Source organism: Alteromonas nitratireducens (assembly GCF_040812025.1).
In the GTDB taxonomy this organism is placed as follows: domain Bacteria; phylum Pseudomonadota; class Gammaproteobacteria; order Enterobacterales; family Alteromonadaceae; genus Alteromonas; species Alteromonas nitratireducens.
The window spans coordinates 1-56,584 of sequence record NZ_JBFNPK010000009.1 but is presented as its reverse complement, the minus strand read 5'-3'; the positions used below and the strand labels follow the sequence as shown (position 1 = coordinate 56,584).

The 56,584-nt window shown below is 53.1% G+C and carries 56 protein-coding genes and 1 riboswitch (1 of these 57 cut by a window edge); of the genes, 30 read left to right on the top strand and 26 right to left on the bottom strand.

Annotation, left to right across the window (positions count from 1 at the left end):
* Positions 1-41 carry the 3' end of a GNAT family N-acetyltransferase gene (locus AB1N33_RS09720; protein WP_411271355.1) on the top strand. 472 nt of this gene lie to the left of the window's left edge, so 41 of the gene's 513 nt are visible here — the last part of the coding sequence; its start codon lies off the left edge, out of view; it ends in the stop codon at positions 39-41.
* Between the two features lies 1 nt (position 42).
* Here the strand turns inward: AB1N33_RS09720 and AB1N33_RS09715 are convergent, their stop codons facing one another.
* The 3 genes from AB1N33_RS09715 to AB1N33_RS09705 form a co-directional block, all read right to left on the bottom strand.
* On the bottom strand, positions 43-1,188 hold the full coding sequence (locus AB1N33_RS09715) for an EAL domain-containing protein (RefSeq protein ID WP_411271354.1): 1,146 nt from the start codon (positions 1,186-1,188) through the stop codon (positions 43-45).
* A gap of 73 nt (positions 1,189-1,261) precedes the next feature.
* The gene (locus AB1N33_RS09710) at positions 1,262-1,867 is read right to left on the bottom strand and encodes a peptidylprolyl isomerase (protein ID WP_411271353.1); all 606 of its coding nucleotides are present in this window, start codon (positions 1,865-1,867) and stop codon (positions 1,262-1,264) included.
* 11 nt (positions 1,868-1,878) lie between these two features.
* Positions 1,879-3,054 carry a methyltransferase gene (locus AB1N33_RS09705; RefSeq protein ID WP_411271352.1) on the bottom strand — a complete coding sequence of 392 codons (1,176 nt, stop codon included), beginning with the start codon at positions 3,052-3,054 and terminating at the stop codon, positions 1,879-1,881.
* A 26-nt stretch (positions 3,055-3,080) separates the two neighbouring features.
* On the opposite strand from AB1N33_RS09705, the gene AB1N33_RS09700 reads away from it, so the two are divergent.
* From AB1N33_RS09700 to AB1N33_RS09690, 3 genes are read left to right on the top strand one after another with little or no spacing between them, the layout of a single operon-like run.
* Positions 3,081-3,704 carry an alpha-ketoglutarate-dependent dioxygenase AlkB family protein gene (locus AB1N33_RS09700; protein WP_411271351.1) on the top strand — a complete coding sequence of 208 codons (624 nt, stop codon included), beginning with the start codon at positions 3,081-3,083 and terminating at the stop codon, positions 3,702-3,704.
* Between the two features lie 10 nt (positions 3,705-3,714).
* Positions 3,715-4,044, top strand: coding sequence for a BolA family protein (locus AB1N33_RS09695; RefSeq protein ID WP_411271350.1), 330 nt, complete (start codon positions 3,715-3,717; stop codon positions 4,042-4,044).
* Positions 4,044-4,601, top strand: a complete 558-nt coding sequence (locus tag AB1N33_RS09690; RefSeq protein WP_411271349.1) for a nucleotidyltransferase family protein — start codon at positions 4,044-4,046, stop codon at positions 4,599-4,601. The genes AB1N33_RS09695 and AB1N33_RS09690 overlap by 1 nt, the downstream gene beginning before the upstream one ends.
* Here the strand turns inward: AB1N33_RS09690 and AB1N33_RS09685 are convergent.
* Positions 4,598-5,362 (bottom strand): MipA/OmpV family protein, encoded by a 765-nt coding sequence (locus AB1N33_RS09685; RefSeq protein WP_411271348.1) that lies wholly within the window; start codon positions 5,360-5,362, stop codon positions 4,598-4,600. The genes AB1N33_RS09690 and AB1N33_RS09685 overlap by 4 nt on opposite strands.
* A 222-nt stretch (positions 5,363-5,584) precedes the next feature.
* Here AB1N33_RS09685 and AB1N33_RS09680 point away from each other — a divergent pair, with 222 nt between their 5' ends.
* Positions 5,585-6,340 carry a substrate-binding periplasmic protein gene (locus tag AB1N33_RS09680; protein WP_411271347.1) on the top strand — a complete coding sequence of 252 codons (756 nt, stop codon included), beginning with the start codon at positions 5,585-5,587 and terminating at the stop codon, positions 6,338-6,340.
* Here the strand turns inward: AB1N33_RS09680 and AB1N33_RS09675 are convergent.
* On the bottom strand, positions 6,334-6,666 hold the full coding sequence (locus AB1N33_RS09675) for a hypothetical protein (protein WP_411271346.1): 333 nt from the start codon (positions 6,664-6,666) through the stop codon (positions 6,334-6,336). The two genes, AB1N33_RS09680 and AB1N33_RS09675, sit on opposite strands and share 7 nt — an antisense overlap.
* A 176-nt stretch (positions 6,667-6,842) precedes the next feature.
* Between AB1N33_RS09675 and AB1N33_RS09670 the strand changes: the two genes are divergently transcribed.
* Positions 6,843-8,408, top strand: a complete 1,566-nt coding sequence (locus AB1N33_RS09670) for a SulP family inorganic anion transporter (protein ID WP_411271345.1) — start codon at positions 6,843-6,845, stop codon at positions 8,406-8,408.
* Positions 8,409-8,466: 58 nt separating this feature from the next.
* On the opposite strand, the gene AB1N33_RS09665 is transcribed toward AB1N33_RS09670, so the two are convergent.
* The 5 genes from AB1N33_RS09665 to AB1N33_RS09645 all read right to left on the bottom strand — a co-directional run bounded on the left by AB1N33_RS09665 (position 8,467) and on the right by AB1N33_RS09645 (position 14,463).
* Positions 8,467-9,099, bottom strand: a complete 633-nt coding sequence (locus AB1N33_RS09665) for a thiol:disulfide interchange protein DsbA/DsbL (protein WP_411271344.1) — start codon at positions 9,097-9,099, stop codon at positions 8,467-8,469.
* A 168-nt stretch (positions 9,100-9,267) separates the two neighbouring features.
* On the bottom strand, positions 9,268-11,193 hold the full coding sequence (locus tag AB1N33_RS09660) for a TonB-dependent receptor plug domain-containing protein (protein WP_411271343.1): 1,926 nt from the start codon (positions 11,191-11,193) through the stop codon (positions 9,268-9,270).
* 58 nt (positions 11,194-11,251) lie between these two features.
* Positions 11,252-11,471, bottom strand: a riboswitch (cobalamin riboswitch).
* Between the two features lie 69 nt (positions 11,472-11,540).
* The gene (locus AB1N33_RS09655) at positions 11,541-12,530 is read right to left on the bottom strand and encodes a serine/threonine protein kinase (protein WP_411271342.1); all 990 of its coding nucleotides are present in this window, start codon (positions 12,528-12,530) and stop codon (positions 11,541-11,543) included.
* 3 nt (positions 12,531-12,533) lie between these two features.
* Positions 12,534-13,964, bottom strand: a complete 1,431-nt coding sequence (gene ccoG, locus AB1N33_RS09650) for a cytochrome c oxidase accessory protein CcoG (RefSeq protein WP_411271341.1) — start codon at positions 13,962-13,964, stop codon at positions 12,534-12,536.
* A gap of 109 nt (positions 13,965-14,073) precedes the next feature.
* Complete coding sequence (locus tag AB1N33_RS09645) at positions 14,074-14,463, bottom strand: MarR family winged helix-turn-helix transcriptional regulator (protein WP_411271340.1); 390 nt, start codon at positions 14,461-14,463, stop codon at positions 14,074-14,076.
* A gap of 511 nt (positions 14,464-14,974) precedes the next feature.
* Between AB1N33_RS09645 and AB1N33_RS09640 the strand changes: the two genes are divergently transcribed.
* The 3 genes from AB1N33_RS09640 to AB1N33_RS09630 all read left to right on the top strand — a co-directional run bounded on the left by AB1N33_RS09640 (position 14,975) and on the right by AB1N33_RS09630 (position 16,368).
* Positions 14,975-15,337: a hypothetical protein gene (locus AB1N33_RS09640; protein ID WP_411271339.1), complete on the top strand. Its 363-nt coding sequence runs from the start codon at positions 14,975-14,977 to the stop codon at positions 15,335-15,337.
* Between the two features lie 64 nt (positions 15,338-15,401).
* Positions 15,402-15,764, top strand: coding sequence for a hypothetical protein (locus AB1N33_RS09635; protein WP_411271338.1), 363 nt, complete (start codon positions 15,402-15,404; stop codon positions 15,762-15,764).
* A gap of 61 nt (positions 15,765-15,825) precedes the next feature.
* The gene (locus AB1N33_RS09630; protein WP_411271337.1) at positions 15,826-16,368 is read left to right on the top strand and encodes a DUF3016 domain-containing protein; all 543 of its coding nucleotides are present in this window, start codon (positions 15,826-15,828) and stop codon (positions 16,366-16,368) included.
* A gap of 36 nt (positions 16,369-16,404) precedes the next feature.
* Here the strand turns inward: AB1N33_RS09630 and AB1N33_RS09625 are convergent, their stop codons facing one another.
* Together AB1N33_RS09625 and AB1N33_RS09620 are read right to left on the bottom strand one after the other, a co-directional pair.
* Positions 16,405-19,011, bottom strand: a complete 2,607-nt coding sequence (locus tag AB1N33_RS09625) for an ExeM/NucH family extracellular endonuclease (protein ID WP_411271336.1) — start codon at positions 19,009-19,011, stop codon at positions 16,405-16,407.
* A 468-nt stretch (positions 19,012-19,479) separates the two neighbouring features.
* Positions 19,480-21,240, bottom strand: coding sequence for an acyl-CoA dehydrogenase family protein (locus AB1N33_RS09620; RefSeq protein WP_411271335.1), 1,761 nt, complete (start codon positions 21,238-21,240; stop codon positions 19,480-19,482).
* Between the two features lie 199 nt (positions 21,241-21,439).
* Between AB1N33_RS09620 and AB1N33_RS09615 the strand changes: the two genes are divergently transcribed.
* From AB1N33_RS09615 to AB1N33_RS09585, 7 genes are all read left to right on the top strand, one after another.
* The gene (locus AB1N33_RS09615; protein WP_411271334.1) at positions 21,440-22,819 is read left to right on the top strand and encodes a M24 family metallopeptidase; all 1,380 of its coding nucleotides are present in this window, start codon (positions 21,440-21,442) and stop codon (positions 22,817-22,819) included.
* Between the two features lie 61 nt (positions 22,820-22,880).
* Entirely contained in the window at positions 22,881-23,630 is a 750-nt protein-coding gene (locus tag AB1N33_RS09610) for an SDR family NAD(P)-dependent oxidoreductase (protein WP_411271333.1), read from the top strand.
* 2 nt (positions 23,631-23,632) lie between these two features.
* Positions 23,633-24,490 (top strand): amidohydrolase family protein, encoded by an 858-nt coding sequence (locus AB1N33_RS09605; protein ID WP_411271332.1) that lies wholly within the window; start codon positions 23,633-23,635, stop codon positions 24,488-24,490.
* 70 nt (positions 24,491-24,560) lie between these two features.
* Complete coding sequence (locus AB1N33_RS09600) at positions 24,561-25,724, top strand: energy transducer TonB (RefSeq protein WP_411271331.1); 1,164 nt, start codon at positions 24,561-24,563, stop codon at positions 25,722-25,724.
* A gap of 88 nt (positions 25,725-25,812) precedes the next feature.
* Entirely contained in the window at positions 25,813-26,448 is a 636-nt protein-coding gene (locus AB1N33_RS09595) for a TonB family protein (protein WP_411271330.1), read from the top strand.
* A 16-nt stretch (positions 26,449-26,464) separates the two neighbouring features.
* Positions 26,465-27,025, top strand: a complete 561-nt coding sequence (locus AB1N33_RS09590; RefSeq protein ID WP_411271329.1) for a sigma-70 family RNA polymerase sigma factor — start codon at positions 26,465-26,467, stop codon at positions 27,023-27,025.
* On the top strand, positions 27,018-27,599 hold the full coding sequence (locus tag AB1N33_RS09585; RefSeq protein WP_411271328.1) for a hypothetical protein: 582 nt from the start codon (positions 27,018-27,020) through the stop codon (positions 27,597-27,599). Before AB1N33_RS09590 ends, AB1N33_RS09585 begins: the two co-directional genes overlap by 8 nt.
* Positions 27,600-27,620: 21 nt before the next feature.
* On the opposite strand, the gene AB1N33_RS09580 is transcribed toward AB1N33_RS09585, so the two are convergent.
* The 3 genes from AB1N33_RS09580 to AB1N33_RS09570 are packed head-to-tail and all read right to left on the bottom strand — an operon-like array spanning position 27,621 to position 30,177.
* Positions 27,621-28,811, bottom strand: coding sequence for a mandelate racemase/muconate lactonizing enzyme family protein (locus AB1N33_RS09580; RefSeq protein WP_411271327.1), 1,191 nt, complete (start codon positions 28,809-28,811; stop codon positions 27,621-27,623).
* 20 nt (positions 28,812-28,831) lie between these two features.
* Complete coding sequence (locus tag AB1N33_RS09575) at positions 28,832-29,599, bottom strand: class II aldolase/adducin family protein (RefSeq protein ID WP_411271326.1); 768 nt, start codon at positions 29,597-29,599, stop codon at positions 28,832-28,834.
* On the bottom strand, positions 29,596-30,177 hold the full coding sequence (locus tag AB1N33_RS09570; RefSeq protein WP_411271325.1) for an NUDIX hydrolase: 582 nt from the start codon (positions 30,175-30,177) through the stop codon (positions 29,596-29,598). The genes AB1N33_RS09575 and AB1N33_RS09570 overlap by 4 nt, the downstream gene beginning before the upstream one ends.
* Before the next feature lie 102 nt (positions 30,178-30,279).
* On the opposite strand from AB1N33_RS09570, the gene AB1N33_RS09565 reads away from it, so the two are divergent.
* From AB1N33_RS09565 to AB1N33_RS09545, 5 genes are all read left to right on the top strand, one after another.
* Positions 30,280-31,338: an efflux RND transporter periplasmic adaptor subunit gene (locus AB1N33_RS09565; RefSeq protein ID WP_411271324.1), complete on the top strand. Its 1,059-nt coding sequence runs from the start codon at positions 30,280-30,282 to the stop codon at positions 31,336-31,338.
* A 2-nt stretch (positions 31,339-31,340) separates the two neighbouring features.
* Positions 31,341-34,451 carry an efflux RND transporter permease subunit gene (locus tag AB1N33_RS09560; RefSeq protein ID WP_411271323.1) on the top strand — a complete coding sequence of 1,037 codons (3,111 nt, stop codon included), beginning with the start codon at positions 31,341-31,343 and terminating at the stop codon, positions 34,449-34,451.
* 261 nt (positions 34,452-34,712) lie between these two features.
* Entirely contained in the window at positions 34,713-35,120 is a 408-nt protein-coding gene (locus AB1N33_RS09555; protein ID WP_411271322.1) for a type 2 periplasmic-binding domain-containing protein, read from the top strand.
* 30 nt (positions 35,121-35,150) lie between these two features.
* Entirely contained in the window at positions 35,151-36,332 is a 1,182-nt protein-coding gene (locus AB1N33_RS09550; RefSeq protein ID WP_411271321.1) for a topoisomerase IV, read from the top strand.
* A 119-nt stretch (positions 36,333-36,451) separates the two neighbouring features.
* Entirely contained in the window at positions 36,452-38,071 is a 1,620-nt protein-coding gene (locus tag AB1N33_RS09545) for a methyl-accepting chemotaxis protein (protein WP_411271320.1), read from the top strand.
* Between the two features lie 2 nt (positions 38,072-38,073).
* On the opposite strand, the gene AB1N33_RS09540 is transcribed toward AB1N33_RS09545, so the two are convergent.
* From AB1N33_RS09540 to AB1N33_RS09520, 5 genes are all read right to left on the bottom strand, one after another.
* A complete protein-coding gene (locus AB1N33_RS09540) occupies positions 38,074-38,892 on the bottom strand; it encodes an alpha/beta fold hydrolase (protein WP_411271319.1) in 819 nt (272 codons plus the stop codon).
* A gap of 3 nt (positions 38,893-38,895) precedes the next feature.
* Positions 38,896-39,492 carry a VOC family protein gene (locus AB1N33_RS09535; protein WP_411271318.1) on the bottom strand — a complete coding sequence of 199 codons (597 nt, stop codon included), beginning with the start codon at positions 39,490-39,492 and terminating at the stop codon, positions 38,896-38,898.
* A gap of 49 nt (positions 39,493-39,541) precedes the next feature.
* Complete coding sequence (locus tag AB1N33_RS09530) at positions 39,542-41,785, bottom strand: TonB-dependent receptor (RefSeq protein WP_411271317.1); 2,244 nt, start codon at positions 41,783-41,785, stop codon at positions 39,542-39,544.
* A gap of 201 nt (positions 41,786-41,986) precedes the next feature.
* Positions 41,987-42,784 (bottom strand): IclR family transcriptional regulator domain-containing protein, encoded by a 798-nt coding sequence (locus AB1N33_RS09525; RefSeq protein ID WP_411271316.1) that lies wholly within the window; start codon positions 42,782-42,784, stop codon positions 41,987-41,989.
* A 72-nt stretch (positions 42,785-42,856) separates the two neighbouring features.
* Complete coding sequence (locus AB1N33_RS09520; protein WP_411271315.1) at positions 42,857-43,978, bottom strand: CaiB/BaiF CoA transferase family protein; 1,122 nt, start codon at positions 43,976-43,978, stop codon at positions 42,857-42,859.
* A 155-nt stretch (positions 43,979-44,133) separates the two neighbouring features.
* Between AB1N33_RS09520 and AB1N33_RS09515 the strand changes: the two genes are divergently transcribed.
* The 4 genes from AB1N33_RS09515 to leuD all read left to right on the top strand — a co-directional run bounded on the left by AB1N33_RS09515 (position 44,134) and on the right by leuD (position 47,614).
* Positions 44,134-44,925, top strand: a complete 792-nt coding sequence (locus tag AB1N33_RS09515) for a citryl-CoA lyase (RefSeq protein ID WP_411271314.1) — start codon at positions 44,134-44,136, stop codon at positions 44,923-44,925.
* A 12-nt stretch (positions 44,926-44,937) separates the two neighbouring features.
* Positions 44,938-45,546: an NAD(P)H:quinone oxidoreductase gene (gene wrbA / locus AB1N33_RS09510; RefSeq protein WP_411271313.1), complete on the top strand. Its 609-nt coding sequence runs from the start codon at positions 44,938-44,940 to the stop codon at positions 45,544-45,546.
* A 71-nt stretch (positions 45,547-45,617) separates the two neighbouring features.
* Complete coding sequence (gene leuC, locus AB1N33_RS09505) at positions 45,618-47,000, top strand: 3-isopropylmalate dehydratase large subunit (RefSeq protein ID WP_411271312.1); 1,383 nt, start codon at positions 45,618-45,620, stop codon at positions 46,998-47,000.
* On the top strand, positions 46,997-47,614 hold the full coding sequence (leuD, locus tag AB1N33_RS09500) for a 3-isopropylmalate dehydratase small subunit (RefSeq protein ID WP_411271311.1): 618 nt from the start codon (positions 46,997-46,999) through the stop codon (positions 47,612-47,614). Before leuC ends, leuD begins: the two co-directional genes overlap by 4 nt.
* A 47-nt stretch (positions 47,615-47,661) precedes the next feature.
* Here leuD and rpoD read toward each other — a convergent pair whose 3' ends face one another.
* The 4 genes from rpoD to rpsU all read right to left on the bottom strand — a co-directional run bounded on the left by rpoD (position 47,662) and on the right by rpsU (position 52,392).
* The gene (rpoD, locus tag AB1N33_RS09495) at positions 47,662-49,494 is read right to left on the bottom strand and encodes an RNA polymerase sigma factor RpoD (RefSeq protein WP_411271310.1); all 1,833 of its coding nucleotides are present in this window, start codon (positions 49,492-49,494) and stop codon (positions 47,662-47,664) included.
* 270 nt (positions 49,495-49,764) lie between these two features.
* A complete protein-coding gene (gene dnaG / locus AB1N33_RS09490) occupies positions 49,765-51,552 on the bottom strand; it encodes a DNA primase (protein WP_411271309.1) in 1,788 nt (595 codons plus the stop codon).
* 51 nt (positions 51,553-51,603) lie between these two features.
* The gene (locus tag AB1N33_RS09485) at positions 51,604-52,050 is read right to left on the bottom strand and encodes a GatB/YqeY domain-containing protein (RefSeq protein WP_411271308.1); all 447 of its coding nucleotides are present in this window, start codon (positions 52,048-52,050) and stop codon (positions 51,604-51,606) included.
* 126 nt (positions 52,051-52,176) lie between these two features.
* Positions 52,177-52,392 carry a 30S ribosomal protein S21 gene (rpsU, locus tag AB1N33_RS09480; protein WP_012517258.1) on the bottom strand — a complete coding sequence of 72 codons (216 nt, stop codon included), beginning with the start codon at positions 52,390-52,392 and terminating at the stop codon, positions 52,177-52,179.
* 234 nt (positions 52,393-52,626) lie between these two features.
* Between rpsU and tsaD the strand changes: the two genes are divergently transcribed.
* Positions 52,627-53,640, top strand: coding sequence for a tRNA (adenosine(37)-N6)-threonylcarbamoyltransferase complex transferase subunit TsaD (tsaD, locus tag AB1N33_RS09475; protein ID WP_411271307.1), 1,014 nt, complete (start codon positions 52,627-52,629; stop codon positions 53,638-53,640).
* A 10-nt stretch (positions 53,641-53,650) separates the two neighbouring features.
* On the opposite strand, the gene plsY is transcribed toward tsaD, so the two are convergent.
* Positions 53,651-54,253, bottom strand: a complete 603-nt coding sequence (plsY, locus tag AB1N33_RS09470; protein ID WP_411271306.1) for a glycerol-3-phosphate 1-O-acyltransferase PlsY — start codon at positions 54,251-54,253, stop codon at positions 53,651-53,653.
* Positions 54,254-54,387: 134 nt separating this feature from the next.
* Between plsY and folB the strand changes: the two genes are divergently transcribed.
* The 4 genes from folB to AB1N33_RS09450 are packed head-to-tail and all read left to right on the top strand — an operon-like array spanning position 54,388 to position 56,442.
* Positions 54,388-54,741, top strand: coding sequence for a dihydroneopterin aldolase (gene folB / locus AB1N33_RS09465; protein WP_411271305.1), 354 nt, complete (start codon positions 54,388-54,390; stop codon positions 54,739-54,741).
* Positions 54,741-55,232: a 2-amino-4-hydroxy-6-hydroxymethyldihydropteridine diphosphokinase gene (gene folK, locus AB1N33_RS09460; RefSeq protein WP_411271304.1), complete on the top strand. Its 492-nt coding sequence runs from the start codon at positions 54,741-54,743 to the stop codon at positions 55,230-55,232. The genes folB and folK overlap by 1 nt, the downstream gene beginning before the upstream one ends.
* 6 nt (positions 55,233-55,238) lie before the next feature.
* Positions 55,239-56,039 carry an undecaprenyl-diphosphate phosphatase gene (locus AB1N33_RS09455; protein ID WP_411271303.1) on the top strand — a complete coding sequence of 267 codons (801 nt, stop codon included), beginning with the start codon at positions 55,239-55,241 and terminating at the stop codon, positions 56,037-56,039.
* A gap of 34 nt (positions 56,040-56,073) precedes the next feature.
* A complete protein-coding gene (locus AB1N33_RS09450) occupies positions 56,074-56,442 on the top strand; it encodes a histidine triad nucleotide-binding protein (protein WP_411271302.1) in 369 nt (122 codons plus the stop codon).
* A 54-nt stretch (positions 56,443-56,496) separates the two neighbouring features.
* Here the strand turns inward: AB1N33_RS09450 and AB1N33_RS09445 are convergent.
* Positions 56,497-56,584: IS3 family transposase (locus tag AB1N33_RS09445; protein WP_411269965.1), on the bottom strand; the 88-nt coding region annotated here is incomplete at its 5' end.

Genomic DNA, 56,584 nt, shown 5'->3' with positions numbered 1-56,584 from the left:
TACCGGAGCAGCGGTTTTTCTTTTACCGCTGCCCCCGGTAACTTACTCTTTTACGCCGCCCATTTGTCTGGCCGCGTCCGACAGCGGCTTCATACCCCGGGCGATGTCATCGTCGGCCTTACCTGACATGCGTTCGGTGACAGGCGCTGGTTTGCCGAAGTAGAACCCCTGCAGGTAGTCGGCTTCCATTTCCCGTAGTGTTTGTGCCTCAGATTCGGTTTCAATGCCTTCCGCGATAACCCGGCTGCGATTGTCATGTGCAATCTGAATAAGATGCTTGACGATATTCTGTTTATAGGGACTGGTGTCGATGTCCCTGATCAGCTCCATATCAATTTTCACGTAATCAGGGCGCAGTTGTTCCAGCAAATTCAGTCCGGACCAGCCCGAGCCGACATCGTCAAGTGCAATACCAAAGCCGCTGTTTCGGTAGAATGTCAGGATCCCTTTCAGGTGGTTGATGTCTGACGCCCGATGGGTTTCTGTCAGTTCGAATACGATGTCCTGTGGACGCATACCAATTTCAGCAATAGCAGAGGCGGTCGACCGCAGACAATAGGACGGGTCATAAATACTCGACGGGTTGAAATTAATAAATACCTTGCCTTTGAGTCGTCCCCGCGCGGCGTGTTCCACCGCCGAGCGACGGGCAACCAGATCCAGTGAGTAGAGCAGGTCGCTTTGCTCTGCGAGGGGAAACACCAGGTTCGGTGGCATAATATTGTCGCTCTCGTCATACAGACGAAACAGCGCCTCATGCGCAAATATATTCAGATTATCAGCGGTAGAATTTGCATGCACAATGGGCTGGAACCAGCTCTGAAAGGCATCGTTTTCAATGGCTGTGACCAGCCAGCGCGCCTGAAAACGGCGAATCATGGTCTCAGCGGTCGTAATATTACCAATACTCTGAATGTCTGGCTGATCCGGTGTGCTGGTTGTGGTGATCTTGGTTTTGCCAAACTCAGGACCATCAAGACAACCGTTTAGCCGGGTCAGAAACTGACTGATGTCCCTATCCTGAACGGTAATGCGTATCGCATGACTGGACGCCTGATATGCCTCAAGGCCGTATTCACCACACATCACCGCAAGCTTCCCAAAAGCCTCTACAGTGGGAACAAAAATCCAGAAATACGTTGTTTCGAAGAAATAGTCTTCTATCGTTTCACAATCTACACACCACATAACTCTCACCACACGTTAGTACACCGCGTTTTGAATACGCGGTGTACTCCCATGTGGTTCAACTGGCGGACGATCAGAGCGGGGGCAGTACCAGTGCTTTTTTGAGAATTATCGGCTCGACCGGCACGTTCGGAGCATTTAGCAACAGCTGATATTCGGTCTCCACTTCTGACATGGCGTCAACCACGTCCTCGCCCTCGACAATCATACCGAACACCGCGTAGCCCCAGTCTCTGCCGGGATCAAGGTTAGTGTTGTCGTTGACATTGAAAAAGAACTGGCGGTTTGCGGTATGCGGGTCGTTTTGGCGTGCCATCGCAATGGTGTGCAGGCTGTTTTTCATGCCATTTCCCGACTCATTGAAGATATCGCCAAAATCGACTTTTTCATCAAACTCGGGCGTATAACCGCCGCCCTGCACGACAAAACCAGGTACAACGCGGTGAAAAATGGTGTTGTTATAGCTGCCTTTATCGACGTAATTGAGAAAATTATTGGCGGTGATAGGGGCGCGACGGCGATCCAGTTCCACCACGATATCGCCCATGGTGGTTTCAAGCTTCACTCGCGGATAATAATTGTCCGGCTGTATTTGTGAGCCATCGTCTTTTTTCTTGGCCAGTGCACTGGCTGGCGTCATCAGAACTAACAGTAACGTCAGAAGAATAGCACGTAACATCGTTCACTCCGTTATCGTTTGGCTGCCACTAAGATAACGAACTTCCTCTGGCTTGCAAGCAGTTTTACCCCGCCAAACAGGCGCTTGAGTTTCTGATGGTAGTCCAGATGGCGGTTGCCAACCACAACCAGATGTCCCCCTTTTGTGAGCAGCTCGCGGGACTCTTTGAACATTTGCCAGGCGATATGGTCGGTGATGGTATTTTGCTGGTGGAAAGGCGGGTTACACAAAATACGGCTGATGCCGGGGCGCTGGGGCAGGTTAATCAGCGTTTCCAGGCAATTGCTGACATGAAAGTGACACTGAGTGAGTTTCTCCGGCATATTTAACGCGACATTGTCACGGGCACTGGCAAGCGCCATGTATGACTCGTCGACAAAGTGAACCGTACTGCCGGGCGCCTGATGCAGCGCGTTCAGTCCCAATACCCCGTTACCACAGCCAAGATCGACAATGCCGTCCTGATCACCTGCCTGCATGTGTTCAAGCATAAAACGCGCGCCAATATCCAGAGATTGCCGGGAAAACACGTTGGCATGGTTTTGCAGGGTGACCGACTTGCCGTCGGGCAGGCGGCATGACCATGTTGTTGGGTACGGCGACTGATGCGTCGGCGCTTGCTGAGGCACTGCAAAAATCAGACGAGACTTCTTCTTGGCCAGTGACGTGCTGGTTTCACCAATGTATTTTTCGAACAGGGCCAGGACGCCGGAGGTGACGCTTTTTACTTTACCCGCAGCGATGATCCGGGTGTCTGGCGTCATCACCTGCGACAGGGCAATTAATTGTTGTTCGAGCAATGCCAAAGTGCGTGGAATTTTTATCATCACCAGAGCAGGAGCGGCCGGCAACGGCGCCAGACTGTCCATGGCAATAACCGGCGCTGACACCTTAAAGCCATCATCAGCAGACGCAATGGCATTGTGCGCCAGGTTGGCGGCAAGTGAGCGATGGGCGATATGTGAGTCGGATATCCAATACGGTTTTTTTTCTGCGAACCAGGTACCCAGCACGCCAAAATCATCGTTGAAAATGATACACTGACCGCCATCGACGGACAGCGTGTCAACGTGTTCTATGAGCAGTTCGTCGGCGCTGTCCCAGGCCTGCAGGCTTTTATGCTGCTGCGCTTCAGGGTAACGGACCAGAGTGAGCTGTTTTGACAGAAATGAAAAACGTGTATTCATGAGTACCGACAAAGGTGTAAGCGTGTATGCAGTTATCAATGTTTGACCAGGTGGCAGACCACGGTTTGCAAAAAACGCAGTTACCATTACCCGATGCCGAAGTCTGGTATTATCCGCGTTGGCTTGCGGCAGAGCAAGCGACTTCCTTTAAGGCCGATTTGATAGCGACGTTGCCATGGCGGCAGGATGATATCACGCTGTTTGGTAAAACCATGAAGATACCGCGTCTGCAGTCGTGGCACGGTGATCCTGACTGTGTGTATGCGTATTCCGGTATGCAGCTTACCCCGGCGGCCTGGACCGCATCGTTGTCGGCGCTCAGGGTGCGCTGTGAAGAGGCCACCGGGCGCCGGTTTAACAGTGTTCTGGCAAACTGGTATCGGGACGGGCAGGACAGCATGAGCCTGCATGCCGATGACGAACCTGAGCTGGGCATACGACCTGTGATTGCCTCAGTCACGCTGGGTGAGGAAAGGCCGTTTATCTTTCGTCATAAAAAGACCAAAGCGCGTTTCACGCTGCGGCTTGCACATGGCAGCCTGTTGGTTATGGCCGGTGACACGCAAACAAATTATCTGCACGGGATGGCGAAAACACGCAAACCTGTTGCCGACCGGATTAATCTGACATTCCGCTATTTACTTCGCTGAGGGCTGGCACATGAATGATGTTAAAGCATTTATTGAATCACAACTGACCGGGGAGCTGGCTCCGGTGTATCTGCTGGTGGAAGACGAGAGTCATATGCACAATGTGGCACCCGGCGCGCAGTCACATTTTAAAGTGACTGTGGTCTCCGCTGCATTTGAAGGACAACGCCTGATAGCCCGGCATCGCCAGGTTAACGGCCTGTTGAGTGAGGCGCTCGCCGGTCCGGTGCATGCGCTGGCATTGCATACTTTCACGCCGGACGAGTGGCAGGCACGAGGTGGAGAAGTCAGTGCCTCGCCAGCGTGCCTGGGCGGCAGTAAATTTGATAATAAGCCGTAATGTCATACCGCAGTGACAGCGCACGGTTATCTGCACTGCTTCGTGCAGATCCCTTTCGGATGCGCTGTCTGCGCGCGGTCCGGGCGCTTAAGCTGAATGATGCATTTATCGCTGCTGGTTTCGTCAGAAACGCCATCTGGGATGCCTGTCATGGCTATGATGAGCCCACCCCGCTGAACGACATTGATGTCGTGTATTTTGACCGGCGTGACTGCTCAGAAGCGCGCGATGCCGCGCTCACCGAACAGTTACAGTCGCAGGTGCCGGACGTGGTATGGGAAGTGAAAAATCAGGCGAGAATGCACGCTAAGCACAATCACTCACCCTATACCAACACGACTGAAGCGCTTCGCCACTGGGTAGAAATACCCACCTGTGTTGGTGTACGGCTGGAGGAGGATGACAGTCTGACAGTGACCGCGCCATTCGGCCTTGCGCATAATTTCTCGCTTAATGTCGCAATTAATCCGGATTTCCCCCGGCCATACGTCTTTCGCCAGCGCATTGCCAGTAAACAGTGGCTGCTGCGCTGGCCGCGTCTGAGAGTCTGTGACTAGAACTGGTATATCAGCGCGACAAAGCCGTTTACGACAGTGTCATTATCCACAATAGGACTGTCTTTAATGTCATCGGCAAGTGCAGTCAGTCCGGCATTAGCCAGAACCATCCAACGGTCACCGAAACGATAGAAGCCGTTTAATGTCAGGCCGGCCTGGGTCTGTGAACCGACCGACCAGGCACTGAACGCAGAGCGTGCCGCTTCGGTGTCAGATACCCCGAAATAATAGTCTGCGTAGCGGGCACTCAGGTATTCCGCCTGCACGCCCCCCTGTATTTGCCATTGTCCGCGCGGTCCGGTGAGCAGGGGACGCTGCCACTGCAGCGTGAGGCGCTGACCGTCGTGTTGGCCGATGGCCTGGGTATGCAAACCAGCGCTGAGCATACCGCCAAACAACGGGTGACGCAGGTTCACACCGGCCATCAGACTGTTCCGGCGATCGCGTATACCCGCTAGGACCGGATCGTTATCGACATCCAGCTCGTTGGGAGCCAGCGAGAGGTTGAGGCTGAGTGCGGGGCCGCGACCGCGGCTGGAGCCCAGCAGGAAATAATCCAGGCTTGGGCCCTGCCAGACCAGCCGTTCACCACGGTAGGCAACAAAAGGAAATACTGATGGCGAATCGCTGCCCGCAATATAGGGTGCCGACTGGGAGAGAGCCAGAATGCCTGCAGACCAGGGAGAACCAGAGCTGGGGCGTGTCTGGGCGGACGCCGTAAAACACAGCAGAAAACTCATACTTAGAATAACAATGCGCATTAACGTAAGCCTGACTAAACTGAACAAATGAGGTATACGATACGGTAAATTACTGACGCGACAGATGAAAGGTTTGTCATGGTGTTTGCTTAATTGTAACCAGGTGTGTCGTCATGACGGTGACGTTTGACAGCGGGAATGGTCTCTGGCTATATGGCAGCCTACTCAATCGTCAGACGTGGTATTGATGACACGCCGAACTGACCGGGGCATGGAAGTGAAATGACAGCACACAAAGGAAAGCGCGCTGGCCGTCACCTGACAGGGTATCTGCTTGCCGTACTGCTTGGTTGCTTCACACCGTCATTACTGGCCGAGCAGGTGCTGCGCAGCTCGGTATCGCCAGAGTTTGTTGATGGCCTGCATGCCAAATACCTCCGCTACATTGCGCAGCAGCTGAAACTGCCTTTAGATATCTATCCGATGCCATTTGCCCGGCGCATTGATGCGCTTAAAGAAGGGCAGATTGATTTGATGGTCGGACTTAAGCGTGCTTATCCCGAACAGGGCTTTGTCTACATAGAGCCAGGTTATGAGACCCTGCGTAACGCCTACTTTGTGCGTGCAAATGAAAAGCACCGGATACAAAGTCGCAGTGACCTCGCAGGACTGGCGATTGGTGTGACTATCGATAACCCGGCCTCACTGATGGAAGTCGGAAGTGCCTACCGGCAGGTGGTCAGCGTCACCAGTCTGGAACAAAAGATTCAGTTGCTGCATATGGGACGCATTGATATTTTTGCCCATTTTCAGAGCAGTTCTGAAATGAAAATTGATGAGCTGGGACTGACAGGGGATATCGTGCCTGCAGATTTTCAGCCAGGTGCCGTGCGTCAGTATTTCGTGGCGCTGAGTACGGTCTCACCCTTATATCAACAGCGTGATGCGATTACCGCCATCATTGCCAGAGCAGTAGAGAACGGTGACTTTGCCCGTATCCGCCTTAAACATGAATCGGTACTGATGGCTTCTCAGTAACCTCTGACCACTTTCAGAAACCAGCCGACAAACACCGAGATCAGTAAACCAAAAAACGATACCGACATGGTAATCACGTGTAACCGACCAGAGAAATCAGCGTGTTCGCCGGTCCTTTCGCTGATTAATACCCCCGAGGCCTGAAAAATAAACAGTGCGGCGACCGATAACAGTATGATGACGGCCGTTGACATCAGGGTTGCCCGCCAGAAGGCTTTCGGGGCAGACCAGTGAATGATGCCAGCAACAAAGACTGACAGCGTAGTGAGCAGATAAGGAACCACAGATGCGCCTCGCAGAATCAGAAAAAACGACCATGGCGGCATTATCTCTGTTAATGGCTGCGAAAGAAACCGTGGTCGGTGATTGCCAGTCTTTGTAAACGGAACTGGCCTGCCTGAACAACAACAGAATGCGTCGTTTAACAATCTGTTAAAAGAAATTCATCCTGCTTGGTGATAGAATCGCCGACCAATTTTTAATCGCCAATAAATGGAAGAGCATGTTTGACATCATCACCAATAAAGACAGCAACGTGAAAAACGACGTGTTGTCGGGCATTACCGTTGCCCTTGCACTGGTGCCGGAGGCCGTCGCGTTTGCCTTCGTGGCCGGTGTAGAACCTATGATTGGCCTGTATGCCGCCTTTTTTATGGGGCTCATTACCTCAGCTATCGGCGGTCGGCCGGGTATGATTTCCGGCGCGACAGGCGCAATGGCTGTCGTTATGGTCAGCCTGGTTGCCCAGCACGGGGTGCAGTATCTGTTTGCTGCCGTGATTGTTGCCGGATTGCTGCAAATACTCTGTGGCGTATTCCGGCTGGGTAAATTCATCCGGCTGGTGCCATATCCGGTCATGCTGGGATTTGTAAACGGTCTGGCCATTGTCATATTCCTTGCGCAGCTGGGGCAGTTTAAAGTGATCAACGCGGCAGGCGAGCTGACCTGGATGCAAGGCAGCATGCTCTACTGGATGCTGGGGCTGGTGGCGCTGACCATGGCCATCATCTACCTGCTGCCTAAGCTGACCAAAGCGGTACCGGCGTCACTGGTTGCGATTGTTGCGGTAACCATGCTGGTACATGGTCTGGATCTTGAAGCCCGGACCGTGATTGATTTCGTCCGCGACCTGTTGCCGGCTGAACAGCGTGACAGCGCAACGCTGGCCGGGGAACTGCCATCATTCGCCGTACCCATGGTACCGTTTACCTGGGAAACTTTGATGATTGTGCTGCCTACATCGGTCATTTTGTGTCTGGTTGGTCTGATTGAGTCATTGCTGACACTGACCCTGATTGATGAAATGACCGATACCCGTGGTCGTGGAAACAAAGAGTGTGTCGGCCAGGGCGTCGCCAATACGGTCAATGGCTTCTTCGGTGGTATGGGCGGCTGTGCCATGATTGGGCAGAGTATGATCAACATTAACTCCGGAGGCCGGGGCCGTCTGTCAGGCATTACTGCGGCGCTGGTACTGCTTGGATTTATTTTGTTTGCTGCCCCACTGATTGAAATGATTCCGCTTGCAGCGCTGGTTGGCGTGATGTTTGTGGTCGTCATTGCCACATTCGAGTGGGCGTCTTTCAGAATTATCCGCGGCGTCAACAAAGAAGACGCGTTTGTGCTGTTTCTGGTCACCGCGGTGACGGTTATTGCCGACCTGGCCATTGCGGTTGTGGTTGGGGTGATTGTGTCTGCGCTGGTGTTTGCCTGGAAACACGCGCGACATATCGAGGCGAAGACCCACATTGATGATGACGGCTGGAAAGTGTATCAGCTGGAAGGGCCGTTATTCTTTGGTTCGGTGTCGCATTTTAAGGATCTGTTTGATGTTGCCAATGATCCTGACGATGTGGTGATCGACTTTAATGAATCGCGTATCTGGGATTCTTCCGGTGTGGATGCCCTCGACAGCCTGGCTGACAAGTATGAGCAAAATGGTAAGAAGCTGCATATCCGTCATATCAGTCAGGAGTGTCGCAGCCTGCTGCGTAAAGCTGATAAATACGTTGAGATTAACGTTAACGAAGATCCGCGCTACCGCATTGCAACGGACGAGCTTGGCTAATGCGTTAAGCCATAAAAAAACCGGCATCTGCCGGTTTTTTTATGCGTGTCTGTCAGACTTACTGGGTAGACAGCCAGACAATCAGGTCAGCAATATCATCCATGGTCATGTCTGAGGTAAATTGTGCCTGATAGCGACCATTCACAATAAAGTTTGGCACGCCGGACACATAAGCACGGTAATCATCAAGCTTGGCCTGGTTTTTCTTGAACATGCTGTTGACACCAAAGCTGGACGCCAGTTTGTCGAATTCGGCAGGTTCAACACCGTTGATGATAAAGATGTTACGCAGGTCTTTCATACTGGTGATAGACGCGCGCTGCTTATGAATGTAGTTGAAAATGGCGGCGTTCAGCTTGTCTTCCTGTTTGAGCGCACGCGCAATCATCATTGCGCGGGTCGCATCCTGTTGAACGGCATCGCCGCCACCGACACGCATAAAGTCAACATGCACCTTTTCAAACTTGGTCTTGTCGTCCATTTTTTGTTTGATCTGCGCAACGATGGACTCGAAGTTATAGCAGTGGGGGCACCAGAAAGAGAAAAACTCAGTGATAACCGGCTTGTCAGTAGCGGGTTCATCCAGCACCGTATAGTGCTTACCCTCTTCCCAGCGGGCGTTCTTGTCCTGTGCACAGGCCTGAAGAGGCAGAAGCAGCGCCAGTACCATCAATACAGCAAACTTTTTCATTGACATGAGTTCCTTTGATAACCAAAACGTTTAACCGCTCTGAGCGTACCACAGAGCCTGAGACCTCACCAGTCTGTGAGATAAACGCGCGAATTTTTGCAGTAAACGGGAACCGGACCACGCACAGCCGGGATCAATGTAGCCGATGCGCAGCCCGGTGAAACGGTATCAGTGGGTATAGTGCACGGTCAGCATGACCCGACGTTGTTCGCCCTGAAAACCCACGATGTCCTCAAACCCGGCGTCGAGCGCATTGTCTATGCGCAGTGACGACTGCCACTGTGGCATAAACTGGTAACGCAGCGCGACGGACATCAGGGTATACGGACGCAGTCCGGTACGCACACTGGCGGCCGGGTAGGGAGGGTAAAAGACATCCTCACGACTGCCGGTGTAGCTGAGTTTGGTGTACAGACTGACTGAGTCGGTGCCAAGATCGGAGGTAACACTGAGCGAGCCCTGGTGGCGCGCGCGACGAAGCTCAGTCAGCGCCGTACCAGCGTCTTCCTGGGTTGCATCCAGATACGTGTAGGCGGCCTGCCATGTGGCGATAGCACTGTCATAGCGAAACGTCACTTCAGCGCCGCGCCGCTGACTTGTTGAGCCGGCGTTCTGCGCGGTGGCACTGCCTGCTTCCGGCAGGTACACATAGCCAAGAATTTCATCATTCAGGCGGGTATCAAAAACACTCAGTGTCATACCTGTCGCACCGATATCGGCGCGCAGACCCGCTTCCCATTCAGTACTGGTTTCTGGCATCAGTGATGGGTTGCCAATAAATGAGCCCGGGAAGTAACCAAAGCGTTCGGTGAAGGTCGGCGTTTTTACTGCCCGCCCATGACTGACAAACGCAGCAACCCCGGGGGATGCCTGCCAGGTAATGCCAGCCCGGTAGCTGACGGCGTCATCGTACTGCGAATTATTGTCCAGGCGGGCGCTGGTGTGAACGAACCAGTTGTCCACGGGCTCACCCGCGAGCTCTGCAAATCCACTGGTTGTGGTGTCATGCTGAGACTGATTTGGGTCGCCGTAGATAACCGGTCCGCGCTGGTCAAAGAAGCGCTGCAAATAGTCCAGTCCCAGCGCAGCCTGCCAGCGCGCCGACTGGTATTGGCTCTGCCAGGTAAGCTGATGGCGCTGCCCGGTTGTGCCGCCGGTAGCCATGCTATCCTGACGGTTATCGTTCTCATCGCGGCGAAACTGGGCGCTGACCAGGGTGCTGAAGGCCGAGTTCTCGGGCGCGTAGCGCCAGCCCAGATAAGCAGAGACCTGAAGACCGTCGGTCTGGTTGTCGGCATCGGTCGGCAGTCCGGTCGTCATCACATCGATAGCGTCATACTCATTGCGGTAATCGGTGAGCCGTACACGGGCGTCGAGCTGTTGTGAGCCGGAAAGGTGATAGTTAAGTGAAGTTCCGGCAGTGACATTGCGATAGCCATCGGCTTCGGTGCCGGTTCTGGCAACATTATCACCGCGGGTATCAAACGCATTAGCATAAACCGTATAGCCCAGTTTACCTGTGGTCCCGCGTACGGATGCTGACAGCGTCTGAGTATCGCGGTTGCCCGCCCCCGCAGAGAGGCTGACGTCGGTATCCCGTTCGCCCGCGGCGCGTGTTGTAATACTCAGTACGCCGCCAATACCGCCACTGCCCCACAGGGCACTCTGAGCGCCCCGCAGTAATTCAATACGTTCAATCCCCGCGGTGGTCAGATGGGCAAGGTCGAACAGACTGCCCTGACCGATATCATTGGCAATGACGCCATCGATCAATACCAGCAGATGGTTACTTTCGCTTCCGCGCAAACGGATCTCAGTCAGCGAGCCGGGGCTGCCTGACTGGGCAATACTGACACCGGGTAAACCGCGCAGCAGATCGGTTACCTGGAGTGCGCCCGATGCAGCAATTTCATCGCGGGTAAGTACGCTGCGTGACAGTGACAGCTGGCTGGCCGGCAGTGCCATGCGGGAGCCGGATACCGTAATATGCTCAATGTCATCGCTGTCGCTCACCGCTGACGCGGCTGAAGAAAGAAAAAAAGTACAGGCGGCAACAGCCTTCGCCGTTACCGTAAGGTTGGTTTTCAGGTTCATTTATTTATCTCGTTGCGTACTCCACCCGAGTACGTGACGTAAGAAAACATAGCCCGAGGGCTATGCGCGACTGCAGGCCGGTATCCGGGCTTACGAACGCAATAAAATGCGCTATTTTCACCTTCCCGGACCGACCGGCCCAGTGGTTGTCATTGACCTGAAAATAGTAGCGTGTTGCTCAACACCGCTATCGCTTACCGTTGCGGGGGCAGCGTCAGCTTTGCACTGACTTCCCGTTTACCTCACCAAAGGTGAGCACCTGACGCACGGAGTATAACCAAAGCGCACCCTGAACACTATCGAGGATGCGATATTTGTGGTTATAAGATATTGAGAAAATGGCATTTTTAGCAGTTGCCGGGATTTCCCTGACTGAGCGTTAATGTGGGTTCGTCGAGCGCTGACAGCTGCTCTTTCAGGGCCAGTATCTGGTTTTCCCAGTACTTATTTTCGGCAAACCAGGGAAATGCGCGGGGAAATGCCGGATCTTCCCAGCGGCGTGACAGCCAGGCCATATAGTGCACCATTCGCATGGCCCGCAGCGGTTCAATCAGTGCCAGCTCGCGCTGATCAAATGGCTGAAACTCTTCATAGGCTTCAATCAGCGTGTCCATCTGCAGTTGTTGCTGATAGCGGTCACCGCTCAGCATCATCCACAGATCCTGGACAGCGGGGCCCATCCGGCAGTCATCAAGGTCGACAAACGTAGGGCCGTCCCGCCAGAGTATATTCCCAGGATGGCAATCGCCGTGCAGCCGCAGCGGCGTGTACGACGTCATACTCTCGCGGGTTACTTCAATCACCGGTGTGAGAATGGCAAAAAAGGCGGTCTTAAGTTCCTGTGGCAACAGGGTACTCCCGTGCAGAGTGGCTTCTGAGTTATCGAGAAACTCCTCGGTACTCATGTTAGGGCGGTAAGTAAACGGCTTGCTCTGACCAACACGGTGTATGCGGCCGATAAACCGCCCCATCCATTCAAGCTGATCCAGATTGTCATTCTCAAACTGTCGGCCACCGACGGACGGAAACACAGCAAGACGGTAGCCACCGGCATGATGCAGCGTTCGCCCGCCCAGCTGTAGCGGTGCCACCACCGGAATGTCGTTGCTGGCCAGCTCTTGTGCGAAGCTGTGCTCTTCCTCAATCTGTTCGTCGGTCCAGCGCTGTGGACGGTAAAACTTCACCACCAGCCGACGCCCGGTGTCGTCCTGAAACTGGTACACCCGGTTTTCGTAACTGTTAAGTGCCAGCAGCCCGCTCTGTGGCCAGATATCAATCTGCTCAAGCGCATCAAGAATGACGTCCGGGCTTAACCCGGAAAAGGCGAAATCAGTCATACGTTACCGATAAAGAAACTTACTGGGTTCACGGACTTCAATCACCTCATCACCGGTATTGTCGGCTTTCACATGGAAGGTGATGTCGGTCACCGGCGCATTCAGGTTGTACGGATCCGTAGCGACAGAAACGGGCATGCTGAAGACTTCGCCGGCACCTACCTGAATCTGTTGTTTACCGATAAAACGGTACTCGGGCAGCCCTTCAACCGTAACGGTGTAGGCATGGTCCTGCTGTGATTTGTTGAGCACTTTGAGCGTGTACACATTTTCAATCAGGCCGTCATTGGTTTCACGATAAAGCGAATTACGGTCGCGAATAATATCCACTTCCAGCGGCACACGGAGCAGAATATTGGCGACCAGCAAACCGCTCATCACCAGCAGCACAATCAGATAACCGACCAGCTTGGGCCGCACAATATGGGTTTTTCCGCCAGACAGCTCTTCTTCCGAGGTAAAGCTGATAAGGCCCTTGGGATAGCCCATTTTTTCCATCACGCCATTACAGGCATCGACACAGGCGCCACAGTTAATGCATTCATACTGCAGACCGTTGCGGATATCGATGCCGGTCGGGCAGACCTGTACGCACAGGTTACAGTCAATACAGTCACCCAGTCCCTTTTCCTGAACCTGTTCGTGGGTCATTTTCCGCGGGCGCGGGCCTCGCTGTTCTCCACGGTTGGCATCATAGGCCACGGTAAAGGTGTCCTTGTCAAACATGGCTGACTGGAAACGGGCATACGGACACATGTGGGTACACATAATTTCACGCATGTAGCCGGCATTGCCGTAGGTACAGGCGGCAAAGAAAATGACCCAGAAGCTGGTCCAGAAGCCGGCCTGAAATGTGAAGAAACTGCTGTACAGTTCGGTGACCGGGACAAAATAACCAACAAAGGTGAGAGAGGTGAGTAATGAAACCAGCACCCAGGCCGTTTGTTTTGCGGTCTTACGCATGAACTTATCGGCGTCCATTGGGCGCGCGTCCAGCTTCATGCGTTTATTACGGGGACCCTCAAAGGTTTTCTCAAACCAGGTAAAAATGTAAGTCCAGGTGGTTTGCGGACACATAAAGCCACACCATACCCGCCCGGCAAATGTGGTGACAAAGAACAGCGCGAAGGCGGCCACAATCAGAATATAGGCCAGTAATGTCAGGTCCTGTGGCCATAGCGTCAGTGAAAAAATGGTGAAACGCTGATTAACGATATCCAGCAACACCGCCTGATGACCGTCGTAACGCAGCCAGGGTATAGCGGCAAACATCGCCAGAAAGATAAAACCGAAAATTCGTCGGAAGGTTTCCAGTGGTCCCTCAACCTCACGCACGTAGATACGTCCGCGCGAACCGGAATGGGCAGCATCGTCGGTTTTGGGTTTGTGAATTTTGACGGGCGTCACATCCTTCACTGGGATTTTTTCGTTCATGGTTAGCCTTTTCACTGACTGAAGACGGGAATTAGCGAGGGGAGTATAACAAGGGACGGCGAGGAATGTTTAATTTAGATCAAGCTAATGTAAAGTCTGCCGGACAGTGTTAATCCTCGCTCTGCTCATGCTGAATGACACCAAGCCGGTGGTTAATTTTATCCAGCAGATAGTCAAGGGTCTGTCGCTCGCCAAAGGTCAGTCCTGCCATCACCTGTTCTGCCAGGATAAAGCGGTAGCGGGTCACTTCATCGATTAGGGTTTTGCCCGCCTCGGTTAACTGCACTGGTCTGGAACGCTTATCTTCCTGACAGGACAGCCGGATAAGCAAATCGCGGTCAATCAGCCGGTTTACGCAGGTAGTCAGTGCGCCTGAGGTGATTCGCACTTCCTCGAGCAGCAGGCCTGGTGTAGCAATAAACGGCGCCCCCTGGCGACGTGCACAGGCAAGTACATCATGTTCACTCTGGGTCAGTCTGTGCTGTTTTAGTGCCTGCATGCCCACATCGTCGGTATTGGCGGCAACGCCAATAAATTTGCCGACCAGTACGGCATCGTTGACGGGTAAGTGCGGGTGGATCTGTTGCCACTGCTGTTTCGCTCTCGCCAGCAGTGCCGGTAACTTGTTAAGTCGGTTGATAACGCACCTCGTTGTTGTGCACGCGTTTTTGTCTGATCAGTTCATCATGCTGCAGACAGCTTGGTTATCCTGTTACATACCCGAGAAAGGAAATTGCATGCCCCGAGCAGGAGTGGCAATAATACGCCCCAATGAAAAAGAATGTAAACACAGAATGCTGATAAAACAGGGTGTGTGTGGCGTCTGTGCGCAATGTTGTCGGGATCTTTTCATCCACTTTTTTGCCCCGGTCATGACACGGCATTACCCTGTCATACTCATACCTTTGGATTTAACGGCATAATTATTGGCGCTTACGCTTTGTGGGTCAGGTGGATATACTTTAACCAGTTATTGTGTAGTCTGAATAACGGGCGGGAGCCAAATCATTATGTATCGCTGGCTGATAGTATCCATTGAAGTCGTCTTGTTGGTGACAGTGCTGCGTGCACCGTTCGCCCAATACCTGCTGGGCGATATCCAGGACACGGTATCTGGCTGGATTGAAGAAGTGGCAACGATGCCACAAAAAGCGGAACTGGCAAATTTGCGAAACGCCATGTCAGGGCAGATGCAGGCGATGCGGCCGTTCCAGCGTGATTACCTCAATGATGTCATGCAAAACTCAAGCAGCATCGTGCGGTTCCATTCGATGTATTGTGTCAAAGGTGACAAAAACCCCTTTATCACTGGGGCGTCACTACGCTTTTTCTGTTCCCGGATTGAAGAAACTGAGCTATTAATGCTGTCGTGAGGGGAACGCTGAGGCTATACTGCGGTCAGTTTAACAGGAGTAAACAGGCAGGAGCCGACGCCTTATGTATCGCTGGCTGGTCATTTCTATCGAAGTTATCGTGTTAGTTATGGTACTGCGCTCACCCTTTGCGCAGTATCTGTTAAGTGATATTCAACAGTCGTTATCCGGCTGGATTGAGCAGATTGCTACGCTCCCACAACAGGCAGAACTGGACGCGCTGCGTAACGCCATGTCGGGTCAGATGCAGGCCATGCGCCCCTTCCAGCGCGACTATCTGAATACCATTATGGAAAACCCCGCCAGTATCGAAAGCTTTCATAAGCTGTATTGCGTTAAAGGCGATAAAAATCCCTATATCAGTGGTGCCTCACTGCGCTTCTTTTGCTCCAGAATTGAAGAAACTGAACTGCTCACCATGAAGTAGCCGGTTCAGGGTGAGTTCAGTAAGCTTAGCGTAGTGTAGCGTCTGAAAACTCAGGAGCAGCATGATGAATATGAAATCTGTTTTGTGCCTTGGTACGGCAATAGGTATCGCGCTTTCTCTGCCAGCCACGGCAGCAGAGTTAACGGTAACCTGGCAGGATCCGGACAGCTATCGTGATGTCGATCCGGCTAACCAGAGCCGCGTCGCCTTTCGCAAGCAGGTATTCGGGCAACTCGAAGCGTTTTTCGGGCAGTTGAGTGAGACTTTGCCGGAGACCTATCAGTGGTCGCTGACGGTCACTAATCTGGATCTTGCCGGGCAGGTATGGCCTGCCAGCTTCGTCGGGTTTGGTACCATCGGCTCTGATGTCCGTCTGGTCAGACAGATTGATATTCCCCGAATCGCGTTTCATTACACGCTGAAAGATGGCGACGGTAACCTTGTGAAGGACGCTGATGTGTCGCTTAAAGACATGAATTTCCTGAACAGCCAGGTACGCAGTCAGCGATGGCAGAATCTGGCGTATGAGAAAGCCATGCTCACGACCTGGTTTAATGACGAACTGGGTGAATTCAAAAAGCCGCCTGAGCAAGCGGAAGAATAAAAAAAACGGCGCGAAGTGCGCCGTTTTTTGTTTGGGTTATTTTCCTGTGTTCACGTAGCGAATACACAGTCCCTGGTTTTTAAAGGTGCTGCCGTCATGACGGAACAGTGACTGCCAGCCACCTTTCTTACATTGCGCCTTGTCTTCTGGCACCACATTCAGGTTCAGGCTGATAATGACAGGATCATGATCTGAGCTGCGGAATGCGTCAGGGGCATAAAGCGCATCCTGAGCCGCTTTCTTGAATGATGTGTCGTAGTCCAGGATGTCTGGTTCGTCAGCATTGATATGCCATACATCAGTCCCTGCTACCTGGCCGCTCAGTACGGAGGTCGCCAGGGCATGATCAAGATAACCAATCTGGCCGTCAAACACATACGAATAGGCAAATTCACCACCAAACGCGGCAACCATGTCGGTCATACCGGCATCGGTTAGTGCGGCAATAGGATCTTCTTTGTCATAGCTGTTCAGATCACCAATTACCAGCACGTCCGGGTCGCCGCTGCCAGTCGGATCAGACGCCAGCCATTCAGCCAGTGCTAAGGCCGCATCGGTACGAACGCCGTTACAGTTACCCTGGCCGTCCAGCATATCCGGATCGCCATAGTCTTCGCAGTCGCTGCCTTTTGATTTCAGGTGACCAACTGCCACTGACACAACACCGCCTTCGTTCAATTCACGGAAGGTCTGCAGCAGAACCGGACGGTTCAGATCATCAATAAAGCGACTGTCTACTGTGCCGTCCAGTACAGCAAACTCGCCCCGCAGTGAGACCACAGCAGGCTTGTAAATCAGACCTACCTTGATGGCATCTGTCCCAATCAGACCGGTATCGACAAACGCATAGGTACCAGCACCCATGACATCGTTAAGACCTGTAGTCAGATCCTGCAGCGAGGCACTTTCATTATTTTCAATTTCAATCAGACCTACCACATCGGCGTCGATCTGAGAAATTGCCGCAATGATTTTATCGCGCTGACGGGTAAACTCTTCCGCGTTATCGGCACCACGACATCCGCCGTCGGTCGGGCCACAAATGTTGCCGTTTTCATCCAGCGTCGTGAAGTAGTTCAGCACGTTGAATGAGGCGACACGCAGACGGCTGTCAGCAACCACTGGCACCGCTGGACGCGGGTTAGTTTCAAAGTATTGTGCGCCCTGGGTTGGCTGGATGCGGTGTGAACCATACGCATCGTGCATGACACCTGTCACAAACTGTACGGTATCGCCGCCACGGAAACGGTTTTCCAGGGTAAATTCTTCACCATTAGGGTGAATAGCCGGATCCGGGTTTTGTGCGGTCCGGCCGTCATCAATAAGAATCTTCGCCTGCTGGTTTGCCATCACACGGGTCTCATAAGCTGACGACCCCGGCAGTTCTGCGGCCGTAGGCGTAATAAGACGCGGCTCTTCGCTAAGCGGCAGCGACAATACCATTTCACCAAAGCGATCAAAGTTAAAATACTCGCTAATCAACAGTGGCTGAGGCAGAACAACACGCATACCTTCAACAGCTTCCAGGACGGCGTCGTCAGACACCGGCAGGGTTACTGCAACAGGCTCTGGCAGTTCGGCACCACGCTCAACGATAGCCACTTCAGCGGCGCTGACCTGCGTCATACCACCAAATTCAGAGACGGTACCCGACACCTGAACAATGTCGCCAGGCGCCACATCGACATCAGGGTTTGAACCGTCAAAAACGAAGATACCTTCCGACGTGGCAGGGTCGCTGTCAGGTGTCAGTGACTGAACAAAGAATCCACGCAGATCACCATTGTCCTCGCTGTCATTGCGCTGGAAATCACCAACAACAATACCTTCAATAGTGACGCTGTCACCGTACATAGGTGTGCTGTCGCCATTTCCCTGAATAGCACTGATTTCAGTCAGTACCGGACCCGGGTTGTCAGTGTCTTCAAAGCCGCTGATGATTTTCAGGTTTTGCAGAGCAACAGCTTCGCCGCCGCCATTGGCTTCAGCAGTAAGCGTAACCGTCAGTTCACTGCCGGTACCGTCAATAGCTGCACGCAGGGTAGTGAGTACGTTAGTCAGCAGGGTGCCGTTGGCACTCATTGGATCATTCAGTGTTTTTACTGCACCACCCGCAAGCGTGTAGTCGTAGCTGCCGCTTTCATCAACTGAACTGCTGATCAGAACCTGCTCGCTGCCGCCATCGATAGAAACAGAAAGCTGAAATTTATCAGAGGCCTCAAAATCGCCCATGGCACCGATATCGACGGACAGACCAAGCTCGGTTTGACCGGCAATGGCAAATGTCCAGCTCGCGCTGACCGGGCCGCTGTTATCGCCGTTTTCGGTATCAACAAAACCGAAAAACTCGTTAAGGTTGTTGTCGTCAATCACACCCTGCGTGTCGCGGGTGAAGGTGAACAGGCTGTCGTCCAGGATATCAAACGGAATGGTTGCAGATACATTGCGCTGGTATTTCTGGAAACCATCTCCTGCAGAGGAGAAGGCGTTGGTATAGGGGTTGCTGTAACTAAGCAGGTTAGAGCTGCTGCTATCGACCATGTCACCGGCAATCACCATTTCTTCTGCACTGACTGCAGTGGCGGCAAGTCCTAACGCTGCCGCAGTGACCGCTGTTGCCAGGCGGCTTCTTCTTATGAACATTATTGTATTCCTGTGTGGTTTTATTCTGTCCTTAGGGACGGTTGATTTTTGCACAGCGAGACTAATCGCGCATTACTACAGGCGTGTGACATGGTCTTCCGGATGCGTGCTTTTTTGTAAGAAAATGTTACTGGTCGTAATATTTTGTTTGTTGGTCGTGACGGCCGTCGTCGTTTAGCTTACGGTTTTTATTAAAAAGTAATTAAAAAATAAGGTGTTAGGTAATATGCCTTGCAAAAAGAGATACGCAGGGGCAACAGGCTGGGCAGGGGATATCGGGCGCATGTTACGCGGGCGCGACCACGCCTTTTTCGACACCTGAAACGCGCAATATTGCCGTACTGACTCGATGTTGACGACGCAAAGGTCAGGGCGGTTTGTTTTTTGTACAGCGGTAAAGGCGGGGTGGAGCTGAAAATAAAAACCCGCCGTCAGAGTGCGGCGGGCTTTAGCAGCGCAGAGACAGGGTCAGACGTAATCAAACTCGCTGCCTGACACGTCAAGCACACAGTCAGTACCTGCCAGATACGCCTCTTTGTGCGCCACGGCGCGCGGCAGAATGCGTGCATGGTAAAAGTCGCACACTTTACGCTTTGCACTGGCAAGCGTGGCATTGTCACCCGCAGCCGCCTTGTCTGCCATACTGTGCCACAGCACGCCTAACAGAACGTACGCGGTGTAGGCGAGGTAGTCACAGGCCGCAGATGCCGCATCGGCAGGCGACATGGCCAGACAGTCGCGCGAATCCGCATACCAGTCTTCCAGCAGCATTTTCGCGCGGGCTTTGTCCTCGTCATTGTTGATGTCTTCAATGAGTGCGTCAAAGGCATCAAAGGTGGCTTTCAGCATGTGTCCGCCATCACGGGTCAGCTTACGTCCAATCAGGTCAAGCGCCTGAATACCGTTGGTCCCCTCGTAAAGCTGAGCAATACGGGTGTCGCGCATCAACTGCTCCATACCCCATTCACGGATATACCCGTGGCCACCAAAAATCTGAATGCCCAGACTGGTGACTTCCAGTCCCATGTCGGTCATAAAGGCTTTGCAGACCGGCGTCAGGAATTGCAGTACCTGTTCTGCGTGGACCTTGGCGTCTTCATCGCCGAGTTTTTCAATGTCCATGTACTTTGCGTACAGCAATGACAGAGCACGACAGCCTTCAGTCAGCGCTTTCTGGGTAAGCAGCATGCGGGCCACATCGGGCTGAAAGACAATCGCATCGGCTTTTTCATCCGGTTGCTGAACCCCCTGTGGTGCGCGTGACTGCAGACGTTCACGCGCGTAGGTCAGCGCGCCCTGGAACGAGGCTTCTGCTGCGCCAAGTCCTTGCAGACCAACCTGAAAACGGGCATCGTTCATCATGGTGAACATGCAGGCCAGTCCCTGATTTTCCTCACCGACCAGAAAGCCGGTTGCGCCATCGTAATTCATGACACAGGTCGGGCTGGCTTTAATACCCATCTTATGTTCAATACTGCCGACTGACAGTGAGTTGGCTTCGCCAGGCTCGCCGTTTGCGTCGGGCAGGAATTTAGGTACCAGGAACAGGCTGATGCCTTTCACGCCTTTTGGCGCGTCGGGTAAACGGGCCAGCACCATGTGTACAATGTTGCTGCTCCAGTCGTGATCACCACCGGTGATGAAAATCTTGTTACCGGTAATTTTATAGGTGCCATCAGCCTGAGGCTCGGCCTTGGTGGTCAGCAGTGACAGGTCAGTACCGGCATGAGGCTCAGTAAGGTTCATCGTGCCGGTCCATTCGCCACTGATAAGCTTGGCAAGGTAGGTGTCTTTCAGTTCGTCATTGGCATGCTTGGTAACGGCCAATACCGCGCTTTCTGTCAGCATGGTGGTCAGACGCCAGCTCAGGTTGGCACTGTTGAGCATTTCGTGAACCGGGACCGCCATGGTGTAAGGCAGGTCCTGACCGTCATAGTCGGCACTGCCAAGCATCGCGTTCCAGCCATTAGCGACATATTCCTGATAGGCTGCAGCAAATCCGTCTGGTGTGGTGACCTTGCCATTCTCGAGACGGCAGCCCTGCTCATCCCCTTCACGGTTCAGCGGGGCAACCACATCGGTAGCGAATTTTGCACCCTGGGCAATGACTTCACTGGCAAGATCCATATCGAAATCACCAATGCCCAGGTCCTGATAATGTTTGTCCAGCGCCAGCCAGTCCTTCATCAGGAACTGAAAGTCAGCAAGTGGGGCGTGGTACTGAGGCATGTCAGTCTCCTATTTTTCAAACGGTTGTTTGATTTGCATTATATGCCCATCCTCGGCGCAATGTAATCCATTTACTAAAAGTTAATTTAAATCTGACTGGTTGCAACTTCATTGATAAAGAACGCCAGTTCTGTAGCTGGTTATGGCTGACAAAGCCCGTGTTATTTTACGGCAATGGCTGGCATACTGATTTTTCTTTATGCAACGGAACATGATTATGCTGCGCCAGACGCTGATACTGCTGACACTGTTTATGCCGCTCTCTCAGGCAACCTCTCAGACGAACGAGAAATTCGCTCAGGGCAGAACCCTTGATGCCATGCCTGGTGTGCTTTCGTTCAGAGAGCGTGTAACACCCCACAATGAGATAGTCACTGACCGCCTGGACAATCTGCTGCCGGCGTTAATGAGAGACGCTGATCTGGATATGTGGCTGGTGATTAACCGTGAATATGGTGAAGACCGGCTGTTTTACACCCTGGTGCCCCAGCCAACCTTCGCCGCACGGCGGACCACACTGCTGGTGTTTTATAAGCAGCCTGATGGCAGTGTCGAGCGTTTCAGTGTCAGTCGGTATCCGATTGGTGAGCTGTATCCAACGGTCTGGGACGGCGGCAGCGATGATGCACAATGGCAGCGTCTGGCAGACGTGATTGCCGAGCGCGATCCTAAGCGGATTGGGATCAATGTCAGCAAGGAATGGGCTCTGGCTGACGGTCTGAGTGCGGGACTGCATCAGAGATTGCGTGACAGTCTGCCTGAAAAATACCGCGAGCGTCTGGTCAGCGCTGAGAAACTGGCGGTCCGGTGGATGGAAACCCGCACCGAAAAAGAGTTGCAGGTGTATCCACAGATTGTAGCGCTGGCGCGAGCTGTTATTGCAGAAGCCTTTTCCAGTAAGGTCATCACGCCCGGCGCGACCACTACACAGGATATTGCCTGGTACATTCGTGAACGTTTTGAAGCACTGCAGTTACGTCCCTGGTTTCAGCCTTACGTGAATATTCAGCGCCACGGAGATGATACCGCTCAGGACGATGTCTTTATGGGCGAGGACAACAGAACGGTACAGCGGGGCGATGTGCTGCATACCGATGTGGGTATTTGTTACCTGAACCTGTGCACTGATACCCAGGAGATGGGGTATGTCCTCAGGCTGGGTGAGCCGGATGTGCCTGACGGTCTCAAAGTGGCGCTGGCGAAGGGAAACCAGTGGCAGGATATACTGACCACTGAATTTGTCACCGGACGTTCGGGTAATGCTATTCTTGCCGCCACTCAGCGTGCCGCAGAAAATGCGGGGCTGCTAAGCAGTACCTATACGCATCCGCTTGGCTTTGTAGGTCATGCCGCCGGGCCGACCATTGGAATGTGGGACAATCAGGGGCCCACACCGGTCGAAGGTGACTGGGTGCTGTATCCCAACACAGCGTATGCCATTGAAGGCAATATCAAAACGACAGTACCTGAATGGGATGGCCAGTGGGTGCAGATAAAGCTGGAGCAGAGTGCGGTGTTTGACGGTAACACGGTATGGTATCTGGCGGGACGTCAGACGCAGTGGCATCTGGTAAACTAGCCGCGCTATCAGGTTCAGGGCAAAGAGCCTGACGTGTCATTATTAATCAGGAGCAAATAATATGGGTCAGACCTCTCGTGTATGTATTGTGACCGGCGGAAGTAACGGGATCGGACTGGCGGTCTGTGAACGCTTTGCGAGTGAAGGGTATCAGGTGATTAATCTGGACCTGAGCGATTTTGCCAGGCCGGTCAGCGGCGCTCGCTGGCATGCCTGTGATGTCAGTAATGTCGCTGCAGTTGAGGCCGTCATTGCCGGCTGCTTGCAGGAGTGGGGGCGTGTTGATGCGTTGATATGCAACGCCGGTATACATCTTTCTGCAACCCTGGAAGAGACCACCGAAGCCATGCTGGATAAGGTGTTTGCAATTAATGTTAAAGGGGCGTACGCAGCTATTCGCGCGGTGCTGCCGGCCATGAAAGCAAGCCAGGCGGGGGCGATCATTGTGATGGGATCGGATCAGTCGTTTGTCGGAAAACGCAACTCATTCGCCTACGGCCTGACCAAGGCGGCGCTGGCATCAGTTGCGCGCACTACGGCACTGGATTATGCCGCCTATAACATCCGCGTAAACGCGGTATGTCCGGGCACCATAGAAACACCGTTGTTTCATAACGCCATTGATAACTACGTTGCGAAAAGTGGTGAAGATAAGGCGGCGGTTGTTGCGCAAGAGGCTGCTGAGCAACCCTTGGGTATGCTGGGACAACCGGAAGATGTGGCTGAACTGACCTTCTTTCTGGCCAGTGACCGGGCGAAGTTTATTACTGGCAGCCTGCATGCGGTAGATGGCGGTTATACCGCACAATAATCATGCGTGTTGTCGACCCCCACCTGCATTTCTTTTTCCCCTCCGAGGGACGCTATGACTGGCTGAGGCCAGAAAACCCACCGTTCTGGCCGGATAAGCCAGCGATTGCCGCGGAAACGACCGAACGTGACCTGCCCCGCCATGGTCCGGTTACCGTGGCGGGATTCGTGCACATTGAAGCTGGCTTTGATAACGACGCGCCGTGGCGGGAGATTCACCGGCTGCAGGCTCACTGCCGCCTGCCATTTAGAAGCATTGCGGGTGTATCGTTAACCTCCGCACGATTTTTTCAGCAACTGGATGCGGTGGCGGCGCTGTTATCGGTGGTTGGGGTGCGTGATATCCTTGATGGTCAGGCGACGGCGCTTCTGATCCAGCCGGCGGTCAGGTATCGTCTGGGTCAACTGGCCGCCAGAAACCTGATGTTTGAGGCCCAGCTGTCATTGTCAGACAGCGTCGCTGTAAAAAAGCTTTGCGACCTGCTTACGCGTTATCCCACCCTGAAAATTACCCTCAACCATGCCGGCATGCCGGATGAAACTGAAGCGGGATTTCGGCGCTGGCAACAAAGCCTTCGCCTGCTTGCGGCCTTTCCCACCGTAGCGATTAAAATTTCCGGTCTGGAAATGCAGCATCGCCGGTGGTCGACAGCACACCTGAAAAGGATAATCGAGCCGGTGCTGGCGACATTTGACGATACCCGTATCATGTTTGCCAGTAACGCTCCCCTTTGCCGCTGGCGTGGCTCGTACACGTCATTGTGGCAAACCTTCGCCAGCATGGACACCGGTGATAAGGCTGACGCGCTGTTGTGTCATAATGCGGCAGCCTGGTATAACATTCCGGTGTTATCTGGCTAGGCGCCGTTGACGCCACGTCAGGCGTATGGCCAGAGTATGTTATAAGGACAGGAAATAAACAGGACGTTTTATGAGGCCGATTACCGCGCTGAGTGTCATAGTGAGTGCCCTTCTGCCATTTGCCGCAGTGGCCGCCCAGGACGTAACGCTGCCGTGTGACAAGAACACTGAGCAAACGCTGAACAGCACAGCGCCGGACGAGGTTGTGCGCATCAGCGCGTTTACCCCGGCCAGACCAATTGAAAAAGTGACGCCATCCTACCCCAAACATGTCGCCAAGCTGGGCGGAGAAGGGTGGGTGAAAATGAGCTATGTGATAGATACCGAGGGCAACGTGGTTGACCCGGTGATTGATGATTTCGCCGGCAGCCAAAAGTTTAAGCGAAAGGCGCTAAATGCACTGAAACAGTGGAAGTTTGCGCCTGCAATGAAGGATGGCAAGCCGACACAGCAATGCCATCAGTCGGTACAGTTTGATTTTGTGCTAAACCAGCGAGGCGGTGCACGGCGTTCATTTGTCAGCCAGTACAAAGCGATAGATGTGCTGATCCAGCAGGATGAACTGGAAACCGCACGACACGAGCTCACCGCGTTACATGAGTCAGAAAACCGGAATCGTTATGAAAATGCCTGGCTGTGGAATCTGGATGCAACACTTGCCGCGAAAGAGGGCGATGAGTCACGAGAACTGGCGAGCCTGGTTCGTACCCTGTCCAGTGCGAAAACCCACACCAGAGAGCATGCTACGTTTGACGACGACTACATGGCGTATATTCATCAGCGCCTGTTCGTGCTGAATGTAAAAGCTGGTCAGTATAAGTATGCACTGCGTTCAGCGGATGCGCTGAAAGCCATGGATGGGCAGTCAGCGCGCTATGAAGCGCTGCGCCCCTTCATTGACGAGGTTAATACACTGATTGCCTCAGAGCAGCCAATTGCCGTGCCGGTGACGATAGATGAGTCAGGCAGCCGGTTTCATATTCTGGCGCGACAGGGGTTTGGATTTTCTGATATCCGGGGAAACCTGACTACCGTGGAAGTGCGTTGCGATAGCCACCGGGAGAAATACACGGTGGCGGAAAATGTCACCTGGCTTGTTCCCGAAAGCTGGGGGGAATGCCGGTTATTAATGGAGGGTGACCAGGGCACGGCGTTCCGGCTGATTGAAGTTAATGCCGCTGCGGTCACCAACATCACACAGTTTTCTAGCGGAGCAGACTCTCCTGGGCACTGACGTCATTTTCTGAGAAAAAGTTTAACCCCTTCTGATGCTGCCCTGCGTCTTATTCATGACTCTGGGATATTGTCAGAAGGAGAACACGATGAATACCCTGGCTTATGAAACGCCCGCTAGCGCTGCGAAACCGCTATTTAGCCTCTGTAGTGCTGTCCTCATCACCTTTGGTTTGTTTGCTGTTATGGCAAAGCTGGTTGAAACCGATACGGTGTCAGTTGACGCGGGAACTGTGGCGACGATTGGCCCTGTCACCTTGCAGTTGGAAGAGCAGACAACCCGCATCAAAACACCGGTCAGGCCACGCCCTGAACGCGTAAAAACGCCACCGGTTCAGCGACCGGTACCAACCGAAACCACGCCGAATGATCTGAACAATACGATAGGTTATCAGGGACCGGCGCTGGATCCGCCTGAACTCGATGATCGCGTCACGTTCAGCGCCGGCGATCAGGAGGTGCGGCCAATTGTACGCGTTGACCCCGCGTATCCAGCTGAGGCCGCGCGTGACGGGATAGAAGGGTGGGTCGCTCTGCGTTTTACTATTGACCCTCTGGGCGCCGTGCGCGATATTGAAATCGTGGACGCAGCACCAAAGCGAATTTTCGACCGTGCGGCCCGCAGAGCTCTGGCGAAGTGGAAATATCAGCCGAAAAGGCAGGATGGCCGCGCAATAAGTCAGCCGGGAATGCAGGTCATTTTGGAATTTAGTCTGCAGCAGTAATCGCAGGAGGTGCGATATGGTGAGTGTGGTTCTGTCATTACGACACTGGCTGAATATGCCGGTTGATGATGAAACGCTGATGCAGCGCTATGCGCAAACTGGTGACGCCCGTTTATTGTCGGCGCTTTATGACCGCCGTGCTGATGATTTATATCATTTTTTGCTGGCGTTATGTGGGCACGATATGGCTCAGGATGTCGCGCAGAAAACCTGGCTGAAAGTCATCGAAAAAAGACGGTTGTTCAATGGTTCCGGACGATTCAAAGGCTGGTTGTTTACACTGGGCCGTCACACCCTGCTTGATGATCTTAGAAAACGGTCAGGACATCCATCTTCGCAGGCCGAGGTAAGCGCGGGCTGCGAGTTTTGTGATGTTGATAACCAACTGGCTGAGGCATTTGGCGCTGCACTCAATGCCTTACCGTTTGAACAGCGCGAAGCGTTCTGTCTTCAGCAGGAAGGCTTTGGACTGCAGGAAATTGCTACCATGTGCGATTGCGGCACAGAAACGATCAAAAGCCGGCTTCGTTATGCCCGCCACACACTCAGACAGCGTCTGGAGAAGTACCATGACTAATCAGCAAGACCGGCTGGATAAGGCCTACCAGCAGTTTAAGCGTCGTTATCATGCTCCTGCTTCTGCTAAGCGATATCTTTTACGTGTAGCCAGAGGGCGTTCAGGAGGGGACGAATTCGTCTCCTGGGGGGGCTGGGCGCGGGCCGTTGCCGGCGGCGTAGCGCTTTTGGCGGTGGGCGTGTTCGTGATGATGCATACGCAAGTGACCCGACAGCGGGACATGATGGTGGTGAGTAATGTGCAGTTGCATGGTTATGCCCCCTCGACAGTTGATACCGAGATAGCTGACCATAAGCGCTTGCAGCGTGTCTATTATGCGCAATATCTGCAGCAGGACAGGATCATGACTGCCCGGTATTCACAGTCCGCTACTGTGTTGCAGAATCAGGGCGAGCTGGCGCTGACGACCTGCAAGGATGAGTTAATAAAACTATCAGACAGTCTGGTATCGCGAATGATCAGGGAGGGACGGTTGCCTGTTGCACTCAGGCCCGGAGAGACGGTTACCGTCGGTTTTGATGATGACGGCTATATTGTTGCCCTTCGACGGCTACCTGAGCCAAGGCAGTGTTAAACACTGCCCTGGTTATCAGCATCAGACATTTTTGAGCTCGGTTACTGTCATGTGCGGTGAGCGATAGACCACCTCATCGTTCAGCTCGATACCAATTCCTGGTGTGTCAGGCGCCTCAATGAAGCCATCGACGGGTTGTGGATCCTGAATGCAAAGCTCACGGTTCCAGTCTTTGGTCGCATAGGTGTGATGCTCGTGGATCAGGAAATTTGGAATTGCTGTTTCCAGATGCAGGCTGGCGGCAGTAGCAACGGGACCGCCGCACACATGCGCCTGAATACGCACATCATAAATGTCGGCATAGTCACAGACTTTCTTGGTTTCGGTAAAGCCGCCGCATAATCCGACATCAGGCTGGAGCACATCGAGTGACTGTGACTCCAGGTACGGACGAATATCCCAGCGGTTATACAGACGCTCGCCACCGGCAATCGGCACATTGACCCGGTTTGCGACTTTTTCGTGAAGACGGGCGTTGAGGTAGTTCACCGGCTCCTCGTAGTAGAGGCATTCCATTTCCTCAACGATGTCACCGAGCTGAACGGCAGTGCTGGCGCCGAGCAGACTGTGACACTCAAAGATAATATCGCCATCGTCTCCCATCACATCCCGCATGGCCTTAAGGCGTGCACGGAACAGTTTCATTTCGGCTTTGGTGAAAAGTTTGGTGCGGTCATAATGCGTCACCCCGTCCTTGTCATAGACAATGGGATCGACTTTGACGGCGTCATAGCCTTCTTTCAGGGCTTTTTCAGTGGCACGCGCGTAGTCCGATGGATCGTTGAGCTTTCTGATTTCGGTGTCCCAGTCAAACTGTAACTGACTGGCGTAACAGCGCAGCTTGCCATTGGTTTTACCCCCTAACAGCGCGTAAACCGGCAAGTTCAACGCCTTGCCACGGATATCCCAGAGTGCCGTATCAATCGCGCTCATGGCGGCATAAATGACCGGGCCGCCGCCCAACCCCCAAAAACTCTCGCGCAGCATTTTCGCCCACAGCGCCTCGGTGTTGAAGGGGTCAAAGCCAATCAGCATGGCTTCGGCAATTTCTTTAATCATATGGGCCGCAGCGCTGTGGCCTAAGTCATAGGCCAGTCCTGCCTCGCCGACGCCGGTAATGCCTTCGTCGGTATAAATGCGCACAAAAACCGGGTTCCACACCGGACGCTTGGGACATTCAATATCGAAAATTTCTACTTTGGTGATTTTCATTTACAGTACCCTGTGAGTAATTACTTACAAAACCCCGGATCCAGACGGTACGCCTTTCTCAGCATAGCCGGCCAGGCTTTTTGGCCACCGGTTTCGCCGCTGTGTACGACGTTGGCCTGACGATAGATGTTATCGACAATCGGCTGCGGGATCTCGTGAACACTGGCATTGGCCTGCATCAGTTCGAGCTGAATTTCACAGGCACGCTGCAGGTCATAAAAGCGCATAAAGGCGTCGCCTACGGTGGGACCGATAGTGAGTCCGCCATGGTTCAGTAACAGCATATGATTGGTGTCACCCAAATCGGTCTGTAACCGTTTTCTTTCTCCCTCTTCAACTGCCAGCCCTTCATAGCCGTGATAGCTCAGTGAAGGCAATGAAAACAGCGAGTACTGGCTCCACGGTTGCAGCCCGCCTTCGACAGAGGCAATAGCAATTGTTGCCTTGGTGTGCAGATGCAGTACACAGCCGGCATCCTCACGTACTTCATGGATCGCGCTATGAATCGTGAAGCCGGCAGGATTAATCGTAAACGGGGTGTCATCAATGATGGTTCCGTCCAGTGCGACCTTCACGAGGTTTGAGGCAGTGACTTCCTCAAACGTCAGGCCGAATGCATTGACCAGATAATCAGAGGTGCCGGGTACCTTGGCTGAGATGTGGGTATAAATCAGGTCGCCCCATCCCATCTCTGCGACCAGCCGATAGCAGGCGGCAAGATCAACCCGCGTCTGCCATTCTTCGTCAGACACCTTACCTTTGAGATTCAGCTCTGGCAGGTTTATCACTGCATTACTCCTTCTGAGTTAACATCGTTACCGCGGGAAGCGGGAGTCTGGTTGTGTGTTTCCGGTCTCGCTGGTGTCCGGGTGGTTGCGCGGATGAAGGCGTCCCGTAGCGGGATCAGGTCGTCTTTGAAACGCAGCGCGTCGTCATCCAGCGTAAACAGGCGCGTTTTCTCCAGGTGGCTCACTTCAGTCTGTGCCCACGGCGGGGGACTGAAGCGCGCAGGCAAGACAGCAAGGTCATCAGCGGCAACACAGGCATAAAGTACCATGCCATTATCGGTGCTGCCAACGCGCTCACCAACAAACACGTTCAGACCGGTTTCCTCGAACGTTTCCCTGTGCGCGGTACAGGGCAGTGTCTCGCCCGCGTTGCGTCCGCCGCCTGGCACGTCGAGCCTGCCGGACAGACGATGGCCGATAAGCAAAACCTCATCATCGGCGTAAATCAGGCAGCCTGCAGCCTCGCCGGGACTATCCGGCTGCGCTGTTCTGCAGGCAGGCAGTGGCGGTATGCTGCTGTCACAGCCAAAAAGCGGTAAAACCGCGAAAATAGATGATAAGAGAAACTTTTTCTTCATAGGAATACGTACAATACCCAGATTCTGACGTTAATCATGTTCAGCCGGTTTTTGCAGGTCGATAGCCTGCCCCCGTGTCTGAGCGAAATAAGGAACCGATTTATGTCGCTTGCTTCAAAAGTATCACCGTTGCTGGTGGCTGTGTTAATTCTTGGTGGTGTGGTTGCCTACATCAACCTGCCTGATTCACAACAGCAATCCGGCCCACAGCATCGTGCCACGCCAGTAAAGACTGCCACGGTAACACGTCAGGCGTTCCCGGTAACCATTGAAGCGCTGGGCACGGCCAATGCGAATGAGTCGGTGACCATCACTGCGCAGGTCACCGATACGGTGCAGTCCGTGTTCTTCGACGACGGCGAGAAAGCGGAAGCAGGACAACTGCTGGTCCAGCTTAATGACAACGAAGAAAAAGCCCGCATTGAAGAACTAAAAGCGAATATCGCGGAGGCGCAGCGTCAGTTAAAACGTATCGAAAACCTGCGCGAATCCAGTGCAGCGTCTGAGCAGTTACTCGATGAACAGCAGGCGCGGGTGAAAGCGTTACGGGCCCAGCTTGATGTCGCGCGGGCACAGCTGGCCGACTTGCAGATTCATGCGCCGTTCTCTGGCATGCTGGGGATTCGGAACGTCAGTAAAGGCTCACTTATCAGGCCTGCTGACGTGATCACCACGCTGGATGATATCAGCGTGATTAAGGTTGATTTTAGTGTTGCAGAGAGGCATCTGGCCAGCCTGTCAGCCGGTCAGAACGTGTATGCTACCTCGGCGGCCTATCCCGGCGAAACGTTCACCGGAACCATCAGTACCATAGACTCGCGGGTCGACCCGGTGACACGGTCAGTGCTGGTGCGTGCAATTATTGATAATCCGGATGCCCGGCTTCGTCCGGGGATGCTGCTGACCATCACCGTAGAAAAGCAGGTACTGAATACTCTGATTGTGCCGGAAAAAGCCCTGGTGCCGGTTCAGGACAAACAGTTTGTGTTTGTTGTTAACGGCGACAAAGTGACAGAAACCGAAGTGGTGATTGGCGAGCGTAAGCCGGGTCTGGTGCAGATTGTCGAAGGGCTGAGCGAAGGGCAGCAGGTGGTGACGGAGGGAACCCTGCGGGTTCGCGACGGTTCACCCGTCAACGTACTGAACCGTAACGGAGAATAATCATGCTGCTGTCGGATATTTCGGTAAAAAGGCCGGTTTTCGCCACAGTAGTTAATCTGCTGCTGATTATTTTTGGTGTGGTGGCATTCAGCATGCTCTCGCTGCGAGAGTACCCTGATATCGATCCGCCGATTGTGTCGATTAACACCAATTACCCGGGTGCCTCAGCGAACATTATTGAAACCCGTATTACGCAGTTGCTGGAAGACCGGATATCCGGTATCGAAGGGATTAAAAACATTACCTCGACCAGCCGTAACGGGCGCTCCAGTATTACGATTGAGTTTAAGCTCAGCCGCGACATTGATGCGGCGGCCAATGATGTGCGTGAACGCGTAAGCCGGGCACTGAATAACCTGCCTGACCAGGCAGACCCGCCGGAGGTCTCAAAAGCCAATTCCGATGAAAGTGTGGTGGTGTGGTACAACCTGCGCAGTACCAACCTTAATACCATGGAGCTGACCGATTACGCGGAACGCTTCCTGGTTGATCGGTTGTCTATTGTCGATGGGGTTGCACGCGTTCAGCTTGGTGGCGGTCGCACGTACGCCATGAAAGTGTTTCTCGACCGCAATGCCATGGCAGCCCGTGGCATAACAGTGGCTGACGTTGAATCAGTGATCCGCACGGAAAACGTTGAGTTGCCGGCCGGTGAGGTGGAGTCGACGGATCGTAATTTTGAAGTGCGGGTGGCGCGCAGCTTCCTTACCCCGGATGACTTTGCCGACCTGACCGTCGCCGTTGGTGACGATGGTTATCTTGTTAAGCTGGGTGAAATTGCTAACGTCGAGCTGGCGGCGGTAGACGATGAAACTGAGTTTCGTGGTGATGGCGTCAATATGATAGGCCTGGGTATTGTTAAGCAGTCCAAAGCCAATACCCTGGATGTGGCGCGCGCCGCAAAAGTACAGATTGAGCGCATCAGCGCAAGCCTGCCGGACAACATCTTTATCGTGCCGAGCTATGATTCGTCGGTGTTTATCGAAGAGTCCATTAACGAGGTATACAACACCCTGGGTATCGCCATGCTGATGGTGGTGATCGTGATTTATCTGTTTTTGGGCAATATCAGGGCAACCCTGATCCCCGCGGTAACGGTGCCAGTCTCGCTCATCGGTGCGTTTGTGGTGATGTATGCGCTGGGCTTTTCTATCAACCTGCTGACGCTGCTGGCGATGGTGCTGGCCATTGGTCTGGTGGTGGATGACGCCATCGTTGTGCTGGAAAACATATATCGGCGTATCGAGCTTGGTGAGCCACCGCTGCTTGCTGCCTACCGCGGTGCACGCGAGGTCGGTTTTGCGGTTATCGCCACCACCCTGGTACTGATCAGTGTGTTTGTTCCGCTGGTATTTCTTGAGGGTAACATTGGCCGGTTATTCACCGAGTTTGCGCTGGCTATTGCCGCTGCCGTTGCGTTCTCGAGTTTCACCGCCCTGACGCTGTCACCCATGATGTCGTCGAAATTGCTGAAAAAGCGCGAGCGGACATCCGGCTTCGGTAATTTCATTGATAAAGGCTTTAAAAAGCTCGAACGTGGTTACTTCAACAGCCTGGGCAAAACCCTGCATCAGCCACTGATGATGAGTGTGCTGCTGATCATTGCAGTCGTTGCCGTTATTCAGCTTTCAGAGCGGGTCCCGAGCGAGTTTGTGCCGCGTGAAGACCGCGGTAATTTTTTCATTCTGATGCAGTCGCAGGAAGGTGCCAGCTTTGAGAGTAATGCGGCTAACCTGAAGAAGATCGAAGAGATTCTGATGCCTTACCGTGAGGATGGCACAATCAGCCGGCTGCTGGTCAGAACGCCTGGCTTTGGTGGCAATGCCGGTATCGCTATTGTCGGAGCTGCAGCGTGGGAAGAGCGCGAATATTCGACCTTCGACTTAATGGATGAAATCAGCCGGAAGCTCAATGACGTGCCCGATGTACGCGCATTTGCCATCATGCGCAGTGCTATCGCCGGGGGCGGATTTGGCCGTCCGGTACAATTTGTACTGCAGGGAGATACTTACGAGAATCTGGTGGAGTGGCGTGACACTGTCATGGAGAAGGCGGCTGAAAACCCTAACCTCATTCGTATCGACTCCGATTACAAGGAAACATCGCCACAACTGCTTATCAACATTGACCGTGATCGCGCTGCTGACCTGGGTGTCTCTATTACCGATATTGGTCGCACTCTGGAAGTCATGCTGGGTCAGCGCCGTGTGTCGACCTACCTGGATCGTGGCGAGGAGTACGATGTCATCATGGAAGGGATTGAAGCGGACTATCGCAGCCCAAGCAGCATCGATAACCTTTACGTGCGGTCATCACGCACCGGTGAGCTGATCCCAATGGATAACCTGGTCACGTTTACTGAACAGGCGACCTCGGCACAGCTGAACCGCTATAACCGCATGCGCTCGGTAACCATATCCGCGAACCTCGCCGAAGGTTATACGGTCGGACAGGCACTGGCTTTCCTGGAAAATATTGTGCGCACTGAACTGCCGGACACGGTGTCAATCGACTACAAAGGCGAGTCGCAGCTTTATCAGGAAGCGGGGAACTCGTTCGTCTACGTGTTTATGCTGGCGCTGGCGGTAACCTATCTCATCCTGGCCGCACAGTTTGAGAGCTGGGTGCACCCGCTGGTGATTATGCTGACGGTACCGCTGGCACTGGTTGGCGCCTACATGGGACTGTTCTTTGCAGACATGACTATCAATATCTACAGCCAGATTGGTCTGGTTATGCTGATTGGTCTGGCGGCCAAGAACGGCATATTGATTGTGGAGTTCGCCAATCAGTTGCGTGACGCCGGTATCGCGTTCGAAGAGGCGTTACGAAAAGCGGCGACACAACGTCTGCGTCCTATCGTGATGACCGGATTTACAACCATCTTCAGTTCGCTTCCTTTGGTACTGGCCAGCGGGCCGGGTGCAGAAAGCCGTATGGTTATCGGTATGGTGATTTTCGCCGGGGTGCTGGTGTCAGCCTTTATGACACTGTATGTGGTGCCCACGGCATATGCCTGGCTGGCCCGCCATACCGATTCACCGCTGAAACTGACCAAAGAAGTGGAGCATCTGGACGAAACCCTGCCCTATAAAAAAGGGGATATTCAGTAACGATGACCGCCCGGCTGTGATGCCGGGCGTTTTATTTTCCCCGCCTGAAAAATCACCCTCGTTGTCTTTGCAATCAAATTACTGATTTTTTTAATTTATTTTTGCGTATGAAATTTGAAGCGATTAGATAATTCGTCTAATTGTACATATTAAACGCGAACTATTAGAATGCGCCCCGAATGATAACACCCGTCACGTTTTGCAGTTTTGAGTGACAAACACCGTCGTTAAATTTTGTTTAGCGGCAACAAAGAGGTTCTGATGAAAAAATGGTTGTTAACCGCGTGTCTGTTTAGCAGCGTCAGCTTTGCTGATGTGGCTGTTATTGTGCACCCAAGCAATGCAGACGCACTTGATAATGAAATGGTAAGTCGTCTTTTTTTGAATAAGGCGAAGGCGTTCCCGGGCGGAAACCGGGCAGAGCCACTGGCGCTCGCTTCCGATTCTGCCGAAACGGCTGTGTTCAACGACAAGGTACTGGGAAAAAGTGCGGCTCAGTTGACGGCATTCTGGTCGAAGCTGGTATTTACCGGTAAAGGCCAGCCGCCCAAAGAACTGGATTCGAGTCAGGCGGTCGTGTCTGCCGTAGCATCCCAGCCTAACGCCATTGGCTACGTAGACGCGTCGGCAGTGAACGACAGCGTACGCGTTGTGCTGACACTGAACTAAGCCATGAACATTAAATTAAAAGGTAACACCATGAAATACACACTTGTCGCAGCCTGCCTGGCGGGCCTGAGCGCCCCGGCTATTTGTGCTGAGCCACAAATCAATGGTTTCGCAAACTTTATTGGCGGCATGACGCTGGATGACAACGAAACCGTTTACGGGTATGACGATAACATCAGCTTTAGTCCGGCCACGCTGTTTGGTCTTCAGGTGCGCACTGACATCAACGACCGCCTGTCAGCAACGGCGCAGATCGTCGGGCGTGGAAGTGAAGACTTTGACCTCGATTTTGAGTGGGCATACATGAGCTATGCCATCAATGATAACACTAATATCAGTGCCGGCCGCCTGAGACTGCCGCTGTTTAAATACTCTGCGTATCTGGACGTGGGCTATGCCTATCACTGGCTGACGCCGCCACAATCGGTCTACAACGTTGATTACAACAACATTGATGGTATCCGCGTTGACTATCAGAACTACATGGGTGAGTGGGAGTATAACCTGCAGTTTACCGCCGGTGTGGTGGAAACCGACACAGTTATTGCAGGGGCACCTGCAGAACTGTCGATCGATAATGTCGTCACTGCATCATTCGACGTAACCCGCGACTGGTTCAGTGCCCGTGCGCTGTACGGGATGGGTAAGGTCACAGCCCGAAATAATGATTTCGGTCAGTTCATTGCCGGTTTGCGCCAGTTTTCGGCAGTGATACCAAATACCGCAGATGTAGCATCAAACCTGGAAGCCGATGATGATTCCGGGCGCTTTATTGAAGTGGCAGTTGATATTGATAAGTATGACTGGTTTGTTGGTGCTGAGTTTACTCGCGTTGAAGTGGATAACACTGCTATCGCGGTTAACGATGCCTGGTATGTCACTGCCGGTTTGCGTTTAGGGCAGTTTACGCCGCACATCACGTATGAAGAGGAAGAAGCGGATAACGGTGACCAGTTGGGTTACATCAGTGGCTTGCCGGCTGCCATAGCAAGCGGTGACGCGGTTACTGATGGTACCTGGGCGGTTCTGTATCAGAGTGCACAGGGCATCGTTGCTGCACAAAAAGCCAAGACCTCTGCCGTCACTGTCGGTGTTCGTTACGACTACGAGCCAGGCCTGGCGCTGAAAACCGATATCACCTGGTACAGTGATGATCTGAACGCAGCGCGTGACGCTACGCTCCTTCGCTTCGGAGTAAATTACACGTTCTGACCTCATGGCTGATGAATATCAGCACTATGAGAACTAAAGTTTTTCCGGTTATGGGAGATAACTTCTATAACCGGAAAACTTGCCTGTAAGTGACACAATAATAATAGGAGCGGGGATACATGAATTTCCTCAAGCGCATGCCCATCGCAACCAAGATTTTTCTTATTCCCGCGATTGCGGTTGTCAGTTTTATCGTTTATCTGTTGATCACGGTGTATACCGCTCTGAACAATGGCGAACTGCTTGATGAAGCGCAGAATGTTCAGTTTCCCGCGCTGCAGCTTTCTGCATCCACGCTGGTGGATATGCAAAAAGTCAGAGATACGCTCTCCAGTGCCGTGACAACCGGCGATGAAGACACCCTCGGACAGGCCGAAGACCTGGCGCGTGGTGTACACGATAAACTGGCCGAAATCACCGGCATCAGCCGCTCGTTTGCTGGCGATATTGCGGACATCAAGAAAGGCTTCGACAGTTATTATGGCATTGCCAGCCAGGTGTCCCTCTCCATGGTAAATGGTACGGCAGACTTTAGCCGGATTGGTCAGCTGTCAGAGCAGATGAATGCATCGTATGATAAGTCCATCGAGGCGATGACCACCTTCCGCGACCAGCAGCAGCGTGCGTTTGAGAAAGCCTTCCAGGACACTGAATCCGCCAACACATCGCAAATCAGCACCGGTATCGTTATGACCATTGTGGTTACGCTGGTGCTGTTTGCTACCGCCATTCCCATCGTGCGCGGAATCAAGCTGAGTATTGTGGATGTGGTGCGCTCGCTGAAAGACATTGCGCAGGAGAATGGCGATTTGACGGTGCGAATTACGACCGACAGCAAGGATGAAATTGGTGAACTGGTTCACTGGTTCAATCAGTTTATGGACAAATTGCAACAGGTTGTGCGCGACGTGGTGGAGTCGAGCCTTCCGCTGTCAAAGCTGGCGCAGGATTTGCGCGGCTTAACCGAAGAGACGGGCCGCACGATAGAGGTTCAGCAGGCGGCTGCTGATGACGCGAAATGTGCCGTGGACACCATGAGTGGTTCGGTTGACAGTGTGGCGCACAGTGCTGCTGAGGCCGCGAATGATGCTAACGAAGCGAGTGGTGCGGCAGAAGAAGGTAAAGCCATCGTTCAGCAAACTGTTGCCAGTATTCAGCAACTGGCAGATAACGTACGTGAAACCGCCGCGGTAATTTCACGTCTGGAAGAAGACTCCAATAAAGTCGGTTCGGTACTGGATGTGATTAAAGGGATTGCCGAGCAGACCAACCTGCTGGCACTGAATGCGGCTATTGAGGCTGCCCGTGCCGGTGAACAGGGGCGCGGTTTTGCCGTGGTGGCCGATGAGGTGAGAACACTCGCATCACGCACGCAGCAGTCTACCGAAGAAATTCAGGCTACCATTGAGCAATTACAAAGCGCAGCCAAATCGGCGGTAGATGTAATGGCGAAAGGTACCGAGCAGGCCTCGTCCAGTGTGGAAACCGCGAACCGCGCAGGTACCAGCCTCGAATCCATTACCAGCACAATTGCCCGCATCAACAGTATGAATGACCAGATTGCACGTAATACTGAAGACCAGCGAAACGTGGCGTCTGATATTGTAAGTCACGTGGATGTTATTCATCAGCGCACCGAAGAGACGGCATCGCGCTCAGGTCAGCTGGGCAGCATGTGTAATGAGCTCGCTGAGCTGGCGCAACACCTCGAGGCAATTGCCAAACAGTTCAGAGTCTGATGTCACGCGTTGAGCGCGGTCACAAAGCCGAACAATGCCTGGTTGTACGCCTGTGGGCACTGGGCAAAGGGCATGTGGCCGGTCTGCTCAAATACCGATAGCGTGGTATGCGGAATGTGCTCGTTGAGCAGATACGCCAGTTTTACCAGCGAATAGCTGTCATCCTCGCCGTGGGTTAGCAGTACCGGGCGTTGTAACTCGGCCAGCAGATCATCATAGTCCATAGTGCGCTGACGCATCGCGTCACGAACATACTTCGGACAGGCTGCCAAATCCTCACTCATATAGCCTTTTAGTGTGGCATCATCAATGCCCTCGGTCAGGTCACTGACAAATTGTTTCTCGGCCTCGCGGATGCGGTCAGGCTCGTCACTGAACAAATCGGCCAGTACCTGGTAGCCCGGGCCTTTTACGTCGTCTCTTGCCAGTGTGCCCGCTGCAATAAAGTTAATCCCATTGATGCGTGCTTCACCATAGGCCCGGATATAATCACTGATCATGCGGCCGCCGTAGGACCACGCAACCAGCGTCGCACATTCCAGTTTGAGTGAGTGGAAGATAACAGCAAGATCATCAGCCCAGCGCTGGCCGTCCTGATAGGCGAGTGGATCAGTGGGTTTATCAGACCGCCCGTGACCACGCATATCCAGTGCAATCAGATGAAAATGCTCGTTTAGCAGTTTACTGCCAAGCTGGTAAATCCAGGCACGATGAGAAGAACAGGCGCCATGGATAAAAATTATCGCAGGGCGCCCGGCTCGGTTGTTATGAACAAGGTGCAGCCCGGTGTTATCCAGGCTGACCAGGTGTGTTTCGATCATCGATCAGGATGCATTAGGATAAGCTTTAGCGCGGACTTTCATCCACTCTTCCATATCGGCTTTCGCATCACGGGCCTTGTCGTGGAAGTAACGCTCTGTGTCATCCACGTTGTGGGTGAATTCAACGCACAGGCCGTTCGGATCGTAGAAGTAAATCGAGTTACAGTACTCGTGGTCAATATTCATGTACTCAATACCATGATCATCCAGGCGCTTACGGTAGTGATTCAGGGTATCCTCGTCATCTATTTCAAGCGCGATGTGGTGCGTCCAGACATCCGTATTTTCAAACCCGCAGCCGAGGTCCTCGTACTTCTGTGGGAAGTCGAAGAACGCCAGCCAGCTGCCATCACTCAGTTCAAAATACAGGTGCGCATATGGCGTCTCGTTACCCGTGATAGGATCTTTCGGCTCAATGATGGCGCACACCAGCGGGATATCGAGAATATCTTCATAGAATTTGCGCGTCTCTTCCGCATTCTTACACTTGAAGGCATGGTGATGCAGAGAGTGCACCTCTGTTTTTCCGCGGCGCTTACGCTGGACAGAACGCAGCTTTTGAATCGGTGTATCGGATTTGTTCCAGTGGGCTAAAGACATCGTAGTTCTCCCGTTCGTTTATCCAGATAGTAGTCTGTTAACGTTAAATTTACATTTCAAATTTGTAGTTATAGGTCAGGCCGTAGACACGTGGACGTGCACGGTACACAAAGCCGCCTGGTGACCATTCCGCGTTGTACTGCTTGTCAAAGAGGTTTTTCGCCCACAGAGACAGTGACCAGTTCTCGGTGTCGTAGGTGATGCGTGCATCAACCAGATTAACCGGATCACGGGTGGTGCTTTCGTAAATGTCGAAGTTAGTTTCACCGAGACGCTGGTAATCAAGGCGATAAATCAGGCTGGTGATACCATCGCTGAGATCCTGGCGGTATTCCGCGCCCAGGTTAACCGTGGTTTTTGATACTGCCGGGGTCTGGTTACCAACCGCGGCTGGGTCGCCATACTCGGTAATTTCACTGTCAACATAACCGAATCCGGCGACAACGCGCAGGCCAGGCAGTGGCGTGGCAGTGATGTCGAATTCAAATCCGTTCAGTTCTGATTCGTCGATGGTACCGATGTTCTGCGTTGAGTTTTCCTGCAGGAACACGAAGAACGGGGTGTTTTCGCTGATAGTAGAATAGAGCGCAAAGCCACCACGTACTGTGTTGTCGGCCAGCGTGAATTTACCACCGAGTTCCCAGGTCGAGGCCGTTTCTGCTTCGTAGAACTCTTTAATACCGAAAATGCCAGCCGCACCTGCGACCGCATCAGAACCGGTCTGGTTAAATCCGCCAGAGCGGAAACCGACACTGTAGCCACCGTACATCGTGAACTCGTCAATCGGCTTGTAGGTCAGGGTCACTTTTGGCTGCCATTCACTGAAGGTACGCTCGCGCACTTCACCTTCCACACCCACAGGGAAGCCAGGAACGTTAGGGATAAACTCCTGCGGAGTCTGGGTCAGGTTCTCACGTTCATCGCGGTCATAACGCAGAGAGGCGTCCACTGACCACTGGTCGTCAATTTCGTACGACATGTTCGCGAACACCGCCCAAGCGAAGTTATTACGCAGGTCTGACAGGAAGTTCAGCTGCGGGTTACGCGGATCGGTACTGATCCAGCTCAGTGGTGACGCAAAGCCAAGACCGAAGTCCGCGCGCGCACCGTTTTGTTGCAACTGTTCCGTATCAACCAGGTAGACACCGTAGATATACTTAAACCGTTCTGAATCCGGTGACGTGTAGCGAAGCTCCTGACTCCAGTTCTTCGAGCCGAAGTTGGAAATCTGGTTCTGGTCGTAAGAGAACTCTTCCGGTACGCCAAAACCCAGCAGCAGGTTGTACAGGAACGACTCTTCTACCGGCAGGAAGTCGTACGCGTCACCGGCAATCAGCTCTTTACTGCGGTCATACGCTGTGATTGATGTCCAGGTGCCGCCGTCCTCATCGGTATAGGTAATTTTGACCGAGCCACCGTACAGGTCGCGATCGTTGATACCTGGGTTGTTGGTACGGGGGTCCAGCACTTCGTTTACATCAAACGTGATGCGGTAGTTGAATGGCTGGGTTTCCAGTGCACTGTAGTAGCCACGGAAATCCACTTCCAGGTTATCGTTTACAAACCACAGCGCCTTACCACGGAATGATAAATCACGCAGAGGGTCGGAGTTTTCACCCAGAAACGTGTTTTCAATGTAACCATCGGTATCGTAGAACGAGCCGGAGATGCGATACGCCCAATCTTCTCCCAGCGGACCACTCAGGCCTGCCTGAACGCGATAACCCGGACCATTATCCACGCCAAGGCGAATTTTACCCTGGGTATACTCTGTCGGATCTTTGGTGTTAATTACGATGGCACCACCAATCGCATTTCGGCCGTACAAACCACCCTGCGGACCTTTGAGCACCTCAATCTGCTGAATGTCGAACAGCTCCTGCTGGAACTGGCCTGCGTCGGTTTGCTGAACGCCGTCTACAATCACCGCCACCGATGGCTGGGTGTCGCGGTTCTGGGAGATACCGCGGATAGTAATAAACGCCATGCCGGCGTTCTGGGTTTCAATCAGCGTCACATTTGGTGTGAGCCCGATGAAGTCTGCCGGGCGGTCTATTCCCGAACGTTCAATGTCCAGCTCGGTGAAGGCCGTCATCGATACCGGGGCATCCTGAAGCTTGGTGCTTCGGCGGGTACCCTGAACCATAATGACTTCAACATCCTTCGCTTCTTCTTCGGTCGCGTTACTGTCCGCGTCCTGCTGAGCAAACACTGGTTGTGCAGCAAATGCGCCTGCAACCATCACGCTTAATAACGACTTTTTGAACAGATTTTTATTTACAAATTCAGGCATGATTTTTTCTCCACCCGGTATTTGGTCCCAGCAAACTGCGGGCACGAAACCACAACAGATGATTAACGTTTCATTTACATTAATATCTTCGACTATCGAAATCAAGTTCGATAGTCGAAAAATTGTGATTTTTTTTCGTAAGATGAATTTCAGACACAAAAAAAGCACGCCGAAGCGTGCTTTTTACCGGGAAGAAAAGACTTAAAGGCGAAGTAACGAGTGCAGCAGAACCGGCCACTTGTTCAGTGATTGCTGGATTTGTTGTGAAGCCTGTTTGAGCAGCGGAAGGCGGGTTCTGACCATCTCGTCCTGGGCAATACGTGAGGCCGCAGTTGAACAGTTGATGGCAGCCAGTACGTGGCCATTGTCGTCGTAGACGGGGACCGCCAGTGACACCAGCCCGTAGTCCAGTTCACTGAGTACCGAGCAGTACCCCTTCTCGCGGATCTCGGCAAGCTGTTTACGCAGTAATTCCGGCGTCGTGACCGTCATGTCGGTGAAGCGTTTCAACTGCGCGGTTTCCAGGTAGTGGTCGAGCTTTTCTTCGGGCAGATGCGCCAGCATGACTTTACCCATCGACGTGGCATGGGCCGGAAAACGTGTTCCTACGCCCGCATTCAGGCGAATGTGCCGGTTGGTCGGAATATGCGCCAGGTAAAGAATGTCCTCACCAGAGAGCACCGAAATAGAAGAACTGTCGCCGGTCTCATCCCGTACACTTTGCAGGTGCTCTCCGATAACCGAGTCAATACTGGCCGATGCCAGAAAGGCCGAGCCAAACACCAGCACTTCCGGTGTCAGCAGGAACTTCTTACCAGACCGCGTGACATAGCCTAGTGCCACCAGTGTATTAAGGCAGCGGCGCGCGACGGCAGGGCTAAGATTGGTCGCTGCGGCGACTTCGCTGAGCTGCATCTCTGGCTGCGATTTATTAAATGACCGCAGAACCGTAAGGCCGCGTTCCAGCGTGGTCAGATACTCGGGATCTTTTTCTTTCAACGTTTAGCACTACTATCAAATACAACTCCGCCGACTATATCAAAGTTGCAGGGTGGTAAAAATACCAGGGCGTTATTTGAAGCCCTGGCCATTGTGCTCACCAAGCACCGGTGGTGCCGTTACGGTGTCATTGATGTGACCATTAAACCGCAGCGCAGGGCGCACAGTTGTGAACTTACCCTTGGTCGGGTGGGTGGTCTCAACTTTCAGTTTCATGTGTTTAGCCTGCGGTGTCTCCAGTGCCTCGGCCGAGTTCATTACCAGCGAATGGGGGACTTCAATCTCGGTAAGTCGCTGACACCAGTGTGATGACGGCTCACTCAGGAATATCGGTTTGAGAAACGCCAGTACCTTATCGTAATTGTCTATTCGTGCTTCGCGGCTGCAAAATTCCGGGCGTTCCAGCATATCGGGGTGTCCTACTGCTTCTGCCAGACCTGTCCAGAACTTCGCCGGTGATGACATGTGCAGGGCAAGCCAGCGTCCATCCTGACACTCAAATACATAAGACTGGGAAACATTAGGTCTGCTCTCCGGACCCATGATCAGATCGGCAGAGAAATAATGCGTAAAGTCATCGAGGTTGAAGTGAGTCATCGCCTCCAGCATAGAGACCTCCACCAGGCACCCTTCATTCGACTCATGGCGCTTGTACAGCGCGGCGAGGATCCCCTGTGATGCATAAAACCCGGTGATGGCGTCGGCTATGGCTGGCCCGACAACCCGCGGGTTGGCAGGGTTAAGCAACAGACGCAGGAAACCGGTAGCAGCCTGGGCAACCGTATCAAAGGCTGGCTTCAGGGCGTCCGGGCCGTCTGAACCAAACCCGGAGATAGAGCAATACACCAGACGTGGGTTCAGCGCTTTCAGGCGGGCGTAATCTACGTTCAGTTTATCGGCAACACCGGGTCGGAAGTTTTCGATGAACACGTCAGCTTCTTTAATAAGCGCATCAAAAGCGGCAAGATCGTTGTCGTCACGGGTATCCAGCTCTACGCTGCGCTTGTTCCGGTTATAGGTCTGAAAGTGCGGGCTGTAGAGTTCACCCTTGAAGGCACGAAACGGGTCACCTGTCTCCGGACGCTCAACTTTGATCACATCAGCGCCCATGTCTGCGAGGAACATCCCTGCAGCAGGTCCGGTAATGAACGTCCCCATTTCTACCACTTTCACATTGTCTAACATTTTCGTCATAGCAGAATCCTCACTCACACGCTTCACGTGGATAAAGTTCGAGATGTTTCTTTACACTTTGCTAACAATATTATATTCTTCGATAATCGAAATCAAGTTCGGTATGCGAAATTTAATTGAGGCGGGTACGATACGTTTCCGCCGGGAGACTGACAATGAGAATAGGCAAACAGGACAACTTTACCTCTGCAATTTGTACGTCAACGGCAGAAAACATCACTGTTCGGGGCTATGATCTGTGCGACGACATTATGGGGCAGGTCGATTTTACCTCGTATTTCTGGCTGCTGGTATGTGGTCAGATGCCGGATGAAAAACAGAAGTTTTTCGCCAACGTGGTGCTGACAGCAATAGCCGAACACGGTCTTGTTCCCAGTGTTGTGGCGGCGCGTATGACGCTGGCGGCAGCGCCGGAAGCGTTCCAGGGTGCTGTTGCCGCCGGTCTGAATGGGTGTGGCTCGGTGGTGTTGGGTAGTGCTGAAGTTGCCGGACGTTTCCTGCAGTCCGTGGTAGAGAAAGCCGAAACCATGGGCATGGAAGACGCTGCCCGGACAGTGCTTGAAGAATACAAGGCGCAAAAGCAGCGCGTGCCTGGCTACGGGCACCCATTACACTCTGCCGGCGATCCGCGCGCAAATCTCATCATGAAACTTGCAAAAGAAAAGGGCGTGGAAGGGAAGTACTTTGCGGCGCTATATATGGTGCACAAGCTGATGCCTGAGATTATCGGCAAGGCCCTGCCCGTTAATGTAAACGGCGCTATTCCTGCCATTATGCTGGATGTCGGTTTCCCACTCAGTGCACTGAAGGGAATCTCTCTGCTGGCCCGCACCGGGAGTCTGGTTGCTCACCTGCAGGAAGAAACGACAACACCCATCGGCTTTATTCTGTCTGGAAAGGCAGTCGAACAGGTTGAATATACCGGGCCAATGACGCCTGAAAAATAAGAGGACTTACTCATGAAAGCACTGATTCTTTATTATTCTACTTACGGTCATATTGAAGCGCTTGCCTCAGCAGTCGCTGAGGGAGTAAAGCAGGTTGAAGGTGCCGAAGTCGTGATCAAGCGCGTACCGGAACTGATGCCTGAAGACGTGGCAAAGCAGGCTGGTGCCAAGCTCGACCAAAGTGCACCGATTGCCACCGTCAATGAACTGCCGGAGTATGATGCAATCATCATTGGTACACCGACCCGCTACGGTCGTATGGCCGCGCAAATGGCAAACTTTTTGGATCAGACCGGCGGTCTGTGGTTCCAGGATGCGCTGGTAGGTAAAGTGGGAAGTGTGTTTACCTCAACGGCCAGTCAGCATGGCGGTCAGGAAACCACACTGATGTCGACAATTGTCAACCTGATGCATTTCGGTATGACCATTGTAGGCGCACCCTACACTGAGAAGCGCCTGACCCTGATTGACGAAGTGATGGGCGGAACACCCTATGGTGCCTCAACCATTGCCGGTGGTGACGGAAGCCGTCTGCCGAGTGAAAACGAGCTGGAAATCGCCAAGAGTCAGGGCCGCCATGTTGCTACTGTGGCGATGGCACTGAAGAAAGGCAGCGCCTGATTCGTATATGGTAAAACGCTCCTGCCTGTCAGGAGCGTTTTTGTTTTCCCCTCTGAAAAGTGGATTGCTCCATGGCTAATCACACCCCCAAAACCCTGTATGAAAAATTGTTTGACGCTCACTGTGTTGTACAGGATGGTGAGGAGAGCCTGCTTTATATCGACCTTCATCTGGTACATGAAGTTACCTCGCCGCAGGCCTTCGATGGGTTGGTGCAGCGCGGGCGTAAAGTACGACGCCCGGACCTTACCCTGGCAACCATGGATCATGCCATTCCGACGACGTCTGCCGATTACACTGACTGCAGTGATGAAAACCGCCTTCAGCTTGCTACTCTGCAAAAAAATTGTGAGACCCATGCGATTGCACTGTTTCCGGTAGGGCATGACAAGCAAGGGGTTGTGCATGTGATTGCGCCGGAACAGGGACGGGTACAGCCCGGAATGACCATTGTCTGTGGCGATTCTCACACCTCTACCCATGGTGCGTTTGGCGCACTTGCGTTTGGTATCGGCACGTCCCAGGTTGAACACGTGCTGGCAACACAAACGGTGCGAACCTCGCGCGCAAAAACCATGAATGTAGAGCTGACCGGCATGCTGCCGCGCGGCGTCAGTGCCAAAGATATTGCACTGTATGTACTCGGGCAGATTGGTGCACAGGGTGGCAACGGGCATGTGATTGAATATACCGGAGAAGTGGTGCGCAGCCTGTCGATGGAGGGCCGGATGACCCTCTGTAATATGGCTATTGAAGGCGGTGCAAAAAGTGCGCTTATTGCACCGGACGAAACCACATTCCGCTACCTTGAGGCAACGCTTGGGAACGAACCGGACTGGCCTGAGCGTCTGGCGCGATGGCAGGCGCTTCGCAGCGATCCGGATGCCCGGTATGACAGAAAGCTGCACCTTGATGTCAGTGACCTGGCGCCTCAGGTGACCTGGGGAACCTCGCCTGCCCAGGTGGCATCCATCGAGGATACGGTGCCGGCAGCATCAGGTCCCCAGGCAGCGCAGGCGCTGCAATACATGGACCTGACTGAGGGGGATGCGTTGATGGGTAAGCCGCTGGACGTCGTATTTATCGGCTCCTGTACCAACAGTCGCATTGAAGACTTACGTCTTGCCGCCGCTGTCGCAAAACGGGGCAAAGTGGCGGATGGTGTACGCGCGCTGGTGGTGCCGGGCTCGGTTGCAGTGCGACAGCAGGCCGAGAGAGAAGGGCTCGACCAGATCTTTATTAACGCCGGTTTTGAGTGGCGTAATCCGGGCTGTTCGATGTGCCTTGGCATGAATAACGACCGGCTTGAACCCGGGCAGCGCTGTGCCTCAACCAGTAACCGCAACTTTGAAGGCCGTCAGGGCGCCGGTGGCAGAACGCATCTGATGAGCCCGGCAATGGCGGCCGCCGCCGCGCTGGCCGGACACATTACCGATGTGAGGACCTGGCTATGATAAGCAATGTTAATCCGTTTCTGTTTACCTCCAGGGTGTACCCGCTTGACCGGTCCGATGTTGATACCGACCAGATCATTCCGAAACAGTTTATGGCCGGCATCAGCAAGCAGGGACTGGGGAAAAGCCTGTTTTTTAACTGGCGTTATCAGCATGGCGATTATGCCACGCCGGTGTCTGACTTTATTCTGAATGATCCCGCCCGCGAGGGGGCCAGCATTCTGCTGGCAAGACAAAACTTTGGCTGCGGCTCCAGTCGGGAGCATGCGCAATGGGCATTATCCGACTTCGGGATCCGCTGTATTATCGCGCCGTCATTTGCGGATATTTTCTACCAGAACTGCATTTACAACCAGATATTGCCTGTCTCGCTCAGTGAATCGCAGGTGGATGTGTTGTTTGCCCGGGCCGCCGACCCTGATTTTCAGTTATCGGTAAATCTGATAGATCAGCGACTCGCCGCGCATGGAAACGGCTTTTGTACGGAATTCAGTATATCCGATGATAACCGGCACCTGCTGCTGAATAACCTAGACAGCATTTCCCTGACTGAGGTGTTCGAGAGTGATATCAGTGCCTTTGAGGCGCGTCATTTCCCCGGGAGCCGGCCATAAAAAAAGCCAGTCTGCTGACTGGCTTTTTTGTCTGCAACACTTGTGTCTTAGTCGTCCAGGAAGCTGCGAAGCTGCTCTGAGCGGCTAGGGTGACGAAGCTTGCGTAAGGCTTTGGCTTCAATCTGACGAATACGTTCACGGGTAACGTCAAACTGCTTGCCGACTTCTTCCAGCGTATGGTCGGTGTTCATATCAATACCAAAACGCATTCTCAGTACTTTCGCTTCACGCGCCGTCAGACCGGCCAGTACTTCCTGGGTTGCATCTTTGAGGCTGCCACCGGTCGCCGAATCCAGCGGCTGAATAATGGTGTTATCCTCAATGAAGTCACCCAGATGCGAATCTTCATCATCACCGATGGGCGTTTCCATCGAAATCGGCTCTTTGGCGATTTTCAGTACCTTACGGATCTTGTCTTCAGGCATCAGCATGCGCTCTGACAATTCTTCCGGGGTCGGCTCGCGTCCCATCTCCTGCAACATCTGGCGAGAGATACGATTCAGCTTGTTGATCGTTTCAATCATATGCACCGGAATACGGATGGTTCTTGCCTGGTCCGCGATAGAACGCGTGATAGCCTGACGGATCCACCAGGTTGCATAGGTCGAAAACTTGTAACCGCGACGGTATTCAAACTTGTCTACCGCTTTCATCAGACCGATGTTGCCTTCCTGAATCAGGTCAAGGAACTGCAGCCCACGGTTGGTGTACTTCTTCGCAATTGAAATAACCAGACGCAGGTTGGCTTCCACCATTTCCTTCTTGGCACGACGGGCTTTCGCCTCACCAATCGACATGCGACGGTTAATGTCTTTAATATCAGCGATGACCAGGCCAGTTTCCTGTTCGACCTGATTCATTTTTGAAATACAGCGCTCAATTTCCTCACGCAGCTCGGCCAGCGCGCCAGAGTAAGGTAAGCCTGCATTAATCGCTTCGCCAAGCCACTCGCTGGATGTTTCGTTACCTGCAAATGCCTTGATAAAGTCTTTCTTCGGCATTTTTGCGGTAACCACGCAGTGCTTCATTACCAGGCGTTCCTGAATGCGCACTTTGTCCATCATTTCACGCATGTTTTTAACCATGCGATCAAATTGCTTGGGCACCAGACGGAATTCTTTAAAGATGGCGCTTAAGGCTTCAATCTGTTTGCGGGCGTCTTTGTGAGCACGGCCTTTTTTCTCGATGACTTCACGGGTCTTCTCGTACTGCGCACGCAGTTCTGCGAATTTCTCACGGGCGTGCTCAGGATCTACTCCGCTATCGTCGTCATCCGCGTCGTCTTCATCTTCGTCGTCGTCTTCATCGTCCAGCTCTTCTTCGGACAGCTCAGAGCCCACGTGCGTCGCGGTAGGCGCCAGGTCCTGTTCCTCATTCGGATCGACAAAGCCGGAAATAATGTCGCCCAGCCGAATCTCTTCCGCTTCATACAGATCCCACTGGTCCAGCAGATAGGTAATGGCTTCCGGGTACTCTGCGACTGAGCACTGAACCTGGTTAATACCGTCTTCAATACGCTTGGCAATTTCAATCTCACCTTCACGGGTGAGCAGCTCTACGGTACCCATTTCGCGCATGTACATGCGCACCGGGTCGGTAGTGCGTCCAATCTCACTTTCTACCGTTGCCAGTGCCTGAGCGGCGGCTTCAGCTGCATCTTCATCAGCTGTCGCTTCCTGCATGAGTAATTCGTCTGAATCAGGGGCTGATTCAAAGACCTGTATACCCATGTCATTGATCATGCGGATAATATCTTCGATTTGATCAGAATCGATGATATCTTGCGGCAGGTGGTCGTTTACTTCTGCGAAGGTCAAGTAACCTTGCTCTTTACCTTTTGCAATCAGGAGTTTAATCTGAGACTGCTTGCTTTGCGCCATATACCCTACACTTCTCACATTCTATTAAAGTTGCATGATGACCCGTTACCCCTTTGCAGCGGGGCGTTATCACCACTGTCGTATCGATGCCGCTTCCGCACGGTAACGCCTGAAAATGCGTGTACCTGCGCGGGTCTTGATGCCCGTTACGCTGGCTGACAGGTGCGTCGCAGGTTTATTACATGTACCCGCGGCGAATTAGCCAGTATAGCAGATTTATTGTTATTTTTACCAGAACGGCGGTTGAAATTTTAGACAAAAATCACACTGTTAAGTTCGTTGTCTTTCCTGCATGAGCAGCTTGAGTTCCTGCTTTTCAGACTCACTCAACGGCTGTATACGTGCGCGTGACAATAATGTGTCAATGCGGCTGTCAAAATGCCAGTCCAGAAGCCGGGCAAAACTGTCGCTATAAACCCGTTTCGCTTCTTCATCACTGACCAGGTGTTCCTGCCCTAACAACTTCGCGATACTTGATGAATGGGGATGGGCACGGAAATTTTCAATCAGCTGTGCGGTCGTAGCCCGCGGATGTTGCTGGCAATATTCGTGTACAGCCAGTAGCAATGGCATGCCGGGTAACTCACTGGCTGCCAGTACGCCGGGATCTACCTCCGGGCAATCCGCTGCCAGTGAAGGGTGTTCCAGCAGTAATCTGAGTAACATACGAACCGGCGATACCCGTGCTTTTTGTACCTGTTGGTTGAGGCCGCCGGTATGCCGTGGATTTTGCTTACTGTTGGCTGACCTGATGTCCTGCTGCAGCTTGAAGCGGTCATATTCTTTGGTGTGTTTGGCCAGCTCTTCCTGAAGCATCAGCCGCTGTTGCTCGCCCTCAACGGTGTCGATAAGCGGTTGTGCGGCCGATTTCAGCGCGATCCGGCCCTCCGGGGTTCCCGGATTATGCTGCTTGAGTAATGAGTCATAGAAAAAGGTAGAGAGCGGCATGGCGTCATCACATAACGTCATAAACGCATCTTTACCAATTTTGCGTACCATGGAGTCCGGGTCTTCACCGTCGGGCAGGAACAAGAAGGATAGGCGAACCCCATCCTTGAGTGCGGGCAGCGCGTTCTCCAGCGCTCGCCATGCTGCCTCGCGACCAGCACGGTCACCGTCATAGCAGCAGATAATGTGACCACTGGCCCGCATCAGCATCTGCATGTGTTCGGGGGTGGTGGCGGTGCCGAGTGCTGCCGTGGCAATTGAAATACCGTACTGACTGAGCGCTACCACATCCATGTAGCCTTCAACCACTATCACCTTATCCAGATGACGGTTTTGCTGACGAGCCTGGTAAAAGCCAAACAGTTCCTGACCTTTATGGAAAATGCGGGTCTCCGGAGAGTTCAGGTATTTAGGGCCGCTGTCGTTCTCCAGTACACGGCCGCCAAAGCCAACCACCCGTCCGCGTTTATCACGGATAGGAAACATGATGCGATGGCGAAAAAAGTCATAGCGTTTTTTGCGGTCGTTCTCGTTAACCAGTTTCAGGTCAAGCAGTTGTCTGATGCGGTCTGCCGAGGTGCCAAACGTCTTCAGCAGGCTGTCCCAGCTGTCCGGTGCGTAGCCAATTTCCCACTGCTTCACGATTTCGCCCGACAGGCCGCGTCCTTTTAAGTAATCAATGGCCTTCTGACTATCGGGATGGGAGCGCAACTGTTGCTGGAAGAAACGGCTAACCTGTTCCATCAGCGCGTAGTCGTCCTGCTTTTGCTGGCGTTGCTGCTCGCTGACCTGCGGATGAAGGCTGCCTTTTTCTCTGGGCACCTCAAGGCCGTGGTAGCGGGCCAGTTCCTCTATAGCTTCAACAAATTCCAGCCGGTCAAATTCCATCACAAAGGAGATGGCGTTGCCGTGTGCGCCGCAACCAAAACAGTGATAAAACTGCTTATCCTGGCTAACCGTAAACGACGGTGTTTTTTCGTTATGAAACGGACAGCAGGCCTGATAGTTTTTACCGGCTTTTTTTAGTTTGACGCGGGCATCAACGATATCTACCACGTCCGTGCGGGCAAGCAGATCATCAATGAAGTCGCGGGGTATTTTTCCGGCCATAGTCTCTGACAGTCAGTGGTGCGAGGAATCGTCACATGCCTGAGCCGTGACTCAGGCAGACAAACGGGCTTTAATTTTCTGGCTCAGCGCGCCCATGTCAGTGCGCCCCTGTACTTTTGACTTCAGCACGCCCATGACCTTGCCCATGTCCTGCATGGAGCTGGCGCCAGTCTGTGACACGGCCTCCTCAATCAGCGCGGCCAGTTCGTCATCGGTTAATGGTGATGGCAGGAAAGCTTCAATGACGATAATTTCTTCGCGTTCCTTGGCGGCCAGATCATCGCGACCGGCACTGTCAAACTGACTGGCGGCGTCCTGGCGCTGCTTTACCATCTTGGTCAGTACCGCCAGCACTGCACTGTCGTCGAGTTCGATCTGCTCATCAATTTCACGCTGTTTAATGGCGGCCAGTGCCATTCTGATTGTACCAAGGCGGGTTTTGTCCTTGGCACGCATGGCGTCTTTCTGCGCTGAGCTTAATGCTTCTTTCAATGACATAGTCGGGCACTTCCCTATAGAAATTATTCGCTGTGGGACTAGGAAGATAGCAAGTTTTTCGGGTCCTGAAAACGCGAAAGGTGCTGCCGGAGCAACACCTTTCTTCAAGCTGAAATAAACCCTGTCTTAGTAGAGTTTAACGCGGCGTGCGTTTTCACGAGCCAGCTTTTTCAGATGACGCTTTTTCGCAGCAGCTTTCTTGCGCTTACGTTCCCAGGTCGGTTTTTCGAAGAACTCACGACGACGGACTTCAGACAGAACGCCAGCTTTTTCACAAGAACGCTTAAAACGGCGAAGCGCGACATCGAACGGCTCGTTTTCTCTAACTTTAACGATAGGCATTAAAAAATCACCTCAAAACTTATCAGTGGTTCCGGGTTAATTTATGCGCGAAAAATGGCACCCGGGTTAAAAATGGTGCGAAATTCTAATCATATCCACAGAAAATGTAAAGGTGGATTTAGCAAAAAATGGGCAATAATTGCGCTTTTCCTGCCGTGGAAGTTCACTGTTGCGCTGTTAGCAGGTAAACTCTCGCGCAATTCCTTATTCTTTCACACCAGTACAGGCACGATCATGCGAATTTTGGGTATAGAAACATCCTGTGATGAAACCGGCGTTGCAGTTTATGACGACGAACAGGGGTTACTTTCTCACGAACTGTACAGTCAGGTAAAATTGCATGCCGACTACGGTGGTGTTGTGCCTGAGCTGGCATCGCGTGATCACGTACGAAAGCTGATCCCGCTGATTAATAAGGCAATGGCCGATGCGGATACTACCCCCAGCGAGCTCGATGCGGTTGCCTATACGCAAGGGCCGGGGCTTGTCGGGGCGTTGTTGGTAGGATCGTCTGTAGGTCGCTCGCTGGCGTACGCCTGGGGCGTCCCGTCGGTAGGGGTGCATCATATGGAAGGGCACCTGCTGGCACCAATGCTGGAAGAGACAAAGCCGGAATTTCCCTTTGTTGCATTGCTGGTGTCCGGTGGACATTCCATGCTGGTGAAAGTCGATGGTATCGGGCGGTATACGCTGCTTGGCGAGTCCATTGATGATGCGGCAGGTGAAGCTTTCGATAAGACAGCCAAGCTGCTCGGTCTGGATTATCCGGGAGGTCCGTTGCTGGCCAAGCTTGCCGACAGCGGTGAGCCGGGTCACTATCAGTTCCCCCGTCCGATGACAGACCGCCCCGGTCTGGACTTCAGTTTCAGCGGCCTGAAAACCTTTGCCGCCAATACCATCCGCGACGCCGATGACAGTGAGCAGACCCGGGCCAATATTGCCTATGCGTTTCAGGAGGCGGTTGTCGATACGCTGACCATTAAGTGTAAGCGTGCGCTCAAGCAAACCGGGCTCAAGCGTCTGGTCATTGCCGGGGGCGTCAGCGCGAACCGCGCGCTACGTGAGAAAATGCAGGCGGTGATGCAGGAATTGGGTGGCGAAGTATTCTATCCGAGTCTGGGATTTTGTACCGACAACGGTGCGATGATCGCGTATGCAGGTATGCAGCGCCTTAAGGCCGGACAGCTCAGTGATCTCAGTGCACAGGCGCGTCCGCGCTGGCCGCTGGACACGCTAACCCCGGTATAATCCATTCAGTTTATTCTTTTATCCGGCCTTTGTCCCAGATACGACTTTCTGTGCCGTTCAGCAGTCGGCGGATATTGCCGCGATGGCGAACAATGATAAGCACCGACAACATCGCCACGGGCAGGGTGTATAACGGTTTAATAAACCAGGTAAATAAGGGCGCCAGGCTGACTGCAATCAGCGCCCCCAGTGATGAGTAGCCGCTAAGAAAAACCACCACACTCCAGGTCAGGATCAGGAGTCCCGCGAGATCAAGACCAATCGGCAGCATTGCACCAAACGCGGTCGCGACCGCTTTGCCCCCCTGAAAGTGAAAATAGAGCGGAAAGATATGTCCCAGACAGGCCGCAATCGCGATAAGTCCAAGGTACACCGGCTCAATGCCAAGAAAGTAGCTGCCGTACACCGGTATGGTACCTTTGAGAATATCCATGAGAAGAACCAGTGCTGCCGGAAAGCGACCGCCTAAACGCAGCACGTTGGTCGCGCCCGGGTTGTTCGAGCCGGCATAGCGCGGGTCAGGTAGCCCCCATACACGGCTGATCACAACCGCACTGGACAGTGAACCCATCAGATAGGCGATACCGGTCATCAGAATTATGGTTGCGATCATGTATTACTGGCGTGGTTCGGGTTACACTGCGCGTCACAGTACTAAAAAGCTGGGCGTGCCGCCAGTGTTGACGGGGATATTCCCGGATGGTGTGACCAGATAGGCGGTGCGCCCGACGTGCAAAAAGTGAAGCAATGGAAACCATAGAAATTCGAGGATTGAGCGTGGATACGCTCATTGGCGTTTACGACTGGGAACGAAAACGCACTACACGCCTTAAAATGGACATTACACTTGATGTAGATTTGTCACGCGCCATGGCCTCAGACAATGTTGCCGATACTGTAGACTATGCCGCCGTGGCCGAGACCGTTCGCCAGTGTGGTAATGACAGTCAGTTTGAACTGCTGGAAGCTCTCGGCGCGCATATCCTGACGGTATTACTCACCACCTATCCGGTTGAATGCGTCACCCTCACTATCTGTAAACCGGGCATTCTGCCCGACGCTGACAGCGTTGCAGTTACGATGAAACGGTCCCGTCACTGATGCAGCACGAGATTCTGATCAGTGTGGGTTCAAATATTCAGCGTGAGCACCACACCCGCGAAGCGCGTCTGGCGCTGGAGCAGGCATTTGACAATGTCGCCTGCTCGTCGGTTTATGAAAGTGAGGCTGTCGGATTTGACGGTGACGCATTTTACAATCTGGTTGTACGGGCACAGACCAGTCAGCCGTTACCGGCGGTCTGTCGCATTCTCAAAGACATTGAAGCCCGCAACGGACGTCACCACGGCGATAAAAAGTTTTGCAACCGGACGCTCGATCTGGACCTGCTCACCTTTAACGATGTCGTAACCGACGATCCGGTCGTGCTTCCGCGCGATGAAATTCTGTATAACGCGTTTGTGCTTCAGCCTCTGGCTGAACTGGTACCGGACAATGTACATCCGGTAGAAGGTAAAAGTTACGCGACGCTGTGGCAGCAGTTTGATAAATCAACCCAGCGGCTGCGACCCATCGCTTTCACATGGAGTTAACCGGCAGTGACCTTTTTTGAAATACTGATCCTCGCCATCATTCAGGGCATTACCGAGTTTTTGCCTATCAGCAGTTCCGGCCATTTGTTGCTGCCCGCCGCGTTGCTTGGCTGGAAGGAACAGGGGCTTGCGTTTGATGTTGCCGTGCATGTGGGCAGCCTGCTTGCCGTGATCCTGTATTTTCGTCAGGACATTCTGCATATGGCAACCGCCTGGCTGACTGAAGGCTTTCGTAAACAACAGTCTGCCGACAGCCGGCTGGCGTGGTTTGTGGTGTTGGCAACCCTGCCCGCTGTACTGGTGGGGTTTGCCCTTAAAGATCTGATTGAACTGTATGCGCGCACCCCCATGGTCATTGCCGTCACAACCATCGGTTTTGGCCTTCTGTTATGGTATGCCGATGCCACCGCCAAACGTCAGCAGCAGCTTGATACCCTCACGTTACGACAGGCAATGATGGTAGGTCTGGCACAGGTGCTGGCACTGATCCCGGGCACCTCACGCTCGGGGATAACCATGACGGCCGGCCTCATGCTTGGTCTCGATCGCGAAAGCTGCGCGCGCTTTTCTTTTCTGCTTTCTATCCCGGTAATCCTGGGCGCCGGTACCCTGGCAACCCTCGATCTGGTGAGTGAACCCCACCATATTGACTGGGCCATTCTGGGTTATGGCGCCTTGTTCTCGTTTGTCAGTGCGTATGCCTGTATTTATCTGTTTTTAAGCTGGATATCACGTATTGGTATGCTACCGTTTGTAATCTACCGCCTCATCCTTGGGGTTGGCTTGTTGTTCTTTATTGCAGGCTGAATGCGCTGCGTATTGTCGTTAAAGGAGACTATCAGTGTCAGATACGATTTTTACCAAAATCATCAACAAGGAAATTCCGGCAGAGATCCTGTATGAAGACGACATTTCTCTGGCGTTTAAAGACATTAACCCGCAGGCGCCGGTGCATTTTCTGGTGATTCCCAAAAAGCAGATTGTGACCATTAATGACATTACCGAAGCGGACCGTGAACTTGTCGGACACTTGTCTCTGGTAGCAGCAAAAGTGGCGAAAGACCTGGGTATTGCGCAGGAAGGCTATCGTACTGTCATGAACTGTAATGAGTTTGGCGGGCAGTCGGTTTACCACATCCATTTACATGTCCTGGGTGGCAAGCTGCTGGGCTGGCCGCCTTACACCAGCAAGCCAAAAACGCTGGAATAACTTAGCAGAGAAAGGCCACGGTTATGAAGTGACCCCATAAAGTTGGACTCATTTCTAAGCGGCGACCAAGGCCTGATTTCGATATTGTATCGGACTCAGGCCTTTTAGTTTCAGCTTAATACGTTCGTTGTTGTAATAGTCG

Coding starts and splice junctions, on each gene's coding strand:
- AB1N33_RS09715 (WP_411271354.1), bottom strand. CDS start 1,188: ATGTGGTGTGTAGATTGTGAAACGATAGAAGACTATTTCTTCGAAACA.
- AB1N33_RS09710 (WP_411271353.1), bottom strand. CDS start 1,867: ATGTTACGTGCTATTCTTCTGACGTTACTGTTAGTTCTGATGACGCCA.
- AB1N33_RS09705 (WP_411271352.1), bottom strand. CDS start 3,054: ATGAATACACGTTTTTCATTTCTGTCAAAACAGCTCACTCTGGTCCGT.
- AB1N33_RS09700 (WP_411271351.1), top strand. CDS start 3,081: ATGCAGTTATCAATGTTTGACCAGGTGGCAGACCACGGTTTGCAAAAA.
- AB1N33_RS09695 (WP_411271350.1), top strand. CDS start 3,715: ATGAATGATGTTAAAGCATTTATTGAATCACAACTGACCGGGGAGCTG.
- AB1N33_RS09690 (WP_411271349.1), top strand. CDS start 4,044: ATGTCATACCGCAGTGACAGCGCACGGTTATCTGCACTGCTTCGTGCA.
- AB1N33_RS09685 (WP_411271348.1), bottom strand. CDS start 5,362: ATGCGCATTGTTATTCTAAGTATGAGTTTTCTGCTGTGTTTTACGGCG.
- AB1N33_RS09680 (WP_411271347.1), top strand. CDS start 5,585: ATGACAGCACACAAAGGAAAGCGCGCTGGCCGTCACCTGACAGGGTAT.
- AB1N33_RS09675 (WP_411271346.1), bottom strand. CDS start 6,666: ATGCCGCCATGGTCGTTTTTTCTGATTCTGCGAGGCGCATCTGTGGTT.
- AB1N33_RS09670 (WP_411271345.1), top strand. CDS start 6,843: ATGTTTGACATCATCACCAATAAAGACAGCAACGTGAAAAACGACGTG.
- AB1N33_RS09665 (WP_411271344.1), bottom strand. CDS start 9,099: ATGAAAAAGTTTGCTGTATTGATGGTACTGGCGCTGCTTCTGCCTCTT.
- AB1N33_RS09660 (WP_411271343.1), bottom strand. CDS start 11,193: ATGAACCTGAAAACCAACCTTACGGTAACGGCGAAGGCTGTTGCCGCC.
- AB1N33_RS09655 (WP_411271342.1), bottom strand. CDS start 12,530: ATGACTGATTTCGCCTTTTCCGGGTTAAGCCCGGACGTCATTCTTGAT.
- ccoG (WP_411271341.1), bottom strand. CDS start 13,964: ATGAACGAAAAAATCCCAGTGAAGGATGTGACGCCCGTCAAAATTCAC.
- AB1N33_RS09645 (WP_411271340.1), bottom strand. CDS start 14,463: ATGCAGGCACTAAAACAGCACAGACTGACCCAGAGTGAACATGATGTA.
- AB1N33_RS09640 (WP_411271339.1), top strand. CDS start 14,975: ATGTATCGCTGGCTGATAGTATCCATTGAAGTCGTCTTGTTGGTGACA.
- AB1N33_RS09635 (WP_411271338.1), top strand. CDS start 15,402: ATGTATCGCTGGCTGGTCATTTCTATCGAAGTTATCGTGTTAGTTATG.
- AB1N33_RS09630 (WP_411271337.1), top strand. CDS start 15,826: ATGATGAATATGAAATCTGTTTTGTGCCTTGGTACGGCAATAGGTATC.
- AB1N33_RS09625 (WP_411271336.1), bottom strand. CDS start 19,011: ATGTTCATAAGAAGAAGCCGCCTGGCAACAGCGGTCACTGCGGCAGCG.
- AB1N33_RS09620 (WP_411271335.1), bottom strand. CDS start 21,240: ATGCCTCAGTACCACGCCCCACTTGCTGACTTTCAGTTCCTGATGAAG.
- AB1N33_RS09615 (WP_411271334.1), top strand. CDS start 21,440: ATGCAACGGAACATGATTATGCTGCGCCAGACGCTGATACTGCTGACA.
- AB1N33_RS09610 (WP_411271333.1), top strand. CDS start 22,881: ATGGGTCAGACCTCTCGTGTATGTATTGTGACCGGCGGAAGTAACGGG.
- AB1N33_RS09605 (WP_411271332.1), top strand. CDS start 23,633: ATGCGTGTTGTCGACCCCCACCTGCATTTCTTTTTCCCCTCCGAGGGA.
- AB1N33_RS09600 (WP_411271331.1), top strand. CDS start 24,561: ATGAGGCCGATTACCGCGCTGAGTGTCATAGTGAGTGCCCTTCTGCCA.
- AB1N33_RS09595 (WP_411271330.1), top strand. CDS start 25,813: ATGAATACCCTGGCTTATGAAACGCCCGCTAGCGCTGCGAAACCGCTA.
- AB1N33_RS09590 (WP_411271329.1), top strand. CDS start 26,465: ATGGTGAGTGTGGTTCTGTCATTACGACACTGGCTGAATATGCCGGTT.
- AB1N33_RS09585 (WP_411271328.1), top strand. CDS start 27,018: ATGACTAATCAGCAAGACCGGCTGGATAAGGCCTACCAGCAGTTTAAG.
- AB1N33_RS09580 (WP_411271327.1), bottom strand. CDS start 28,811: ATGAAAATCACCAAAGTAGAAATTTTCGATATTGAATGTCCCAAGCGT.
- AB1N33_RS09570 (WP_411271325.1), bottom strand. CDS start 30,177: ATGAAGAAAAAGTTTCTCTTATCATCTATTTTCGCGGTTTTACCGCTT.
- AB1N33_RS09565 (WP_411271324.1), top strand. CDS start 30,280: ATGTCGCTTGCTTCAAAAGTATCACCGTTGCTGGTGGCTGTGTTAATT.
- AB1N33_RS09560 (WP_411271323.1), top strand. CDS start 31,341: ATGCTGCTGTCGGATATTTCGGTAAAAAGGCCGGTTTTCGCCACAGTA.
- AB1N33_RS09555 (WP_411271322.1), top strand. CDS start 34,713: ATGAAAAAATGGTTGTTAACCGCGTGTCTGTTTAGCAGCGTCAGCTTT.
- AB1N33_RS09550 (WP_411271321.1), top strand. CDS start 35,151: ATGAAATACACACTTGTCGCAGCCTGCCTGGCGGGCCTGAGCGCCCCG.
- AB1N33_RS09545 (WP_411271320.1), top strand. CDS start 36,452: ATGAATTTCCTCAAGCGCATGCCCATCGCAACCAAGATTTTTCTTATT.
- AB1N33_RS09540 (WP_411271319.1), bottom strand. CDS start 38,892: ATGATCGAAACACACCTGGTCAGCCTGGATAACACCGGGCTGCACCTT.
- AB1N33_RS09535 (WP_411271318.1), bottom strand. CDS start 39,492: ATGTCTTTAGCCCACTGGAACAAATCCGATACACCGATTCAAAAGCTG.
- AB1N33_RS09530 (WP_411271317.1), bottom strand. CDS start 41,785: ATGCCTGAATTTGTAAATAAAAATCTGTTCAAAAAGTCGTTATTAAGC.
- AB1N33_RS09520 (WP_411271315.1), bottom strand. CDS start 43,978: ATGACGAAAATGTTAGACAATGTGAAAGTGGTAGAAATGGGGACGTTC.
- AB1N33_RS09515 (WP_411271314.1), top strand. CDS start 44,134: ATGAGAATAGGCAAACAGGACAACTTTACCTCTGCAATTTGTACGTCA.
- wrbA (WP_411271313.1), top strand. CDS start 44,938: ATGAAAGCACTGATTCTTTATTATTCTACTTACGGTCATATTGAAGCG.
- leuC (WP_411271312.1), top strand. CDS start 45,618: ATGGCTAATCACACCCCCAAAACCCTGTATGAAAAATTGTTTGACGCT.
- leuD (WP_411271311.1), top strand. CDS start 46,997: ATGATAAGCAATGTTAATCCGTTTCTGTTTACCTCCAGGGTGTACCCG.
- rpoD (WP_411271310.1), bottom strand. CDS start 49,494: ATGGCGCAAAGCAAGCAGTCTCAGATTAAACTCCTGATTGCAAAAGGT.
- dnaG (WP_411271309.1), bottom strand. CDS start 51,552: ATGGCCGGAAAAATACCCCGCGACTTCATTGATGATCTGCTTGCCCGC.
- AB1N33_RS09485 (WP_411271308.1), bottom strand. CDS start 52,050: ATGTCATTGAAAGAAGCATTAAGCTCAGCGCAGAAAGACGCCATGCGT.
- rpsU (WP_012517258.1), bottom strand. CDS start 52,392: ATGCCTATCGTTAAAGTTAGAGAAAACGAGCCGTTCGATGTCGCGCTT.
- tsaD (WP_411271307.1), top strand. CDS start 52,627: ATGCGAATTTTGGGTATAGAAACATCCTGTGATGAAACCGGCGTTGCA.
- plsY (WP_411271306.1), bottom strand. CDS start 54,253: ATGATCGCAACCATAATTCTGATGACCGGTATCGCCTATCTGATGGGT.
- folB (WP_411271305.1), top strand. CDS start 54,388: ATGGAAACCATAGAAATTCGAGGATTGAGCGTGGATACGCTCATTGGC.
- folK (WP_411271304.1), top strand. CDS start 54,741: ATGCAGCACGAGATTCTGATCAGTGTGGGTTCAAATATTCAGCGTGAG.